The sequence below is a fragment of the Caballeronia mineralivorans PML1(12) genome (genome assembly GCF_001028175.1).
Taxonomy (GTDB): Bacteria; Pseudomonadota; Gammaproteobacteria; order Burkholderiales; family Burkholderiaceae; genus Caballeronia; species Caballeronia mineralivorans.
Window position 1 is genome coordinate 1 of sequence record NZ_AEJF01000068.1, and the last position, 57,671, is coordinate 57,671.

At 60.3% G+C, this 57,671-nt stretch carries 45 protein-coding genes and 5 pseudogenes (1 of these 50 running past the window's edge); 32 read left to right on the forward strand and 18 right to left on the reverse strand.

From position 1 onward, the window contains the following. Nucleotides 1-330 precede the first annotated feature (330 nt). Complete coding sequence (locus EOS_RS09035; RefSeq protein WP_047846284.1) at nucleotides 331-1,233, reverse strand: LysR family transcriptional regulator; 903 nt, start codon at nucleotides 1,231-1,233, stop codon at nucleotides 331-333. 263 nt (nucleotides 1,234-1,496) lie between these two features. On the opposite strand from EOS_RS09035, the gene EOS_RS09040 reads away from it, so the two are divergent. Continuing rightward, nucleotides 1,497-2,276: an SDR family NAD(P)-dependent oxidoreductase gene (locus tag EOS_RS09040; RefSeq protein WP_047846285.1), complete on the forward strand. Its 780-nt coding sequence runs from the start codon at nucleotides 1,497-1,499 to the stop codon at nucleotides 2,274-2,276. A 101-nt stretch (nucleotides 2,277-2,377) separates the two neighbouring features. Next, the gene (locus EOS_RS09045) at nucleotides 2,378-2,725 is read left to right on the forward strand and encodes a DUF4148 domain-containing protein (RefSeq protein WP_047846349.1); all 348 of its coding nucleotides are present in this window, start codon (nucleotides 2,378-2,380) and stop codon (nucleotides 2,723-2,725) included. On the opposite strand, the gene EOS_RS09050 is transcribed toward EOS_RS09045, so the two are convergent. Continuing rightward, on the reverse strand, nucleotides 2,722-3,072 hold the full coding sequence (locus EOS_RS09050) for an aldo/keto reductase (protein ID WP_082163276.1): 351 nt from the start codon (nucleotides 3,070-3,072) through the stop codon (nucleotides 2,722-2,724). The two genes, EOS_RS09045 and EOS_RS09050, sit on opposite strands and share 4 nt — an antisense overlap. Nucleotides 3,073-3,097: 25 nt before the next feature. Continuing rightward, nucleotides 3,098-4,094, reverse strand: a pseudogene (locus EOS_RS09055) (aldo/keto reductase). A gap of 102 nt (nucleotides 4,095-4,196) precedes the next feature. On the opposite strand from EOS_RS09055, the pseudogene EOS_RS46155 reads away from it, so the two are divergent. After that, nucleotides 4,197-4,358: pseudogene (locus EOS_RS46155) on the forward strand (IS110 family transposase); the annotation flags it as partial. A gap of 420 nt (nucleotides 4,359-4,778) precedes the next feature. Here EOS_RS46155 and EOS_RS09060 read toward each other — a convergent pair. Then, the gene (locus tag EOS_RS09060) at nucleotides 4,779-7,529 is read right to left on the reverse strand and encodes a UPF0182 family membrane protein (protein WP_047846286.1); all 2,751 of its coding nucleotides are present in this window, start codon (nucleotides 7,527-7,529) and stop codon (nucleotides 4,779-4,781) included. Nucleotides 7,530-8,021: 492 nt separating this feature from the next. On the opposite strand from EOS_RS09060, the gene EOS_RS09065 reads away from it, so the two are divergent. Beyond that, nucleotides 8,022-8,960, forward strand: coding sequence for a S1C family serine protease (locus tag EOS_RS09065; RefSeq protein WP_047846287.1), 939 nt, complete (start codon nucleotides 8,022-8,024; stop codon nucleotides 8,958-8,960). Between the two features lie 42 nt (nucleotides 8,961-9,002). Continuing rightward, nucleotides 9,003-9,647, forward strand: a complete 645-nt coding sequence (locus EOS_RS09070; protein WP_047846351.1) for a LuxR C-terminal-related transcriptional regulator — start codon at nucleotides 9,003-9,005, stop codon at nucleotides 9,645-9,647. On the opposite strand, the gene EOS_RS44270 is transcribed toward EOS_RS09070, so the two are convergent. After that, the gene (locus tag EOS_RS44270; protein WP_075645299.1) at nucleotides 9,637-10,050 is read right to left on the reverse strand and encodes a DUF2182 domain-containing protein; all 414 of its coding nucleotides are present in this window, start codon (nucleotides 10,048-10,050) and stop codon (nucleotides 9,637-9,639) included. The two genes, EOS_RS09070 and EOS_RS44270, sit on opposite strands and share 11 nt — an antisense overlap. A gap of 2 nt (nucleotides 10,051-10,052) precedes the next feature. On the opposite strand from EOS_RS44270, the pseudogene EOS_RS47975 reads away from it, so the two are divergent. Next, nucleotides 10,053-10,364 (forward strand): annotated as a pseudogene (locus EOS_RS47975) (IS110 family transposase); the annotation flags it as partial. Beyond that, entirely contained in the window at nucleotides 10,309-10,530 is a 222-nt protein-coding gene (locus tag EOS_RS47465; protein ID WP_047846288.1) for a hypothetical protein, read from the forward strand. The pseudogene EOS_RS47975 and the gene EOS_RS47465, both read left to right, overlap by 56 nt. Nucleotides 10,531-11,277: 747 nt before the next feature. Here EOS_RS47465 and EOS_RS09080 read toward each other — a convergent pair. Next, nucleotides 11,278-11,547, reverse strand: coding sequence for a hypothetical protein (locus EOS_RS09080; protein WP_053063812.1), 270 nt, complete (start codon nucleotides 11,545-11,547; stop codon nucleotides 11,278-11,280). Nucleotides 11,548-11,835: 288 nt separating this feature from the next. Between EOS_RS09080 and EOS_RS09085 the strand changes: the two genes are divergently transcribed. The 6 genes from EOS_RS09085 (at nucleotide 11,836) to EOS_RS09110 (ending at nucleotide 18,437) form a co-directional block, all read left to right on the forward strand. Beyond that, entirely contained in the window at nucleotides 11,836-13,479 is a 1,644-nt protein-coding gene (locus EOS_RS09085) for a fatty acid--CoA ligase (protein ID WP_047846289.1), read from the forward strand. Between the two features lie 22 nt (nucleotides 13,480-13,501). Beyond that, nucleotides 13,502-13,966 carry a MaoC family dehydratase gene (locus EOS_RS09090; protein ID WP_047846290.1) on the forward strand — a complete coding sequence of 155 codons (465 nt, stop codon included), beginning with the start codon at nucleotides 13,502-13,504 and terminating at the stop codon, nucleotides 13,964-13,966. 53 nt (nucleotides 13,967-14,019) lie between these two features. Further along, nucleotides 14,020-15,726 (forward strand): alpha/beta fold hydrolase, encoded by a 1,707-nt coding sequence (locus EOS_RS09095; protein ID WP_047846291.1) that lies wholly within the window; start codon nucleotides 14,020-14,022, stop codon nucleotides 15,724-15,726. Nucleotides 15,727-15,802: 76 nt separating this feature from the next. Then, complete coding sequence (locus EOS_RS09100) at nucleotides 15,803-16,225, forward strand: phasin family protein (RefSeq protein ID WP_047846353.1); 423 nt, start codon at nucleotides 15,803-15,805, stop codon at nucleotides 16,223-16,225. An 86-nt stretch (nucleotides 16,226-16,311) separates the two neighbouring features. Next, nucleotides 16,312-17,145, forward strand: a complete 834-nt coding sequence (gene phaZ / locus EOS_RS09105) for a poly(3-hydroxyalkanoate) depolymerase (protein ID WP_047846292.1) — start codon at nucleotides 16,312-16,314, stop codon at nucleotides 17,143-17,145. Then, nucleotides 17,142-18,437, forward strand: coding sequence for a DUF445 domain-containing protein (locus EOS_RS09110; RefSeq protein WP_047846293.1), 1,296 nt, complete (start codon nucleotides 17,142-17,144; stop codon nucleotides 18,435-18,437). Before phaZ ends, EOS_RS09110 begins: the two co-directional genes overlap by 4 nt. Before the next feature lie 18 nt (nucleotides 18,438-18,455). Here EOS_RS09110 and EOS_RS09115 read toward each other — a convergent pair whose 3' ends face one another. Beyond that, on the reverse strand, nucleotides 18,456-21,188 hold the full coding sequence (locus tag EOS_RS09115) for a LuxR C-terminal-related transcriptional regulator (protein ID WP_047846294.1): 2,733 nt from the start codon (nucleotides 21,186-21,188) through the stop codon (nucleotides 18,456-18,458). 391 nt (nucleotides 21,189-21,579) lie between these two features. On the opposite strand from EOS_RS09115, the gene EOS_RS09120 reads away from it, so the two are divergent. From EOS_RS09120 to EOS_RS09135, 4 genes are all read left to right on the forward strand, one after another. Continuing rightward, nucleotides 21,580-22,329 (forward strand): electron transfer flavoprotein subunit beta/FixA family protein, encoded by a 750-nt coding sequence (locus EOS_RS09120; RefSeq protein ID WP_047846295.1) that lies wholly within the window; start codon nucleotides 21,580-21,582, stop codon nucleotides 22,327-22,329. A gap of 16 nt (nucleotides 22,330-22,345) precedes the next feature. Then, on the forward strand, nucleotides 22,346-23,293 hold the full coding sequence (locus EOS_RS09125) for an electron transfer flavoprotein subunit alpha/FixB family protein (protein WP_047846296.1): 948 nt from the start codon (nucleotides 22,346-22,348) through the stop codon (nucleotides 23,291-23,293). 14 nt (nucleotides 23,294-23,307) lie between these two features. Beyond that, nucleotides 23,308-25,098: an acyl-CoA dehydrogenase C-terminal domain-containing protein gene (locus tag EOS_RS09130; protein ID WP_047846297.1), complete on the forward strand. Its 1,791-nt coding sequence runs from the start codon at nucleotides 23,308-23,310 to the stop codon at nucleotides 25,096-25,098. A 76-nt stretch (nucleotides 25,099-25,174) separates the two neighbouring features. Further along, entirely contained in the window at nucleotides 25,175-25,933 is a 759-nt protein-coding gene (locus EOS_RS09135; RefSeq protein WP_235442749.1) for an OmpW/AlkL family protein, read from the forward strand. A gap of 11 nt (nucleotides 25,934-25,944) precedes the next feature. Here the strand turns inward: EOS_RS09135 and EOS_RS09140 are convergent, their stop codons facing one another. Both EOS_RS09140 and EOS_RS09145 read right to left on the reverse strand, forming a co-directional pair. Beyond that, nucleotides 25,945-26,829: an SDR family NAD(P)-dependent oxidoreductase gene (locus tag EOS_RS09140; RefSeq protein ID WP_047846298.1), complete on the reverse strand. Its 885-nt coding sequence runs from the start codon at nucleotides 26,827-26,829 to the stop codon at nucleotides 25,945-25,947. 11 nt (nucleotides 26,830-26,840) lie between these two features. Further along, entirely contained in the window at nucleotides 26,841-27,674 is an 834-nt protein-coding gene (locus EOS_RS09145; RefSeq protein WP_047846299.1) for an SDR family NAD(P)-dependent oxidoreductase, read from the reverse strand. A gap of 127 nt (nucleotides 27,675-27,801) precedes the next feature. On the opposite strand from EOS_RS09145, the gene EOS_RS09150 reads away from it, so the two are divergent. Then, the gene (locus tag EOS_RS09150) at nucleotides 27,802-28,365 is read left to right on the forward strand and encodes a TetR/AcrR family transcriptional regulator (protein WP_047846300.1); all 564 of its coding nucleotides are present in this window, start codon (nucleotides 27,802-27,804) and stop codon (nucleotides 28,363-28,365) included. 151 nt (nucleotides 28,366-28,516) lie between these two features. Here EOS_RS09150 and EOS_RS49170 read toward each other — a convergent pair whose 3' ends face one another. The 5 genes from EOS_RS49170 to EOS_RS09175 all read right to left on the reverse strand — a co-directional run bounded on the left by EOS_RS49170 (nucleotide 28,517) and on the right by EOS_RS09175 (nucleotide 38,960). Continuing rightward, nucleotides 28,517-28,909 (reverse strand): DUF3331 domain-containing protein, encoded by a 393-nt coding sequence (locus tag EOS_RS49170; protein WP_053063813.1) that lies wholly within the window; start codon nucleotides 28,907-28,909, stop codon nucleotides 28,517-28,519. 203 nt (nucleotides 28,910-29,112) lie between these two features. Then, entirely contained in the window at nucleotides 29,113-30,387 is a 1,275-nt protein-coding gene (locus EOS_RS09160; RefSeq protein ID WP_047846301.1) for an MFS transporter, read from the reverse strand. A 51-nt stretch (nucleotides 30,388-30,438) separates the two neighbouring features. Further along, nucleotides 30,439-32,160 carry a ubiquinone-dependent pyruvate dehydrogenase gene (gene poxB, locus EOS_RS09165; RefSeq protein ID WP_047846302.1) on the reverse strand — a complete coding sequence of 574 codons (1,722 nt, stop codon included), beginning with the start codon at nucleotides 32,158-32,160 and terminating at the stop codon, nucleotides 30,439-30,441. 433 nt (nucleotides 32,161-32,593) lie between these two features. Then, nucleotides 32,594-36,025 carry a PAS domain-containing protein gene (locus tag EOS_RS09170; protein ID WP_047846303.1) on the reverse strand — a complete coding sequence of 1,144 codons (3,432 nt, stop codon included), beginning with the start codon at nucleotides 36,023-36,025 and terminating at the stop codon, nucleotides 32,594-32,596. Nucleotides 36,026-36,224: 199 nt separating this feature from the next. After that, entirely contained in the window at nucleotides 36,225-38,960 is a 2,736-nt protein-coding gene (locus tag EOS_RS09175; RefSeq protein WP_047846304.1) for a LuxR C-terminal-related transcriptional regulator, read from the reverse strand. Nucleotides 38,961-39,389: 429 nt separating this feature from the next. On the opposite strand from EOS_RS09175, the gene EOS_RS09180 reads away from it, so the two are divergent. The 8 genes from EOS_RS09180 to EOS_RS09215 all read left to right on the forward strand — a co-directional run bounded on the left by EOS_RS09180 (nucleotide 39,390) and on the right by EOS_RS09215 (nucleotide 48,245). Beyond that, complete coding sequence (locus EOS_RS09180; protein WP_235442750.1) at nucleotides 39,390-40,772, forward strand: sensor histidine kinase; 1,383 nt, start codon at nucleotides 39,390-39,392, stop codon at nucleotides 40,770-40,772. Between the two features lie 472 nt (nucleotides 40,773-41,244). Continuing rightward, nucleotides 41,245-41,883 (forward strand): response regulator transcription factor, encoded by a 639-nt coding sequence (locus tag EOS_RS09185; protein ID WP_047846306.1) that lies wholly within the window; start codon nucleotides 41,245-41,247, stop codon nucleotides 41,881-41,883. 45 nt (nucleotides 41,884-41,928) lie between these two features. After that, nucleotides 41,929-42,294 carry a response regulator gene (locus tag EOS_RS09190; protein ID WP_047846307.1) on the forward strand — a complete coding sequence of 122 codons (366 nt, stop codon included), beginning with the start codon at nucleotides 41,929-41,931 and terminating at the stop codon, nucleotides 42,292-42,294. 384 nt (nucleotides 42,295-42,678) lie between these two features. Continuing rightward, entirely contained in the window at nucleotides 42,679-42,921 is a 243-nt protein-coding gene (locus EOS_RS09195; RefSeq protein ID WP_047846308.1) for a YtcA family lipoprotein, read from the forward strand. Nucleotides 42,922-42,938: 17 nt separating this feature from the next. Beyond that, nucleotides 42,939-43,997, forward strand: a complete 1,059-nt coding sequence (mdtN, locus tag EOS_RS09200) for a multidrug transporter subunit MdtN (protein WP_047846309.1) — start codon at nucleotides 42,939-42,941, stop codon at nucleotides 43,995-43,997. 9 nt (nucleotides 43,998-44,006) lie between these two features. Further along, nucleotides 44,007-46,115 (forward strand): FUSC family protein, encoded by a 2,109-nt coding sequence (locus EOS_RS09205; RefSeq protein WP_047846310.1) that lies wholly within the window; start codon nucleotides 44,007-44,009, stop codon nucleotides 46,113-46,115. Between the two features lie 80 nt (nucleotides 46,116-46,195). Continuing rightward, a complete protein-coding gene (locus EOS_RS09210; RefSeq protein WP_326972911.1) occupies nucleotides 46,196-47,683 on the forward strand; it encodes an MdtP family multidrug efflux transporter outer membrane subunit in 1,488 nt (495 codons plus the stop codon). 316 nt (nucleotides 47,684-47,999) lie between these two features. After that, a complete protein-coding gene (locus EOS_RS09215; RefSeq protein WP_152693100.1) occupies nucleotides 48,000-48,245 on the forward strand; it encodes a hypothetical protein in 246 nt (81 codons plus the stop codon). Nucleotides 48,246-48,681: 436 nt separating this feature from the next. Here the strand turns inward: EOS_RS09215 and EOS_RS09220 are convergent, their stop codons facing one another. Then, complete coding sequence (locus EOS_RS09220; protein ID WP_047846313.1) at nucleotides 48,682-49,401, reverse strand: phosphatase PAP2 family protein; 720 nt, start codon at nucleotides 49,399-49,401, stop codon at nucleotides 48,682-48,684. 645 nt (nucleotides 49,402-50,046) lie between these two features. Continuing rightward, entirely contained in the window at nucleotides 50,047-51,126 is a 1,080-nt protein-coding gene (locus tag EOS_RS09225) for an MDR/zinc-dependent alcohol dehydrogenase-like family protein (RefSeq protein ID WP_047846314.1), read from the reverse strand. 117 nt (nucleotides 51,127-51,243) lie between these two features. Between EOS_RS09225 and EOS_RS09230 the strand changes: the two genes are divergently transcribed. The 5 genes and pseudogenes from EOS_RS09230 to EOS_RS49175 all read left to right on the forward strand — a co-directional run. Next, complete coding sequence (locus EOS_RS09230; protein WP_047846315.1) at nucleotides 51,244-52,017, forward strand: helix-turn-helix transcriptional regulator; 774 nt, start codon at nucleotides 51,244-51,246, stop codon at nucleotides 52,015-52,017. Nucleotides 52,018-52,196: 179 nt separating this feature from the next. Next, nucleotides 52,197-52,607 carry a DUF4279 domain-containing protein gene (locus EOS_RS09235; protein WP_235442751.1) on the forward strand — a complete coding sequence of 137 codons (411 nt, stop codon included), beginning with the start codon at nucleotides 52,197-52,199 and terminating at the stop codon, nucleotides 52,605-52,607. Between the two features lie 533 nt (nucleotides 52,608-53,140). Continuing rightward, nucleotides 53,141-53,392: a hypothetical protein gene (locus EOS_RS09240; RefSeq protein WP_047846317.1), complete on the forward strand. Its 252-nt coding sequence runs from the start codon at nucleotides 53,141-53,143 to the stop codon at nucleotides 53,390-53,392. A gap of 299 nt (nucleotides 53,393-53,691) precedes the next feature. Next, nucleotides 53,692-53,931 carry a hypothetical protein gene (locus EOS_RS09245; RefSeq protein WP_047846318.1) on the forward strand — a complete coding sequence of 80 codons (240 nt, stop codon included), beginning with the start codon at nucleotides 53,692-53,694 and terminating at the stop codon, nucleotides 53,929-53,931. Between the two features lie 34 nt (nucleotides 53,932-53,965). Further along, a pseudogene (locus tag EOS_RS49175) lies at nucleotides 53,966-54,304 on the forward strand (DUF637 domain-containing protein); the annotation flags it as partial. A 1,186-nt stretch (nucleotides 54,305-55,490) separates the two neighbouring features. On the opposite strand, the pseudogene EOS_RS49180 reads toward EOS_RS49175, so the two are convergent. Together EOS_RS49180 and EOS_RS09255 are read right to left on the reverse strand one after the other, a co-directional pair. Continuing rightward, nucleotides 55,491-55,601: pseudogene (locus EOS_RS49180) on the reverse strand (histone); the annotation flags it as partial. After that, complete coding sequence (locus EOS_RS09255; RefSeq protein ID WP_047846320.1) at nucleotides 55,602-56,108, reverse strand: hypothetical protein; 507 nt, start codon at nucleotides 56,106-56,108, stop codon at nucleotides 55,602-55,604. A 614-nt stretch (nucleotides 56,109-56,722) separates the two neighbouring features. Here EOS_RS09255 and EOS_RS09260 point away from each other — a divergent pair. After that, nucleotides 56,723-57,671, forward strand: partial view of a hypothetical protein gene (locus EOS_RS09260; RefSeq protein WP_047846321.1) — the 5' portion only. It continues 737 nt past the right edge of the window; only the first 949 of its 1,686 coding nucleotides appear in the window; it begins with the start codon at nucleotides 56,723-56,725; its stop codon lies off the right edge, out of view.

The following is a 57,671-nucleotide window of genomic DNA, read 5'->3' on the forward strand; positions in this document are numbered from 1 at the left end:
TTGGACGCATTTGGCAACGGTGCAGCGATGCGCTGCATACGAGCTCCTACGGAGCCGGCGCATAGCGGGCATTTACGAACGAGGGCCCACGGCTCGCGTTGACGTTCGAACGTTGGTTGTGCCCAGGCAACGGACCTGCGTGCGCGGGCATATCAGTCACATCATCGGCCTGAGCAGACGGTCGCGCCGCTGCCGACATGCTTCAACACCCGTTGGCGGTCGGATCGGTGACGCCAGGCAACGCTAGCTGCGTGCAGTACGACAATACCGGCCATGGCCGTAAGCGCAGTCGTCGCAGAACAAGGCCTCGCGCTTAACTCCGTGCCTGCATCAGTCGCGCCGTGTGGCGCAGGGAAGTTTCGTGACCAGTTCGTCGAACACTAGCCGTATCCGTTTCGGCACGGGTCCCCGCTGCGGCCGATACACATGCAGCTTCCATGGCTCGGGCTCGAGGCGGCTCAGTATTCGTACCAGCCGGCCGCTTTCGACATGCGGCCTCACAAGGTACTCCGTGCACTGGCTAAAGCCGATGCCCGTGCATGCGGCCTCGATTTCAACCTCCGTATCGTCTGTCACGAACGCGGGTGAATGCGGCAGGAAATGCCTCTCGCCTCGAAAAATCCACGGCCAAGGCCGGCCGTTCGTGCGGTCGATCAGGCTGGTGACCGGCATGGCTTCCAGATCCTTCAAGTTCCTCGGCTCGCCCATCCGCTCGATCAATACGGGCGATCCGACTACCCAGATCGGCAGTGGTCCGATCACGCGCGCGACGAAGCGGTTGTCACCAATCATGCCGGCCCGCACGCCAATATCGATCTGCTCGTCGACAACCACGGACGGCGTATCGGACAGCCGCAGGTCGAGGACGAGACCGGGGTGGCGCGTCATGAGATCCGTCAGTTGGGGCTGGACGTAGTGCCGTCCCAGTCCACTCGGCGCGGTGATCCTGACCGTGCCGATCGCCTCGTCCGAGCCGACCTCCATCGGGTCGAAGAGACCGTCGACCGCACCCAGCGCCGCCTGCGCCTTGAGCGCGAACGACTGGCCGAATGCGGTGATCTGGATGCGCCGGGTACTCCGGTGGAAGAGCGTTTCCCCCAGTGACTGCTCCAGTTCGCGCACCGCGCGAGTGACAACCTGGGGCGAAACGCCCAGGCGTCTCGCCGCTTCGCGAAATGTCGGCGAAGCCGACGCCGCTGCAAAGATCTTCAGGATTTCGAGTCGGTTGAGCATCGCTTAGAGGCGTCCATTATTCCAACTGGAAGAACGACGCTGGTTCTATCGTTCCAGCTTCCTATTTTCATAACGCCCGGATCCACGGTCAAGAGAAGCTTTATTAATTCCCAATTAGGGAATTTTCAATGCCTGATTGTTCCATTTAAATCTCCCTATTTTCTATCCATACTTCGCTGCAAGCGTGAGGCGACATTGATCGATACGCCGCACGCTCACTCAACCCATCGGCGGCAACGCCGCAGCAAAAGAAGGATGAAATCATGAACGCAGTCACGACAACGCAACGTCAGCTCGAAGGCAAGGTAGCGCTGGTCACCGGGGCAAGTTCGGGCATTGGGCGCGCAACGGCGCTGGAACTTGCTCGCCGCGGCGCGAAGGTGGTGGTCGCAGCCCGTCGCCAAAACGAACTCGAGCAGGTGGTTCGGGAAATAACCGCTGCACACGGCAATGCCGCGGCGATCACCGTGGATGTTTCGAAGGAGGACGACCTCAGGAAGCTGGTGGACTTTACGGTATCGACCTACGGACGCCTCGACATCGCCTTCAACAACGCGGGCACCGAAGGCGTGTTCGCGCCGCTCCTCGAACAGGATGCCGAGCGCTTCGACATGGTGTTCGAGCCCAACGTGCGCGGCGTGCTGAACGCGATGAAGTACGAAGCCGAGGTCATGCTCAAGCAGCGATCGGGAAGCATCATCAACAACGCGTCAATGGGCGGTGTGATCGGTTTCGAAAATGCGTCGGTGTACATCGCGAGCAAGCACGCGGTGGTCGGCATGACGAAGACCGCATCGATCGAATGGTTCCGCCGCGGCGTGCGGGTGAACGCGCTGTGCCCGGGCCTGATCGAGACTCCCTTTCATCACCGGGGCATCTGGCCTTCGGCGGAAGTACAGCAGTCGTTCGCAGCCGGCACGCCGGCGGGGCGCTGGGGTTCGGCCGACGAGATGGCCACCATCGTGGCGTTCCTGGCATCGGACGACTCGAGCTACGTGTCGGGCCACTCGCTGGTCGCCGACGGCGGCTACTCGATCGCCTGACGCGACCGTATCGCTTACGCAGGATCAGGTAAGCGGCGAGCCACCGGCTGGCGCGTCACGCTCACTCGCCTCCCTCTCTTTTCCGACAAAGGATGAACACCATGAAAACGCTTCGGTTCTCCCTGCTGTTGGCCTCCGTGCTCTCCTTGCCGGTCATGGCCCACGCGCAGGTGTCCAGCTCCGTCACTACCCGTGCACAAGTGCGCGCTGAACTCATCCAGCTCGAGAAAGCCGGCTACAAGCCGGGCCACCCGAGCCCGTATTACCCGGCGGATATCCAGGTTGCCGAGGCCCGGGTCAGGCAAATGAACGGCGCTGACAATCTTGTCCAGCCCATTGCCCGCAATGCGCGGTCGGATGTCGGCGGCGTGATGTCGGGAATGACGGAGTCGGGTGCGCGGTTGGTTGCATCCGGGAGTGCGAAGCAGTCACCGTACATGCATCACTAGGCAATGCAGGTAGCGACGGAGCGCTTTCCGTTGTGGGACAGCGAGCCGTTGGGCCGGCTGTCGGTTCCCTTGCGCTCGGGATTGTCGATGGCAAAGCCGAACTTGGTCGCGAGCACCGCTTCCGTGCGCCGGCCCTGCAGCGCACGGCCCAGAAGTTCCTCGTTGACGAACGGCCCATAGAATTCGGCCGTGTCGAGAAAATTGCAGCCCAGCTCGAGCGCGCGATGAATCGTGCTGATCGATTCGGCTTCGTCGGACGTGCCGTATGCATGGGACATGCCCATGCAGCCGAGCCCGATCGCCGAAACTTCTAGGCCTTGCCGGCCCAGCTTTCGTTTGGGAATCATCTTTTCTCCATTCGTTTTGCGCTCGTCATAGATTGAGCATCGACATTTCGTTGTCGCCGTAGCGCTTGCCTTCCACGGCGTGCCCCGTAATGGCGGCTTCGATCGCGTCGCGTTCGGCTTGTGTGAGCGTCACGCTGGCCGATGCGATGTTTTCTTCGAGCCGCACGTGTTTGCGCGTACCGGGAATGGCCGTGATCCACGGTTTCTGCGCGAGCACCCATGCAAGTGCGAGCTGGCCTGGGGTGATGCCCTTGCCGCTGGCAATGTCGGTCAGGCTGTCGATCAGCGACAGGTTCTTTTGCATCGCGTCGGGCTGGAAGCGAGGGTGCCGACGGCGCAGGTCGTCTGACGCCAGCGCGTCACCGCGCTTGAATGCGCCGGCCAGAAAGCCGCGGCCAAGCGGACTGTACGAGACGAAGCCGATACCCAGTTCCTCGAGCGCACCAAGCAGTTCCGCCTCTGGATCGCGGGTCCACAGCGAATATTCGGTCTGCACGGCCGTGACCGGATGCACCGCATGTGCCCGGCGTATCGTCGCGACGCTCGCCTCCGAAAGCCCGAGATGCTTCACCTTGCCCGCCTTGACAAGATCGGCGACTGCTCCCGCAACGATCTTCGATCGGCACGTTCGGATCGACACGATGCTGGTAGAAAAGATCGATGTAGTCAGTGCGCAGCCGTTTGAGCGCTTTATCCGCCACCCGTTTGATGTGCTCGGGGCGACTGTTGACGCCCACCGGCATCGGGCCGCCGGCGGGATCGAGTTCGAAGCCGAACTTGGTCGCGATCACGACTTGTTTGCGCACTGGCTGCAACGCTTCGCCGAGCAGTTCTTCGTTCACCTTAGGGCCGTAGACCTCGGCCGTATCGAAGAATGTGACGCCGAGGTCGACCGCGTTGCGGATCAGCGTGATCATCTCCTGCCTGTCACCCGCGGCGCCGTAGGCCCAGCTCATTCCCATGCAGCCGAGGCCGAGAGCGGATACCTCAAGCCCGCTTTCTCCGAGTGTGCATTTTTCCATCATGCGATCTCTTCTTTGGTTAGCAGGCGCAGCCGTTGTATCAAGGCTGCGCGATGAGTTCGGCGGCCCTCTCGCGCGCGGCGCGGCGGCCCTGTTGATCTGCTTGCACGCATTGTGTATTTCATGCTCACGCGCGGCGAAGCCTTCGTTGACCAGGGGCAGCAGCGTTACGAGGAACAGCAAAGGAAGCGCAGCATCGCCGCCCTCAGGCGTCGTGCTTCGGCCCTCGGATTTCAGCTCCAGCCAAACGCGCCGACTACGTGAGGACAAACTTTCTCTGCTCAGTTTCTTGAGAGAGGATCTACGGCCAACCGTGTTTCCCATCAACAATCGGTCGATCAGGCGGACAAGCGTCGGTCGAGTGGGGGCAGCCAACGCCATCCCGTCGTTTTAAGAGGACGGTCAAAGTCGCATGGCGGCGATAACGCGGGTTATCACGGCAATCGGTTTGGAGCTGGCGCAGGGTAGAGGGACAAAGACGCGTTTCGAGTGGTCGAACTCAGATGAGACCTTAGTGCTTCTCTGCAAGCCATCCCGACGGAAGAGGGCGGGGACTGCTTGTCGGCCAATCCGGTCCTTCGCGACCAAGTGCTGACCGTCAACTGGCAACGTCGGTTTTCGGAAAACGGAACGCGTACTCTCGACCCATTGCGTTAAGTGGGCGCTCTTTTATATACACTCAGATCACCTCTGATCCTCGGAACGGCCGGCGCCGAGCGTCTCGAGAAGCGGCCGGAGGGCATCGAGTTCCGAGCCGAAACCGCTCCAGTCTCCCGCCTTCAATCGTTCGATGGCGCGGTCATAATGAGCGAGTGCCTCGCGGGCGCGCACGTCCGCCGTGCCCCGGGGCAATGCCACCGGGGCGGCCTCCTTGAAGAGCGCGGCCAAGGCTTCGCCCAAGTTCTCCTCCATCACCACACGGTCACCATAGGCGGCGATCACCCGCTTCAACTCGGGCAACTGACCGGACGCCGCGCGCAAGTAGAGCGGGGAGACGTAGAGGATCGAATTCTCGATCGGCACGACCACAAGATGGCCGCGGATGACGCGCGAGCCCATCTGGTTCCACAGCGAGATCTGCTGCGAGATCTCGGTATTCTGCTGGATGCGCGCCTCGATCTGGAACGGCCCATAGACCAGCTTCTCCTTGGGGAAGGTGTAGACAATGAGCTTGCCGTACTCGGGCGGATCGCAACGCGCCGCCAACCAGGCGATCATGTTCTCGCGCTGACTGGGCACCATCGGCAGCATGAGGACGAACTCGGCGCGCGGCGCCCCGGGCAGCCGCATGATCGTGTAGTAAGGCGTCATCGGCGTGGGGGCATTTCCACCATCGATGCCGGCCAATTCCCGGGGGAACTGCCAAAGATCCTCGCGATTGTAGAAGACCTCCGGTGCATCCATATGGTAGGCGCGGTAGAGCTGCGCCTGGATCAGGAACAGATCTTCGGGGTAGCGGATATGCTGCCGCAGGTCTTTTGGCATCGCCTCCAAAGGCTTGAACAGACCCGGGAAGATGCGTTGGTACGTCTGCAGGATCGGATCGACCGGATCGCTGACATAGAAGTCGACCGTACCGTTATAGGCATCGATCACCACCTTGACCGCGTTGCGGATGTAATTGCCTCCGTCGCTGATACCCGGCAGGGCATAGGGGAACCAGCTGCTGGTGGTATAGGCGTCCTGCATCCAGAAAAGGCGCCCGTCGCTCGCGACGATGTAGGGGTCACGGTCGAGGCTGAGGAACGGGGCAATCGTGCGCACCCGGTCCTGAATGTTACGGTGGAACAGGATCCGGCTCTGGTCCGTGATGTAGCCGGTAAGCAGGATGTTGGGGTCGTCGAACTGCCAGGCAAAGAGGCCGCGTCGCACCATGCTGCCGACAGCGACACCGTCGCGCCCGCTGTAAGTCGTGTAGACGTTGTCCTTCCCCTTGGGATAGTCGAACTCGGGTACGCTGCCCTTCACGATGACATAGCCCTGATCGCCCCCACCGAAATAGAGACGCGGTTCGCGGATGGCCGGGCCACCGTTGGCGACGGGCGGAATATCCTGCAGATAGAGGGAAGGTAACCCCTCTGTGGATTTCTCGGTAACCGGCGACATCACGACGCCGTTGCCGTGGGTGAAGAGGAGATGCAGGTTCACCCAGGTCTGGGCATTCGCCGGAAGCATCGCCGGCTCCAGTTCGCGCGCCGACAGCATCACCTGCCGGTAGCCGGCGCCAAGCCGGTAGCGGTCGATGTCCACGGAGAGGAATTTGTAGTAGGTCCTGATCTCCTGCAACTGGGCGTAGGTATCCATCAGCGGCTGCACATCCCACAGGCGGATGTTGTCAATGGTCGCACGATTAGCCTGGAGCGAGGCGAGATTCAGCCCCTGCTCGGCCGGAAACGGTTTTGCCGCGATCTGTTCCAGGCCGTAGCTCTTGCGCGTCAGCGCGATATTGTGTTTGATATAAGGCATCTCCAGTTGTAGCTCGCTTGGCTTGACATAGAAGCGCTGGAACAGCGCCGGGTAGATCACGGCAAACGCAAACGAGCTGCCGAACACCAGTAGGGCCGAGGCGGCAGCAATTTGATAGTTCCGCCAGCGCATATTGGCCCACGAGACGACGGATGCGGCAGCGGCAACGCCGACGAGCAGTCGCAGGACCGGTAGCTCGACGTGGGCGTCGGTATACCCGGCGCCGACCACGACGCCGTTGTCGCCGTACAGCAGCAAGAAGCGGTCGAGCCCGTAGGACCACGCCTTCAGCACAAAGAACAAACCGAGCAGTGCCGAACCATGAGCGGCTGCGGCTGGCGAGAGCCCACGCGACGACTGATCAAGCGCGATGTCGCCGCGCACCCCGTAGACCACGCCTGCAACGACCGCGCTGCAGAAGAGCAACTGCAGCAGCCAATTCTTGAGCGCAACATAGGCGGGCAGCGAGAAGAGATAGAAGCCGATGTCCTTGTCAAAGATCGGATCGCGCTCGCCAAAGGGCACCTGATGAAGGAAGCGAAGCGCCATGTCCCAGTTCGAGATTTCACCAACGGCGATGAGCAGCCCTAAGACGACGGCGACGCCGGCGATGGCGGAGCGCCAGGGAATGCGCGGCGCGACCTGGTCGGCCAGTTCGCTGATGGCCGCCGATGCACTGGACGAAAAGGCGCCTGACGTTCGCGAGGGTCCGGGGTTCGTCGCGCAACGATGCGCGACGAACCCCGACACCCAAATAGCGCCTGTCGATACGGCGAACACGACGACAAAGAGCAGCGCCTGGGCGGACAGAACCGTCCAGAAAACGTCGATATAGCCGATCGAAGAAAACCACAACCAGTCGACCAGGACGCCAGTGATGCGCCCGACGACAATCAGGCCAACGATGACGACCGCAATCGTGATTGCAGTGCGTCTCCAACGCGCGCCGGACTTCACTTGCAACCGCATAGACCGTGCTCCTTTGCTGGCCCGTCAGTCATGGCCGGCGGTGCCCCGGCGTGTCTAGCGGCGATCTGCCAGGAGCGTGGTTGAACGGGTTATTAACACAATCCTCATAGCCCACGCGCAACCACGCAACGACTTGCGGCAGATGATGCCAGATGAACAATTGTAGTCCGGTGAACCAGGAAGCGGTGCGCTCGCCCAGACGCGGCTTCGAAACCCGCTTGTGTGATGTCTCACTCGGCGCCCGGTATATTTGACCTTCCCGCGAGTTTCCCAATATGCTCAAAATGTTGATCGCGGCCGTTATTCAGGAGCCGGTTCCGAACCGACAGTTCTTGCGACCGCATCCAACCGACTACCCGTTCGGGTGGTGTGCGCCCATTGTCGATCTGCCATTCTGAATCCGTTCGTCGCCACTTTGCTCGCGTAGGATCCGTGCGCAATGGGCGGCGTGAGGCGCGAGTGGGTCGTGTCTCAAATGGCGGGAGAAATCATATGGAAACCTCAACATCCAGCGGAAATTCGCTGCAGGATTTTTCCGACAGACTGGCGCGAATCGTTGAGCGGGTTGGGCAGAGCGTCGTCGCGGTGCATGGTCGGCACCGCATGCCGTCAAGTGGGGTAATCTGGCGTAATGGCATCGTCGTCACGGCTGCGCACACGCTCAGACGCGAGGACGGGATCGAAGTCACGCTGGCCGACGGCCGTACGGTCGCCGCGGTCCTCGCGGGCCGGGATACTGGCACCGATGTCGCCGTGCTGAAACTGGACGGCGCGGACCTGGCCCCAGTCGAGTCCGGCGACGCCCGCTCGCTCAAGGCAGGTCATCTTGTGCTCGCGGTCGCGCGGGGGGACGGGTTCGGCGCCAGTGCCGATTTCGGCGTGATCGGTAGCGCCGGTGGTCCCTGGCGCACTTGGAGGGGCGGTCAGCTCGATGCGTTCGTGCGACTGGACGGCGGCCTGCACCCGGGGTTTTCCGGGGCGGCCCTAGCGGATGTGCACGGGCAGGTCATGGGCATCTGCACATCGGCGCTTGCACGTGGCGTCGGCATGTTGATCCCCGGGATGACCGTGGAGCGTGTCACCGAGGAACTGCTGGCTAAAGGGCGCGTATCACGGGGCTACCTTGGCGTCGGCACGCAGCGGGTGAACCTGTCGGATGCGTGGATCAAGAAAATGAACCTGTCTTCCAACCATGGATTGCTGGTCAATTCGCTCGCGCCGGGTGGTCCAGCGGAGGAGGCTGGCGTGCTCATAGGCGATGTGCTGATAGAACTGGACGGCAAGCCTTGCCGCGATATGGACGACCTGCACGCCGCGCTTGGCTCCGGGAGTAGCGGACAGCGCTTGAGGATTGCGCTGATCCGGGGCGGTGAACGCAACGAATGTTCGGTTACCGTGGGCGAACGCCCGCAACCGGATTCGTGCCGGTAAGGCGAAGGAACTGGTCAAAAGTCGAGTGCACAGATGGCACAGATGAGCCCCGTCCGGGTCGCGGTTATTGCTGATTCGCCGCGGGTGCGCGCTAGCCTGCAAGCGCTTGTCGAGGCCAGTCCGGCACTCAGGTTCGCTGGCAGCGCAGCCGACGCTGAAATGCTAGCCGACTGTCTTGCCGGTTCAGTCCCGAATGTTGTCGTGATCGACGTGGAGCCGGAGGCGAGCGACACACTCAAGGCCGGATTCGACCTGGGGCACGTGCCATCGGCGCTCGTCCTGTTGACCGACGAGGCGGACAGCGACTGGATCCTTGATGCTTTGCCGGGCGGCGCGACGGCGATTCTGCCACGGGACGCGATGCCAGGCGAAATCGTCGCATCCATCGAAGCCGCGGCCGCGGGCCTTTACGTACTGTCGCCGGAGATCCTCGGGAGATTGCTGGGCGCACGGAAACCGCTGCGGCAGGCGGCGTCCGGGGTGCCGTTCGAAATGCTGACCTTACGCGAGATCGAAGTACTGGCGATGCTTGCTGAAGGACTTGGCAACAAGGAGATCGCGCGGCAACTCGACATTTCGGATAACACAGTGAAATTTCACGTGTCCTCCATTTTCGGCAAGTTAGGCGCGACGAACCGCACCGAAGCGGTGATGTTCGGTATGCGGCACGGCTTCATCATGGTGTAGCGTGTCGACGCAACTTCAGAAGGACGGAGGGATTCAATGAATGCGAACGAAGAGCAAAACCCCGACTACGATCATCGCCATGCCAGCCGCGCGCGCCACAACGGCGCCCGCGGCGCCCGATCTTTTCCAAGAAGACAAACAGCGCTAGGGTCGCCACCCAGACAAGATTCATCGCCCCTGCGACGAACAGCACGCACATCAGCGCCCAGCAGAACCCGAGACAGTATGCGCCATGACGCATTCCCATCTGCAGCGCGCCAGGCGTCCCGTCGCGCCAGTGAGTCATTAGAAACCCGAGTGGACTTCGGCGGTGCGTGAGACAAGCTCGCTTGAACGGCGTCAATCGGTACAATCCGGCCGCGCAAAGAATCGCAGCGCCCACCTGCGGGCTTGATGCGGCCATTGCCGGTGACCGAGCGCAGCGGGAAGAAGAGCTGGGTTCACTGGCGGCGACAGTGCCCGAAATTCCTGCGCCAGACCTTCGTGGAATGGGCCGGCCGGACCGTCAGCCGATCATTCTGGGCGGGTGCCTACTACCGGCAGCAGCGCGCGAAAGGTAACTCCCACCACGTGGCACTCCGAGCCCTGGCGTTCAAGTGGATCCGCATCCTGTACCGCTGCTGGCAAACGCGAACACCGTACGATGAGGCCGTGTATTTGAATGCGCTCAGGAAGCGCGGCGCGCGACTTCCTGGCAGCCTCACGTTGTCTGGGTAACCGCTTCGGGTTGCGGATAAATCGGCTGCTTTATCTCATAGAAGCAAGCCGCGTAGCGGCGCGTCAGGCCGAAGGCGAAGCGCCGGTGGGCAACGACGGTACCGCCGTCAGGCGGCTGTCCACGGGTTGGGTGCGGATGATCGACACGGACGGCGTTGTCACGTAGGTCTTTCTCCTTGCACTGCTGGAAGACAGCGGATTACGTTCAAGGACGGTCGTAACCTCCTCTCTCATAAGCTTGACCGGTTTCGAACTCGTTGCGTTGATGGAGTTCCTTGACGGTGTCAACAGCTTGCCCCCAAATCCCCCGTGATTGCTGCTTTGAGAGAGCGGGGGAGCATGTCGCCAGTTAGCGCCGAGTTACACCCGACCTCCTCGCAGGCGTTTCGCCGAAATAAACTCACCCATCCGAGGCCGCGTCGGCTCAGCGCTTTGTTGACTACTCGAGTGGTCATTTTTTTGCCGTTCCTTGTATTTGAGATGACATCCCGAGCTACGGTATGTGCAATGCCGCTTCATGACTGACAGCCTCTAGCACGTTGCCAGATAGCAGACATTCGCCCTTGCCGGCACTCCAACTCGAATGACCGCCCCCGAAGAACCGCCGGTGGGGGCGCTCGGCACCGTTGGCCGTTGCCGGGATCCTGTTCTGGGACGGCACGGTATCAAGGAAGATATATGGTTAACAAATGCCGAACCTGGAAGTTATTTGGTGAGCAATCCGAGTCTTCCGGCCTCGAAAACCGGTACCTAGATGGCCGAAACGGACGTTATTTGGTTAATTTTCCGGAAGCCAATCGAGTTCCTCCACACCTCCCAAAAACTCTCATAAATCGCTGATTCCACGGGGATTTGTGGGTAACAACGTGCTTGCCCCATCCCGGCTCCTCCCGCGCAATTTGTCCACGAAGTATCAGTAGGAATATGGGTATGTGGGTAGGAGCGAGTCATGTCGGGACGACAACTGCACCGGCTCAGCGCGCTGCGGTAGATTCGGGCTCCGTTTGAACGGAAAGGTCATGTTTGCGAGGAAATTGGCTTCTTCGTGCTCCGTGGTGGTCATGAAGAATGCCTCCGGGTGAACGCCCATTGCCTCGTGGAGGGTCTCGTGTATTCCCTTGAGGACAGCGCTGCCAAATTGCGCAGACTTGCCGCTGCGCATCGGTACATGTGTCATGGGCATGGAAGGATCCGGTTGGCCATTGCTGGATCCAATCATAGGTGCATCAACCGATGCCATTCAACAGTCGCCCCTGATTGTTGTGATGAGATTTGTAAATCATTAGATACGCAGCGCTTCCGCCTCCCCCGCTTAAGTTCACGGCACTCCCCCATTCAGGGGGTGCTGCCCGAGTCCTGACACTTGCATGATTGTCGCAACGGGATGTCACAGCAGGCCGAGAAAAATAAATAGATCAGCATTCGCCTGCAATCCAGCTTGCAATCCATTTTTGGACTAGAGGAGATATAGATGCAGGACGAAGCCAAGACGCCAGGATCCACCGCCTACGCCTATCCGTTGCTGATCAAGCAGTTGTTGCTCACGCCGTTCGTTCAGGCGCAGGACGAGGAGATCGTCTACCGGGATCAGTTCCGGATGACCTATGCGACGTTGCGCGAGCGTATCGCACGCCTCGCCAACGGTTTGAGCCAACTTGGCGTGCAGCACGGCAGCACCGTCGGAGTGATGGACTGGGACAGCCACCGCTATCTCGAATGCTATTTCGCCGTTCCGATGATGGGCGCTGTCTTGCAGACCGTGAACGTGCGTCTGTCCCCGGCAGAAATCGCCTACACGATCAATCACGCCGGCGCTGAAATCCTCCTGGTCCACACTGATTTTCTGCCTGTCGTCGAAGCGATCAAGGACAAACTGGAAACAGTGCGTACTTTCATCTGGATCGATGAGTCAGGCAGCGAAGCTTGTGCACACAGTATTCCGTTCTCGGCTGAATACGAGGCGATGCTGTCGGGCAATAGCACGAGCTACGCGTTTCCGGACTTTGACGAGAACACTCGTGCAACGACGTTTTACACCACCGGTACGACCGGTCTTCCCAAGGGCGTCTACTTTACGCATCGGCAACTGGTTCTGCACACCATCACCCTGATGGCGGCACTGGCGAGCCCTGTCTCGGGACAGCGTTTCCATCGTGGCGACGTGTACATGCCGCTCACCCCGATGTTTCATGTCCACGCATGGGGCATGCCGTATATCGCCACGGTTCTGGGTGTGAAGCAGGTCTATCCCGGGCGCTATTCACCGGACCGGCTCGCACGCCTCGTTCGCGACGAGGGCGTCACGTTTTCACATTGCGTCGGCACGATCCTGCACATGCTGCTCTCGTGCGAGGAGGGGATGGCGACGGACCTGAGCAAGTGGAAGATCATCATCGGCGGCGGCGCGTTGCCGCAAGGCCTCGCCCAAGCGGCGCTAGACCGGGGCATCGACGTGTTCGTCGGTTACGGGATGTCGGAAACGTGCCCTGTACTCAGTCTCGCGCAACTTCCGCCCGGAGCCGAAAAGCTCGACGCCGGCGAGCAGCTTCGCCTGCGCTGCAAGACCGGCCGGCCTGTTCCCCTGGTTGACCTGCGTGTCGTCGACGACGACATGAACGAGCTCGTCCACGATGGCAAAGCCACCGGCGAAATCGTCGCTCGGGCACCGTGGCTCACGCAGGGATATCTGAACAATCCCGAGGCTTCTGAACAGCTTTGGGCCGGCGGTTATCTCCATACGCAAGACATTGCCAATATCGATCCGACGGGCAACATACAAATTACCGATCGTCTAAAGGACGTGATCAAGTCCGGCGGCGAGTGGGTTTCATCGCTCGAAATAGAAAACCTGATCTCGCAATACGAGGGCGTTTCCGAAGTGGCCGTCATCGGCATCAAGGATGATAAATGGGGGGAGCGGCCGGTAGCCCTGGTCGTGCTCAAGGAGGGGACGGCAGTCACGGAGGACGATATCAAGCAGCACGTACTGTCGTTCAGCGCATCCGGGAAGATCTCGAAATACGCGGTGCCGCAGGTCGTGAAGTTCGTCGATGCACTTGCAAAAACGAGTGTTGGCAAGATCAACAAGAAGGGGCTGCGCGAGCAGTTCGCCTGACCAGCGCCAAGGAGCAAACACGATGAGCATCAATGGATACAGCGTCGCCACCATCGACGACTTCGTTGGCCGCGAACTAGGCGTGTCGAACTGGGTTGATGTCGATCAGGCACGTATCAATGCGTTCGCCGAGTGTACGGGCGACAAGCAATGGATTCACGTGGACGAGGAGCGCGCGAAGCGCGAAAGCCCGTTCGGCGGCACGATCGCACACGGCTATCTGACGCTTTCACTACTGGCGGCGCTCGCCATCGAGATCGGAACCATTCCAGAGGACGCATCGGCCGGGCTGAACTATGGGCTGGACAAGGTGCGCTTCATGACACCGGTGAAGGCGGGAGCGCGAGTGAGAAATCGCGTGACGCTGATGTCGGTGGAAAAGAAGGGCGGCGGCCGGATCGTCGTCAAGACGATGAACGAACTGCAGATCGAGGGCGAGGAGAAGCCGGCGCTCATCGCCGAGACCTTGGCGATGCTGGTCTCGTAAGCGCCAAGCAACCGGGTTGGCGAAGGGGATAGAGATGTTTGAGGAGCGGCAAGATGGCGGCAAATGACGAAAGCACGGCACGCAGCGAGGAGCAGAACGACCTCGCGGCGTCTGCCGCGGAAGGCATACTCGGACCGAATCCGTTCGTGGGACTGCGCCCGCGTGACATTCTGGCAACCGCGCAACAGATTGGCGCCCAGGCGTTGCGACAACCCACCTTGCTCATGGAGCAGGAGGCGGCGCTTGCGCGCGATCTGATGGCTGTGCTTGCCGGCAGCGCGGAGTGTACGCCGCCTCAGGGCGACAAGCGCTTCACCGACCCTGCGTGGCAGGACAATTCGCTTTACCGCATGGCGCTGCAAGGTTACGTGGCGTGGCGCAACGCGCTGACAGGGTTTGTCGACCGCTCGGCGCTCGACGCGAAGAGCAAGGAACGCGCGCAGTTCGTGCTGTCGCTGTACACCGACGCCATGTCGCCGACGAACACGCTGCTCGGCAATCCGGCCGCGCTCAAGAAGGTCATCGATTCGGGTGGTGCGAGCCTGCTTGGCGGCATCAGGAACCTCGTGACGGACATGCTGCAGAACCAGGGGATGCCCGCGCAAGTCGACAGGTCGGCGTTCAAGGTGGGCGAAAATCTCGCCACGTCGCCGGGCGCGGTGGTCTTTCGCAACGATGTGCTCGAGCTGATCCAGTACACGCCGGCAACCGAGCATGTGTACGTCCGCCCGCAATTGATCGTGCCGCCACAGATCAATAAGTACTACATTTTCGACCTCTCCGAAGGCAAGAGCATCGTCGACTATCTGGTGAAGAGCGAGTTCCAGGTGTTCGTGGTGAGTTGGCGCAATCCTACTGCTGCGCAGAGTCACTGGGACCTCGATACCTATGTTGCCGCGCTCCTCGAAGCGATCGGGGCGGTGCGGGATATCACCGGCAGCGACGACATCAACCTGCACGGCGCCTGCTCGGGTGCGATGACGATTTCGGCGCTCCTCGGCCACCTCGCAAGCCGGGGTGACAGGAGCGTCAATGCCGCCACGCTGATGGTCGCCGTGCTGGACAATACGGCTGACTCGCAGCTCGGTCTCTTTGCAACGCCGGAAGCCATCGCGGCCGCGAAGCAGAACAGCACATCGAAGGGCGTGCTCGCCGGCGAAGAAATGGGCCGCGTGTTCGCGTGGATGAGACCCAACGATCTCGTCTGGAACTACTGGGTCAATAACTATCTGCTCGGTAAAACGCCGCCCGCTTTCGACATCCTCTATTGGAACAACGACGCGACCCGGCTGCCCGCGCGGATGCATGGGCAACTTCTCGATATTTTCACGGGCAATCTGTTCAGCAAGCCTCGCGCGCTGACGGTCCTGGGTACGCCGATCGACCTGTCCAACGTGACGTGCGACAAATACGTCGTCGCGGGCATGACCGATCACATCACCCCGTGGAAGGGCGTGTACAACACGGCGCGCACGTTCGGCGGCGACACGCGCTTCGTGCTGAGTTCGAGCGGTCATATCCAGAGCTTGATCAACCCGCCGGGCAATCCGAAGGCGAAGTTCTTCCTCAATCGCGATTTGGCCGGCAATGCCGACGCGTGGCTCACCAATGCCCGGGCCGAAAAGGACACGTGGTGGGGCGACTGGCGCACGTGGCTCGCCGACCATTCCGACGAGCGGCGGCCCGCACCGGCGACGCTCGGCAACAAGCGGCACCCCTCGGGCGTGAAGGCACCGGGAACGTATGTCGTGGAAGCATAAGGCACACGCTCCGGCACACTCGTTGACCGCACAGTGGTCAACATTTTCTTAATGTAGTTTAATTGGAGTACTGATGATGGATTCAACCAATTCGAATAGAATTTTCGCTGAATATAAAAAGGTCATTGGACAGTTCAAGCTGCCGGGCATCGACGTCGCTGCGATCCTCGAGACGCGCCGCAAGGACATCGAGGCGATCGCCGAAGCCAATACGACCGCGATTGCAGGCGTGCAGTCGCTAGCTCAGAAGCAGTCGGAGATCCTCCGCACGACACTGACCGAATTGCAGTCGCTCGTCAGCCGCGTTGGCCAGTCGGGCGCCCAGCCCGCCGCCAACACGGGCGAAGTGGTCCAGCAGGCATTGCAAAAGGCGCTGGTGGACATGCAGGAACTCGCAGACACGGCATACCGTGCGCAGTCGGACAGCTTCGCGGTGGTCACCAAGCGCGTCGCCGAGCACGTCGAGGAATTGAAGACGCTCCTTCAGCCGAAGAAGTAATGCCGAAGAAGTAATTCGACACAGCCGATGCGACATGCCGACGCCTCGAATGATTGTCCTTCCAGAAGCTGATCCGGAAACAAGAAATGCACACGAACCCCGAGTCTGCTTGCAGTATGCAAATCCAGATGATCGATCTGGACGGTCAGATACTGCGTGTCGCAACGTGGCACGGCAGTGACGCTTCGCCGCCGCTGCTCATTTTCAACGGCATCGGCGCCAACCTCGAACTGGTGGAGCCGTTCGTCACGGCGCTCGAAGATGTGAGCGTCATCATCTTCGACGTTCCCGGCGTCGGCGGCTCGCCTGCTCCGGTCGTGCCTTATCGCTTTTCCACGTTGTCCGTGTTGACCGACAAGTTGCTGACGCGGCTGGGCCATGAGGGGGCCGTCGATGTGCTCGGCGTATCGTGGGGCGGCGCGCTGGCGCAGCAGTTTGCGCGTCTGTATCCGGGGCGCTGCCGCAGGCTGATCCTTGCGGCAACCTCACCTGGCGTCATCATGGTGCCGGCCAAACTGTCAGTGTTGTCAAAGCTGATCGGGCCGCGCCGCTACACCGATCCCGCTTACCTGCAACAGGTGGGCGCGGACATCTACGGGGGCGCTTACCGGCGCAATCCGTCGCTGCTGAAGGCGCACAGCCAGCACATCCAGCCGCCGCGCGGGCGCGGCTATATCTATCAACTGCTGGCCGCGACAGGCTGGAGCAGCTTGCCGTGGCTTGGTGCGTTGCGCCAGAAGACACTGGTCATGCACGGCAACGACGACCCGATCGTGCCGCTGACCAACGCGAAGATTCTCGCCGGCCGTATCCGCGATGCGACGCTCTATGTGATCGACGACGGTCACCTGTTTCTTATCTCGCGCGCGAATGAAGTCGCGCCTGTGGTGCGCAGGTTTCTCCGGCAGGAGGCGAGTTGAGTTTCTTTGCGGGCGACGGCGATCGCGATGGTATGCGGCCGACCATTGCGAATGCAGGCGAAGACCGCAAGGCAAGCGGCTTGAAGCGCATGCGGCGAACGGCGATGTGGCTGCTCGCCTTCATGATTGCGTTGCTGTTCGCGTGTGTCGCCTGGCAGGCTGACCATTCATGGCTTGCGTGGCCGCGCGCGTTTGCGGAGGCCGGCACGGTCGGCGCGATCGCGGACTGGTACGCAGTCGTCGCGCTGTTCCGTCATCCTTTGGGTTTGCGGATCCCGCACACGGCGATCATTCCGCAAAACCAGCAGCGCATTGCCGAGAGCCTCGGCAGCTTCGTCGAAGAAAATTTCCTGGCACCGGAGCTCATCATCGGCAGGCTGAGCGGCCACGATGCCGCACAGGCGCTTGCCCGGTGGCTGGCGCAGCCGGCGAACAGCCGCGGGGTCGCCGATATCGTGGCGGACGCCGTTGCAGGATTACTCGAGGGCATTGACGAAGCAGACCTCCAGTGGTTTTTCGACCGTCTGGTGATACCGCAGTTGCGTACGCTCGACGTATCCCGCGTGGCCGGCGACGTCCTCAAAGTACTGACCGAAGGCGAGCGGCATCAGCCGTGGCTGGTTCACGGACTCGAAGCTCTGGAGAAGTGGCTGACGGCGAACGTCGACATGATCAAGGCCAAATTCAGCGAGACGTCGAGGTACACGCCCGCGCCGCTTGACGACTATATCGTCAGGAAATTTATCGAAGGCATCATTGCGCTTCTCCATGAAGCGGCGGCGAGTCCGGACCACGCGCTTCGCCGCCAGTTCGATGAGACCTTGCAGGCGCTGACCGTGAGATTGCAGACATCGGCCGTACACCGCCGTTTCGGCAAGTCGCTGATGCACGACTGCATCCGCTATTTCAGGCATGCAGACTATTATCGCGTGCTGCTGGAGCGCTTACGCATACGTGTGACCGCCGATCTCGGTCACGAGCAATCGTCCGTGCGCGACGCATTGACAAGCATGCTGGCTTCACTCGGCAAGCGGATCAGCCGCGAGCCCGCGATTCGACACAAGCTGAGCGCGTGGTGGCTCGCGCTCGCGCGTGAACTTGTCGTGCGCTACGGGCGCCAGTTGTCCGCGCTGATCACCGAGGTCGTAAAAGGCTGGAATGCGGGTGAAGTGAGCCGGAAGATCGAAGCAGAAATCGGCCGTGACCTGCAGTATGTCCGGATCAACGGCACATTCGTGGGCGGCATGGTCGGCGTGCTGCTTCACGCCGCCATACTCGCCATCATGCGGTGAGACGCGGTGACATGCGCGCTAGCCGGCCGCGACCAGTCCCATTGCCTGTGCGCGCGCAACGGCGTGCGCGCGCTTCTCGACGGCCAGTTTCACGAAGATGTTCTTGACATGCGTCTTGACGGTTTCTGGCGTAATCCCCAGGGTGCGCGCGATCTCCTTGTTCGACTGCCCTTGGGCAATCAGTTCGACGATGCCGCGCTCCCGTGCGCTCAACGGCTCGCGCTCCATGTCACGCTTGGGGCCCGCGGCAGGCTCATACAGCACTCGCCAGCCGTCCAGCAGGCGATCGATGTAAGCGACGCTCTCCTTCGTCTGTGGGGTGGAACGTGTGTCGTCGCGAACCGCAAGCAGGAGCGGCCCGATTTCGGGCCCCTGGTCGAGAATCGAGCGGTAGATATCGTTACTGGCCTTCAGGACTTCGCGAAAGATTTCGACGGCGCGGGTCCGTTCGTTCGCACCCAACCAGACGAGCGCGAGCACGGTGCGCAAGCGCAGCGCGAGATAGTCGCCGTGCCGCTCTTCGACGCTTCGCAGAGCGGATGTCAACGACCCGAGGGCTGCCTCTGTCCGGTTCTGGGCCATCGCCACCCAGGCCACCGCGATGGCACGGAAGGTTTCGACCTCCGGCGAGACTGCGTTCTCAGCGGCGGAACGGGCATGCACCAGTTGATCCAGTTGCACGATACATGCCGACGCTTCCGCGATCCTCCTTTCCGCGAGATAGAGCCGCGCGCGCTCGACGAGGACGCCGGCAATCAGCCGGTCCCATCGGCGTGCATAACCCAGGACCTCCGCCCGATGGAGCAGCGCATAGGCCTGTTCGGCGTCGGCGCGCGCGATAGCGATCCGCACGAGCACCCGATAAGCGATCAAGGTGCTATCGAGCAGGACCGCCAGGTCGATCACCGGCATGAGATCGACCAGCAACGCTTCCGCTTCGTCGAGCCGCCCCTGCTCGTACCAGATCTGCGCAATCATGGGCGCGCACAACGCGGCCGAGATGGATTTCGGACCCGCATGGCGCTCGGCGAGCTGCATCGACTCGGTGAAATAGCGCTCGGCGAGCGCGAAGTGCATCTGTTGCATTTCCGCGTGGCCGAGCAGGCATAGCCGGTAGACCGAAGCGAACACATTGCGCTGGTCTTCCTCGATGGAATAGGGGATCCACGGTGTCGCGTACAGCGCTTGCAGGTTGCCTGCTTTCCAGTGCCCGAAGCGCACGACGTTGGAGACGACGTTGGTGGTCCAGCTGTCTGTCGACGGCCGGTCGAGGCACGGCTGTGCGATAGCAAGCGCGCGCGGCGCGTCGTCCTGTAGTGCGACCACCACCGAGCGGATCGCCTGGCATTCCCAGCGGATGTTTTCGGAGGCGTCGCTCGGGCCAGAACCAGCGTCGCGCTCGATCTCATCCAGCATCGCGAGCGCTTCGTCGAAACGCATCGCCAGCGCCATCCCCCACGCGATCGCGAGCGTGACCTTGATCTGCCCGCGCATCAGGTGCGCCGGGAACTGCCGTTGCCAGCCGAGCAGCGTGAGCAGGTCGCCTTTTGTGACGAGCGCCATCGCGCAGTGACCCATCAGGGAGACGGCGTCTTCCGTATCGCCCGCGGCGATTGCGTGCTTGACCGCGTCTGTCCATTGCTCCTCTTTGGCGTACCACTGGCACGCACGACGATGCAGGTCCACCACTTCATCGCGATGCCGGGTTTCGAGCCGCCGGCGCAGGTACTCGCCCATCAGATTGTGATAGCGGAACCAGCGTCCTTCGATATCGAGCGGTTCGAGCAGCAACTGGCGCGCAGAGATCGTGTCCAGCATGCCTTGCCCCGCGCCAATGCCGGTTACCGCTTCGCATAGCGACGCCGTCAGGCGGTCGAGTATCGACGTGCGCAACATGAACCCGACCATATCGGCTGGCAAACGCTTGAGTATGTCTTCAAGGTAGGCGGCGAACGGCCGGGAAGCACCGGACGGCGCGCCCACGTCCCAATCCGGTTTGCATTCGTCCCGCGATAGCACCGAGGCAGAAATTCGCAGCGCCGCTGCCCAGCCTTCGGTGTTCGCGAACAGCGACTTGACGCTGGCGGCGCGCAGGCCGCCTGGGCATTCCTGTTCGACAAAACTGTGTGTTTCGTCGAAGTTGAAACGGAGTGTCGACGCGTCGATTTCCAGCAGGTCGTTCCTGGCTCTCAGGTTGGCGAGCGGCAGCGGTGGATCGGTACGCGTGCAGACCACGACATGCACGCTCGACGGTGCGTTCGCGATGAAGTACGACATTGCATCGTGAATGACGGGCAAGCTGATCAGGTGATAGTCGTCGACAAATAGATAGACCTCGTCGTCGACTTCGACGAGTTCGTTGATCAGCGTCGACACGACTGAGTGCGCAGGCACGAGCGACGCCTCGGTGGTCAGGCTGAGCGCGGATGCGCCGACGCTGGCGCAGGCGTTGCGCAACGCCTGTGCCAGATGATGGAAGAAGCGCGCGGGTTCGTCGTCCTCCGTATCGAGCGACAGCCACGCGACATATGCGCCGCTTGCATTCAGCCCGTTGAGCCACGTGAGCGCAAGCGATGTCTTGCCAAAACCGGCAGGCGCTTTGATTACTGTCAGCCGTTTGTATTCCGCTTTCCCGGCGAGCACGACGAGCCGTGGCCGATCGATCAATCCGGCGGGCAGGCGCGGCGGAAACACCTTCGTTGCGAGGAAGAGAGGTGGCCTGTTCAGGGACGACGCTTCTATCACGTGCATCAGTGGCTCCAGACATTCGGGTTGACCCTGACTTCCATTTCCCGTCCATGCAATCGCGCTCCCCTGTAAGGGGGATTTTGCGCGGCGCCGCACTCAGACACCATTGATTCCAGCGAGGAGACACATAGTTCCACAGCTGGACAACGGTGCGGCACGACGACCTGTCACTGGGAGTCGCCCCTCGGCAGGCGCGGCCTGAACTGGTGTTTTGCTCACGAAATGATACGCCCAACCACACCTTGAGGGAGGAGACATGTCTACCCGCATCGAATCGCATTGCGTTGCACAAACCCGGGCCCGCTGCGCACATCCCTGACGAACAAAACAAAACCTCGATCGATCGGTTCACATGGCCGGCGTGGCGAAGTCCTTTATCGAAACGGAGTAGGCAATGAAAGTACTGGTTGCTGTCAAACGCGTCGTCGACGCGAACGTGAGAGTCCGCGTGAAAGCCGACGGCAGCGCTGTTGACATCGCGAATGTGAAGCTGTCGATGAACCCCTTCGACGAAATCAGCGTGGAAGAGGCAATGCGTTTGAAGGAAGCTGGCGCGGCGTCAGAGGTGGTGGTCGTGTCCTGCGGCGTGCAGGCCTGCCAGGAAACGCTGCGCACGGCGATGGCGACAGGCGCTGACCGCGCCATCCTCGTCCAGACCGACGCCGAGTTGCAGCCGCTTGCGGTTGCGAAGCTGCTCAAGGCGCTGGTCGACAAGGAGCAGCCGCAACTCGTGATGCTCGGCAAGCAGGCCATCGACGACGACGCGAACCAGGTCGGCCAGATGCTCGCAGCGCTGCTCGGCTGGCCGCAGGCGACCTTCGCATCGAAGGTGAGCGTGGAAGCAGGCAAGGCGACCGTGACACGCGAGATCGACGGCGGACTTGAGACGATCGAGGTCGATCTGCCGGCGGTGGTGACCACCGATCTCAGGCTCAATACACCTCGCTATGCGACGTTGCCCAACATCATGAAGGCGAAGAAGAAGCCGCTCGATGTGGTGACGCCCGATGCCCTCGGCGTCGACATCGCACCGCGGCTGTCGACGCTGAAGCTCGCTGAGCCGACAAAACGCGCGGCGGGTATTCGCGTCGCCGACGCCGCAGATCTCGTGGCGAAGCTGAAGAACGTCGCGCACGTCATCTGAAACGGAAGAGGGAACCATGTCCATACTCGTTATTGCAGAACATGACAATCACACGCTGAAGGCTGCGACGTTGAACACCGTCACCGCCGCCGCATGTCTTGGCGACGACATTCATGTGCTTGTCGCCGGATCGCAATGCGCGTCCGTCGCGGAACAGGCCGCCAGCGTCGCTGGCGTGAAGCGCGTGCGGGTCGTCGATGCGCCACACTACGCGCATCTGTTAGCCGAGAACCTGGCTGCGCTGATCACGACGGTCGCGGCCGACTACAGCCACGTGCTGGCGCCCGCCACCACAACCGCGAAGAACGCGATGCCACGCGTGGCGGCGCTGCTCGACGTCGCGCAGATCTCCGACGTCGTTGCCGTCGAGTCCGCCGATACATTCGTGCGCCCCATCTACGCGGGTAACGTGCTGGCGACGGTGCGAAGCGCGGACCGTATCAAAGTCATGACAGTACGCACGACAGCCTTTGCAGCGGCGCCGGCCGAAGGCGGCGCGGCGGCGATCGAATCGCTAGCGCCGGCTGTCGAGGTCCCGGGTTCACGTTTCGTGAGCCAGCAACTGACCCGCTCCGAGCGCCCTGAGCTGACATCGGCGCAGCGGGTGATCTCGGGCGGCCGAGGCATGGGCTCCGGTGAAAACTTCGCATTACTTGAGGATATCGCCAACAAACTGGGCGCAGCGGTCGGTGCGTCGCGCGCTGCCGTGGATGCCGGCTTCGCGCCAAACGACTATCAGGTGGGCCAGACCGGCAAGGTCATTGCACCGCAACTCTATATCGCGGTCGGTATCTCCGGCGCGATCCAGCATCTGGCCGGCATGAAGGACTCGAAAGTGATCGTCGCGATCAACAAGGACGAGGAGGCGCCGATCTTCCAGGTCGCCGATTATTGGATCGTCGGCGATCTCTTCAAGGTATTGCCGGAGTTGTCCGGTGAGCTGGACAAACTGCAACAAAACTGATTCCGGAGACCATGATGAGCACCTATATTGCCCCACTGCGCGACATGCGCTTCGTTATGACGGAACTGGCCGGTCTCGGCGAGTTGTCTTTGCTGCCTGGCTTCGAGGAGGTGACACCCGAACTCGCCGAGGCTGTGCTCGGCGAGGCGGCGAAGCTCGCGACCGAAGTGCTGGCACCGCTCAACAAGCCCGGCGACGAGCAGGGCGCGCGCCTGGCGAAGGACGGCGTGGTTGCAGCGGACGGTTTCGCGACAGCCTACCGGCAGTTCGTCGAAAGCGGCTGGAGCGGCCTCTCCGGTGCCCCGGATTTTGGCGGCCAGGGGCTGCCCGAGTTGTTGAGTGCGGCGACCGTCGAGATGTGGAATTCGTCCAACATGGCATTCGCACTGTGTCCTCTGTTGACGGCGGGCGCCACGGAGGCGCTGAGACAGCACGGGTCGGAAGAACTCAAGGGACGCTATTTGCCCAATCTCATCAGCGGTGAGTGGACGGGCACCATGAACCTGACCGAGCCGCAAGCGGGCTCGGATCTCGCTGCCGTGCGCACCAAGGCCGTACCCGAAGGCGACCACTATCGCCTCTACGGCCAGAAGATTTTTATCACGTGGGGCGATCACGATATGACGGGCAACGTCATTCATCTCGTCCTCGCACGCACGCCGGATGCGCCCGAGGGCGTGCGCGGCATATCGCTCTTTGTCGTGCCCAAGTTCCTGCTGAATGCCGATGGATCTCCGGGGCAACGCAACGACGTGCACTGTGTATCGCTCGAACACAAGCTCGGCATTCACGCGAGTCCGACCTGCGTGATGAGCTTCGGGGACCAGGGTGGGGCGATCGGTTATCTCGTGGGGCAGGAGAACAAAGGTCTCGCGCATATGTTCACGATGATGAACGAGGCGCGCCAGAAGGTGGGTATCCAGGGGCTTGCGGTGGCGGAACGCGCTTATCAGCAGGCCCGCGAATATGCGAAGGAACGCGTCCAGGGGCGGCTCGCAGCCAGCAAATCGGGTGACGCCGTGGCGATCATTCATCACCCGGATGTGCGGCGCATGTTGATGACGATGAAGTCCCAGATCGAAGCGATGCGTGCTTTCGCATACGTGATGGCCGCGGACATGGACCGCGCGCACCGTGACCCGGACGCCGGTGAGCGTGCACGTCGCCAGGCGCGTGTCGATCTTCTGATCCCCGTGTTGAAGGCATGGTGCACGGAGTTGGGCGTCGAGATTGCGTCGATGGGTGTACAGGTGCACGGCGGGATGGGCTACATCGAAGAGACGGGCGCGTGCCAGTTCCTGCGCGACGCACGAATCGCGCCGATCTACGAGGGCACGACGGGCATCCAGGCTGCCGACTTCGCAGGCCGCAAGCTCGCGTCAGATCAGGGCGCGGGGATGGCTGAACTGGTTGCGGAGATGCGTCAGACCGCGCTGGAGCTGAAGCGCAGCAAAGATACACAAGTGGAGTCCATTGGCACGGCGCTCGCGGCCGGTGTCCAGGCGCTCGACGATGCTACCGCCTGGATGTTGCACGCGTTGGCAACTGAGCTCGACGCAGCGCTTGCCGGTTCCGTCGACTATCTGATGCTCACCGGATACGTGTGCGGCGGGTGGCAGATGGGGCGCGCAGCGCTTTCTGCGTCAAAAAAATCCGCAGCGAACGAAGACCCGGACTTCCATCGCGCGAAGCTTGCCACTGCGCGCTTCTACGCCGACAAGGTCTTGCCCAAGGCGAATGCACTTCTGGAGGCGATCCGCAGCGGCGCGTCGAGCGGGTCGAGCCTCCCAATCGAGCAGTTCTGAGCAGTTCTGAGCGGCGATGCGATAAGACGTCGGTATGAAAATACTAATATGTAATCCGAAATAAATTAGAAGAGACATGATGAAAAAACTTGTATGCCTTGCGTTAATACCGGGTGCGATATGTTCCAGTGCGATGGCGCAGAGCGCGGGCAGTCTCATAACCAGCGTGGGTGGAGTTTGGCTCGACTTTGGCCCGTCTTCCGCAACATCGTTGCAGAGCAGTTCGGCTTTCGGCACATTCACGTCAACGGGCACGGGTGGTCAGATACATAACACGTTCACCCTGGAGCTCTCGACCACTTATTTCGTCACGGACCATATTGCTTTTGACCTGGCGGCGGGCATACCACCCAAGCTCCAGCTCTATGCGCAGGGCAACGCCAGACCATTCGGTGCGGGTGGGCCATCACTCAATCTGGGGAACCTGGCGCCGCTCGCCACCACCCGGTCGTGGTCACCCATTCTGTTCCTGAAGTATTACTTCTTCGACGCGCAGACGAAGCTGCGCCCGTTCGTCGGTATCGGCGGGAACTATACCTGGTTCTCGCATACCAATCTTAATTCGACATTCAGTGGTGCGTTACAGCAGATAGCAGGGCCGGGCGGACAGGTCAAGGCCTCGCTTAGTCCATCATGGAACCCCGCGGTCACCGCGGGCGCGTCTTACAATATCAGCAAGAACTGGTATGCGACTGGGTCGGTGACCTATCTGTCTCTCAAGACAAATGCGACGGTCAGTTCCGTGGCCGCCAACGGTCAGACGGTGTTGTCCAGCAAGACGCGCATCACAGCGGATCCGGTGATCGTCTTTCTTGGAATTGGATACCGGTTCTAGTCAGGCAATAGTCATTTGGGCTTCTTCAGGAAATCGAGCCCTTCCGGTAGTTGTGCATCCGGGAAATGCGTAGAAAGTGTGGTTTCGCGCCACCGCTCTTGTTCCTCGGCGCGCTCAGCATCTGCGAGACTGCAGACGTGCAGCGCATCGGCACCGAGCAACAGACGCAACGGAAGCGTGTCGCGACGTGACAGTTGAACGATCAATGCCGCGATCTTCGCGGGGTCGCTGATTTCGTGACCGCCATAGGCTTCCAGGAGCCTGAGCATATTGCCGACCGACTGTTCGTAGTCGGGCAACAGGTTATTGTTGCCGCTACGTGCTTCGCTGGCCCAGTCGGTGCGCATCCCTCCGGGTTCCAGCGTGCATACGCGAATGCCCATGTGAGCAACCTCCTTCGCGACCACGTCACTGAAACCGCCGACGGCCCACTTCGCTGCCTGATAGGCAGACAATCCTGGCGCCGACGTGCGGCCTCCCGCCGATGACACCTGGAAAATATGACCAGCGCGCTGTTTGCGCATCACTGGCAGCACTGCACGGGTCAGGTTGACCACACCGAAGAGGTTAGTTTCTACCTGATCGCGGAAATCCTGCGTTGTCATTTGCTCGAACGGAGCGGTGTGGCCATAACCCGCGTTATTAACCAGCACGTCGATGCGACCAAAGGCGTTGAGCGTGTGGTCGACCGCGCGTTGCGCGGCAACCTCGTTGGTGACATCGAGTGCGACGGGACGAATCCTGTCTGGATAGCGCTCGACCAAATCTCCCAGGCGTTCTGGATCGCGGGCGCCAGCGACAAGACGATCGCCCGCGGCTAGGACTGCCTCGCTGATGAGGCGCCCAAGGCCGCGTGCAGCGCCGGTTACCAACCAGATTTTTGAAGTATCAGACATGGTGAATCCCTTTAGTTGCGGCCGCCCTGCGCGGCCTTCGAAACGTTCTCCCAGCTTTCCCAAACTTTCAGGCGTTCCGCGTAGACCTGTTTGATCAACGGAAGCATTGCGCTGCCGAGGATGAGACGAAGCGGAGGCTCGGGCGCATCGACCACCTTCAGAATCGCTTCTCCAGTTGCGGAAGGATCGCCAAAGGCGTCGGCTGACAGCATCGACGCGAGGTGTTGACGTACCGACTCGTAAGCCGGCATCGGCAGTGCCTGCCGGATGGACGATTCATTCATGAAGTCCGTGGAGAACGGCCCCGGCTCGATGATCGTTACCTTGATCCCAAATCCGGCCACCTCGCCGGCAAGTGCTTCGGCCAAACCCTCCACGGCAAATTTTGTCGCTTCGTAGATACCACCCGTCGGGAAGGCAACGATTCCCCCCGCGCTCGACACCGGCAGGATATGTCCCGATCCCTGCGCTCGAAGAAGAGGGAGGGCGGCCTGAATTACAGACAGCGTGCCGAAGACGTTGGTCTCGAAGTTGGCGCGGGCGTCCTGAATGCTGACCTCCTCGATGGCGCCCATATAGCCATAACCGGCAACGCTCAAGATCACATCGAGGCGTCCGAAGTGCTGGTGCGCGCGTTTGACGGTACGGACAACTTCGTCATGGTCGGTGACGTCGAGCGGGAGCAGCAACAGGGCCTTGTCGTATTGTTTTTGCAGGACTTCGAGTGATTGCAGGTCACGTGCAGTAGCTGCAACCTTGTCTCCGCGTGCCAGCGCTGCTTCTGCCCATCGACGGCCAAAGCCACGCGACGCACCGGTGATGAACCACACTTTGGGACTGGCCACGTGTATCTCCTGAGTCAATAGATGGTCGATACGAATTGACAGTTTTGGTAAAACTGTCAGTTTCAGTCTAGTTCATTCGACAGTTTTCGTCAAAGTGTCGTGCCGTTGACGTGTCATAATCGACGTCATGAGCGAAGCAACTTCAACGCGCCGTGACCAGGTGGTCCAGGCGGCGATAGGCGTATTTCTACGATATGGCTATGCGCGCACGACGATGGCAGACATCGCGCAAGCGGCGGGTCTGTCTCGTCCGACGCTGTATCTGGCGTTTCCCGACAAGGACGCGATCTTTCATGCAGTCGTGGACGCGATGGTGGTTGACAAGTTGAGCGAGATTCGCCGGCGATTGCCTCGCTATCGCGGGTTCGAAAAAAAGCTGCGCTATGCCTGTGAGGCGTGGGGAGCAGAGGGATTCGAGTTGGTACAGGCACACCCGGACGCAAGAGACATGTTTGATCTGGGTTTCGCGTCCGTCTGCAATGGATTTTCCGCGTTTGGAGACTTGCTGACGGAAATCATCAGCGCACCACTCGCCGAATCGGGCTTAGGTATAGCAGCCGGGGACCTGGCCGAGACGATTGTGTTTGCTATCAAGGGGTTTAAGGAAATCGCCCGCGATGGCGCAGACATGCGGCGAATGATTGGCGTGCAGGTCGCGATCGTCGCTGCCGCGCTTGGTCGGAAAGGCTGATCCCATTCGTCGGGAGATCGATCCCCACTGGATCTTGCCGCCGGTGCCGCTTTTCGCGAAGCGAAACGCGAGGTTGTTGTTCCAGCACGCTTTCGTGCATCGTGATGCCTGGCAGACGCGGCGGTGTTGACGAAGAGCCGGATTTGAACCGTCAGACACGTTCCTCCACAGGGATAGCTTCCATGACTGTGGCCAGGATCATTGCTTCGATGTTTCGCGGTGCAGGTTGAACAAGCCTGGGTCGATACACGGCATCGCCTGTTGCGATAGTCTGGCCACTCAGGGCACAAATCCCGGCTTTCCTCGCGATGCAGCGCCGCCATGACTGTTCGCCGTAACAGCAGGAGGTCGAGTCGCTCCATGCAACCGTTGCCGAGGTCTGTCTATTGCGCTCCAGAACCCGGACGGCACATTTCGAAAAGTAGTCTTCGCCGCACATCGGGCGGACGCGACTGGACATAATGGGCCGCCGTATTTCGCCTTCGCTCGAGAGGAGCGCGATCGTTGACTGCCACGTTCTGTCTGCTTCAAAGGGAGCTTGCATGATGCGATTCCTCGATTCTCATTAGACAAACGGGAGTTCCGGCGATTGACCTGAAAAGCAACGGAAAGCCGCATGACATGGTCAAACGATCGTTGCGCGTAGTCCCGTCAGGTAGCGACGTTGATTTCCTGAAAAGATGCCGCGCGCAATCAACGTGACGTGCCGAAATAGGCATCCCCAAACGCTGGCCTGGATGGTCAGCCTCACATGTTCGAGCGTCCGCGCGGTCCGGTCTCGCGCATGAACATCGCAAACACCATGGCGAGCACGATGCCACCGAGCAGCCACGAGCCGGCTGCGCGGAACACCGGCAGGTTCATTGAGCCGCCGTTCGCGAGGTGGGCGAGCAGCTTGCCGTACGCGGGCGTGAGCAACGCGCTGAACGTGAACACCAGGAAATTGATCGCGCCGCTGGCGCTGCCCTTCACGTTGTCCGGATTGACTTCCTTGATCACCGTGTAGGGCAGCATTGCCGCACCTGAGCCGATGCCGAGCAGCAGGCCGAGCACGTAAGGCGGCGCCACACCGGTTGGCAGATAGAAAATGCCTGCGCCCGACGCAAGCATGAGCAGCGCGCCGGCGATCAACACCGGCTTGCGGCGGCCCAGACGGTCAGACAGGTAGCCTAACAGCGGGCAGCCGATCACCCAGCCGAGCGGCACCATGCTCGCGCGATTGACAGCCTCCGCATAGCTGACGTCGAGACCGTTGCGCAGGAACGGAATGCCCCAGATCATGTCGCCTACCGTCGTCGGCAAGAACAGCAGGCCGGCGCAGAAACCGCAAAGATACGACTGCGGATTGGACAGCACTTCCTTGTACGGCACGAACATCTTCATCCACGAGCCCTGGCTGGCTAGGCTGTCGTCATGGGCTGCCGGCGTCGCGAAGAACACCAGCACGGCGATCAGAAAGATGACGAGGCCGGACAGCCACCAGAACTGCTGCCACTTGATGATTCCGTGAATGAGCGGCGCAACGGCGAACTGACCCGCGGAGCCGCCCAGCATGCCGAAGCATTGAGTGAATCCTACGGCGGTCGCGAGAGAACGCGGGGGAAAGCCATGCGTGGCGAGATACACCGCGCCGATGAACCCGCACGCCGAACCCGCGCCTTGCAGCAGGCGGCCGATCTGCGCGGCCTCCACGGTGCCGAGGCCGAACAGTGCCGCCCCGACGGCAACGAGAACGATGCCGGCCGGAATGACGGCCTTGCCGCCGAGCCGATCGAGCAACGCACCGCAAACGATCGAGAACAGCGCATAGGTGTAGTAGTACAGGCCGACGAGTGCGCCCACGCCCAGCGCGTCGCGGGCGAACGCCGCACTCAACTCGGGCACCATCACACCCGGCGCGGAACGCAGCATGTACTGCATGAAGTAGAACGCCGCACAGAAAAGCCAGGCGATGACGAAACCCATGTGTATGGACTCGCGGCTCGCCGGAATATTTGCAGTGCTTACGAACTTGCTGGACATGGTTCGATTTCCATAGTTTGGATAACGGTACCTACACGCCTGCGGACTGCACTACCGGAACAGATTGACCTTTGCGAGGTCGATGAGCTGCTTGCCTCGACCGTCCATGACGGCGCGAAGCATGAACAGCCCAAAGTGGTAAGTCTGGTCGGCGGTGGTCGCAGGAGGCATCACGAGCTCCTGGCGTGCGCTCACTACGTCGACGAGAGCCGGGCCCGGATGGGCGAATGCTTCGCGTAGGGCTCCTTCCAGTTCCGCAGGGTGCTCGACGCGCACGCCTTTGATTCCGATCGCATTGGCCATCGCGGCGAAGTTCGGATTTTTCAGGTCACATCCTGTATCAATGAACCCACTGGCCTTCATCTCCATTTCCACGAAGCCCAGCGTTCCATTGTTGAGCACGACGACCTTGACCGGCAAGCCTGTTTGAATCAGCGTCAAAAACTCACCCATCATCATGGTGAAGCCGCCGTCGCCTGACATCGAAATCACCTGTCGCTTCGGGAAAGTGGCCTGCGCGCCAATCGAGTGCAACAGAGAGTTGGCCATCGAGCCGTGATTGAACGAACCGACCAGTCGTCGTTTGCCGTTCATCTTCAGATATCTGGCCGTCCACGCGACAGGGGTGCCGACGTCGCAGGAGAAGATCGCGTCCTCGTCCGCTAGTTCGCTGACGAGTCGGGTCACGTACTGCGGATGGATGGTGCTGCTGCCCGCTTCCGGCTCCGCCAGCTCATCCAGACTCTCGCGAGCCTTGCGATAGTCGTCGAGCGCGCGATTCAGGAAGCTACTGTCCGCTTTCTCCTGAATCTTTGGAAGAAGTTCATTGAGCGTATCTTTCACTGTTCCCAATACGCCGAGTTCTATCGGGCATCGATTGCCGAGCGCTTCCGCCCTTGTATCGACTTGCGCGATGGTCACCTTCTCCGGGTAGAACTGTCGATAAGGGAAGTCGGTACCCAACATCAGAAGCATGTCGCAACTCTTCATCGCGGAATAACCGGAGGCGAACCCGATGAGGCCCGTCATTCCCACATCGAACGGGTTATCGTATTCGATGTACTCCTTTGCTCGCAGCGAGTGAACGATTGGCGCTTTCAGCTTGCGGGCGAGTTCCACGACTTCAGCGTGGGAGTCCTTGCAACCCGCCCCGCAAAGCAACGTCACTCGCGACGACCGGTTCAAAAGGCGTGCGAGTTCCGCGACGTCGTCGTTCGATGGGTGAATCACTGGAGCGGCGGGCGCGCTCCAGTTCGGCACAGGTTTTGTGAGAGGCCCGAGTGCCACATTTCCAGGTACGACGACAACAGCGACGCCTTTACGCGCAACTGCCGTCCGGATGGCACGGCCCAGAATTTGCGGTAGCTGGTCGGGGCTGTGGACGAGTTCGACGTAGTGACTACATTCCTTGAACAGCACTTCGGGGTGGGTAGCCTGAAAATAGTCGAGGCCGATTTCCGTACTTGGGATATGCGCGGCGATAGCGAGAACAGGAACACCGCTCCGATGGCAGTCGAACAAGCCGTTGATAAGGTGCAGATTCCCCGGGCCGCAGCTCCCACAGCAGACTGCGAGTTGCCCCGTGAGATGAGCCTCGGCGCCAGCAGCAAAGGCTGCGCTTTCCTCATGCCGCATGTGAACCCATTCAATCGAACCATCCCGGCGCAGGGAGTCCGTGAATCCATTAAGCGAATCCCCCACCACACCGAACACGCGCTTCACTCCGGCATTTACTAGTGCACCCACCATGTAGTCGGCAGCTATCGTCGCCATTTCACATCTCCATAGGTTAAAAATTACTATAGGTCGGATGCAATCACCAAGCCGTAGTGACTGAATCGAACGGTTCGTAATGCCATGTTATTGATGGTAGTTAGCGAAGCGAAGGACGGCTATTACATGAATCTGGAATCAGCCCAGCGAGGCTAATGGTGCTCGACGCTTGTTGAGAAACGAGGCCAGGCACCTGGACGTGCCTCGGATTACATAAACATGCAATGTCTTGGCCGAGCACAACGTTATATGTTGTTTCTGTGGACGCTTGACCCAGGTTGTAGTGCCCGTGCGGCATGGTGAAACTCGCACTTAAGCCGCGCGGGGAAGCCGTTGGCATCCGCCTTGCGGATGCATCATGCGGGCGTCGAAGCGAGGTTCGGATGGTGACCGGGTAGCCGGCGGGCGACCGGAAAAAATCGCCCCGGATGCATTATTTGGCGCCCACCTGCTGTTGGAAAATCTGGACAGGCAAGACTGGCAGGACGACGCTGAAGGTTGCACCGTAACCCTCATTATTGGAAGCAGTAAGACGACCCTCATGAGCTTCGATTATGGAGCGGGACACCGCGAGCCCGATGCCCATTCCCTTGCTTTTGGTCGTAACGAATGCGTCGAATATGCTGTCGCCACCGGCGATGCCTGAACCGTTATCGATGACCTCGATCAGCACGGACCGGTCGTCAAGGGGACTTGCGGTAATGAGAATCTTAGGTATGCGTCCCGAGTTTTCCGTGGCTTCTATCCCGTTCGTGATGAGGTTAAGAAGGACTTGCTGAATCTGTATCTGATCGACGAAGACCGGAGGCAGGCCATCAGGCAAGTCGAAATCGAGGTCGGCGGTACGCCTGGTTTCGTCTTCCCGTAGTAGTCGTACGGCTCCGAGGACCATGTCCTTCACATTCCGTTTCCGTTTCTGGAATGATTGCCGCTTGAACAGCGCGCGGATGCTTTGCATCGTCTCGTCCGCCGAACGGGCATCTCGAACTACGCTTTCCACGGAAGCCCTGGCTTCCGTCAAGTTTGGCGGAGACGCTGCGAGCCACCGTTTGCAAGCCTGCGCATTGGCGATAACGGACGTGAGAGGTTGATTGAGTTCGTGTGCGATGGACGCAGAGAGTTCTGCAACCGTGGCAATTTGGGTTGCCCGAGCGAGTTCGGCCTGAGTGTGTCTGAGCCGGTCCTCTGCACGCTTCGGTTCGTCAATATCCAGACTGAGTCCGTACCATTGGACAATGTTGCCGCCGGAGTCTCTCATTGCTTCCGCAGTGTGCTGGTACCACCGGTAAGCCCCGTCCTTTCCGCGAAGCCGGGCGACGTGGTTGTACGGTTCGCCAGTCTCGAGCGCGTGTCTCCACGCATGAAGCAGGCTGTCCAGGTCGTCAGGATGGAAAGTCTTCTGATAGCCGGAGTCCGCAAGCTGCGAAATGCCCAGGCCAACAAATTCGGAGGTTTTCCGATTGATGTAGGTGAGCCTGCCTTGTCGGTCATTACACCAGAGCATGGCCGGGATGGTCTCGATAAGCTCGCGTAGCTGATACTCCCGCTGTTCGAGTACCGCTTCCGTTTGCTTGAGATCGTTGATGTCCGTACCTACGCCGTACCAGTGCAGGATCTGCCCGCTTTCGTCGCGAAACGGTTCGCCGCGAGCGAGATACCAGTGCAGTTTCCCGTCGGCGCCAGTAACCTGGTACGTGTCCTCATAGGACGCACCTTCCTGGACAGCTCGCCTCCAGCGCGAGCGGACGCGAATACGTTCAGCTTCCGGGATGCGGTTAAGCAACATTTCTTTGTCGAATTTTCCCCCGCTCTCTCCCATGAACGTTAGCATTTGCCGATTCCATCGGTCGACGTCTCCCTGCGGTGTGGCCCTCCAGATCATCGCGGGCAATGCGTCCACGAGCCTTCGCAAATTAAGCTCTTCCTTGCGAAGGGCCTCCTGTACTAACTGCCGCTCGTGGATATCCGTCGAAAGACCATACCAATTCACGATATCACCGTGGGCATCCCGCATGGGAGTGCCTTTGCATTGAAACCAGCGATACGTGTTGTCGGTTGAGCGGAGTCGAAGGACAGAGTCGTAAGGTCTCCCGCTATCGAGGGAATCCCGCCAGGCTTCAATTGTTGATGCAGAGTCATCCGGGTGCACGAGGTGAAGCCAGCCGTTCGCTATCAAATCATCGAGCCGTAGTCCAGTGTAGTCTTCAGTGCGCTTGTTCACATATTCCAGGCGGCCATGGGAGTCTGTACGCCAGAGCAGGCTAGGAACAGTCTCCGCCAGCCAGTTCAGTTGAACTTCACGTTCACGGATGACCTCTTTGGACTTGTAGAGATCGTCAATGTCCATGTTCACGGCATACCACTTGTAGACACTTCCGTCATCGTTAAAATAAGGAACGGAGCGCGAGTGACGCCATCGATAATCACTGTCGCTGTCTGCCCATCGGTAGGTCGTATCGTACGTGCTCTTTTCCCGAACAGAGCGAAGATAGCCTTCCTTTACTCTGTCGCGGTCATCGGGGTGAATAAATCGTAAAAAGCCGAGATTCTGCATGCCTTTAAGAGTTGTTCCGGTTTCCTCAAGAATCTGCTGATTGACGAAGTCGAAATCGTCCGCTGTGCGGGTAGCGAAGCGGCCCGGTAATCGGTCGAGGAGCTCTCTGGCTTCTCTCTCACTTGCCGCTAGTGCCTGTTGAGCCTTGATGGTCTCTTCGATTTCTATTCCAATGAGGTACCAGTTGATGACGTCTCCGTTTGAGCAGCGTGATGGCTCGGCCAGAAGATGCTGCCAGCGGTATACGCCATCGTGCTGCCGCATCCTCACGGCAAGATCGACCGGTTTACACGCGGCAATGCACGCTTTCCATTGCTGTCGGGCGGCCTGCACGTCATCGGGGTGAATGCAAGCCATCCATCCGTCACCGACTATTTCCTCCATCAGTCTTCCCAGCGCGGCAACGCCCACTTTATTCACGTAGACAAGCTCGCCGGTGGGTCCACCGACACATACGCATGCCGGCACACTATCCACAATTCGCCGATAGGTTTCCTCTTCGGTCCGAAGAAGGGATTCTGCAGTCTTCCGGTCGTGTATGTCCCAACTCACACCGACCCATCGCAGTAGCCGTCCACTGTCGCTTCTTATGGCTTTGACACGGCAGAGGAACCACCGGTACTCGCCATCGGACCGCCTGAGTCGAAACTCGAGTTCTTCCGGGTCGATTCCGCCCCGGAGTGCGTCCCAATATCGGTCGTTTGCCTGCAGGTCGTCAGGGTGGATTGCGGCTCGGAAAGAGTCGCACTTATGTGCTTCCTTTATGCCTGTGTATTCGAATAGGCTGGGACTGAGGTATTCGGCGGAGCCATCAGGCAGCGCAGTCCACAACTGGCCGGGAAAAAGACTGCTGATGCTTTGAAGTGTCTGGGTTCGTTGGCGGAGTTGCTCTTCCTCATTTTCGAGTTCACCATCTCCGGTTCGAGGCCAGATATTCCGGCTGAGCTGGTCAATCGGCAGGTCAAACGGGTCATCCTTCAATGTGGCCGTTGAGCCTGGCTGCCGGCGGCGCCGAGAGACCAGCCCGGCACAAAGCCATGCCGCGGCGATTGCGACGGCGCAACGGATGATAGCGCTGGAGGCTAGAGGAGGGTGATTGGAAGCCAACATCACTCCGGCGATCCCAAGCGAGGCGAAACCCGCGGCGAGACGCCCGAAGCTGCGGCCGAAAAAGTGCGTGAACAGGACAACCAAAACGAGGCTGAGGCAGCCCGTAATCGGTTCGAGTAACCCTGCCACCCCTGACGCACCAGCTATGGCGACGCTGAGGGCGACAACCCGAGACGAGCGTGGTATCAACACGGTAAGCATGTCAACCTCGGAGTTCGATGGCGCATTGGATAGTGGTACTCTGCATTTTCCTGCCAATGGCGGGATTTTGTAGCGCAACGGTCCCTTGCTTGCAAATTGAGCGGGGAGTGCGGAGATCTACGCGGCACTCGCGTATCTCGCAGGCGCGTGCGGCAATGTCGTCTTCACGCGCTGGCCGGTAACCTCGGCATGCGGCCTGCTATGGACCCACAAGACTGAGGTCCCGCGCACGTGCAACGGCTTGAGCTCGCTTATCGACGCCTAGTTTCATGAAGATGCTCTTCACATGGGATTTGACGGTTTCAGCTCCTATACCGAGCGTATTCGCGATTTCTTTGTTCGACTGTCCTCGGGCAATCAAGTCGACGATTTCGCGCTCCCTTGAGCTCAGCGATCCGCGCTCAGTGTCGCGCTGACGGTAGCCGCCGGGCTGATAGAGTATCCGCCAGCCATCGAGCAGATGATTGACGTAGGAGATCAGCTCGTTCGTTTGCGCCGTGTGCCGAGCCTCTTCGCAAACGGCGTGCAGCAGCGATCCGATGTCCGGACCCACGTCGAGAATGGATTGGTACACGCCTGCGGGCGCGGCGACCTTCAGGACTTCGCGAAAGACCTCGATCGCACGGGTGCGTTCGTTCGCTGCCAGCCAGACCAGCGCAAGTAGGGTTCGCAAACGTATCGCCAGGAAATCTCCATGTCGTCGTTCGGCGCTCTGCAGCGCGGCGCTCAGCACCACGGTGGCCTCTTCGGTCCGGTGCTGGGCCGCGGCAACAGAGGCCGTCCCGAGTGCCCGATAGTTCTCGATCTCGAGCGAGATGGAACGTGAAGGATGGGAATTGGAGCACGCCATCTGATCGAGTTGCGCAACGCACGCAGCAGCCTCGGCCATCCTGCCTTCCGCAAGATATAGCCGTATGCGTTCGACAAGGGCGGCCGCGGTCATCCGTTCCCATTGACGTGCGCAACCCAACGCCTGCGCCCGATCGAGCAACGCGTACGCCTGCCTCACGTCCGAACGCGCGGCTGCGATTCGGATGAGGAGGCGATAGGCAATCAACACGCTATCAAGCAAGACCGCAACGTCAATAACTGACATCAACCCGGCAACCAGCGTTTCAGCCTCGTCCAGTCGGCCTTGTTCGTACCAGATTTGTCCGATCATCGGTGCGCACAGCGCTACGGAGATCGAATCGGGACCGGCGTAGCGTTCGGCCAGTCGCATCGATTCCGTGAAATAGCGTTCGGCAAGCCCAAAGTGCAACTGTTGCATTTCCGCATGTCCCAGCAGGCACAGCCGGTAGACCGAAGAATACAGGTTGCTCTGGTTTTCTTCGATTGAATAGGACATCCACGGCGTTGCGTAAAGAGCTTCGAGGTTGCCGGCCTTCCAATGCCCGAAGCGCACGACATTGGATGCCACATTGGTTGTCCAGATATCGGCAGACGGCCGCTCGAGGCATGGCTCAGCGATAGCGAGCGCCCGCTCAGGATCGTCCTTCAGTGCCGCGACGACCGAGCGGATCGCTTGGCATTCCCACTGGATATTTTTGGGTTCGGCGCCAGTGTGGGACGGGATATCATGTTCGACCGCATCCAGCATCGCGAGCGCCTCGTCGAAATGCATGGCGAGCGCCATTCCCCAAGCGATCGCCAGCGTAACCTTCACCTGTGCACCGGCCAGACCCGCGGGAAACCGGCGCTGCAAACCGAGCAGCGTGAGCAGATCGCCTTTCTTGACCAGCGCCATCGCGCACCGCTCCATAAGACGAATCGCGTTATCTGTGATGCCCGCGGCGATCGCATGTTTGACTGCCTCAGTCCACAGCTCCTGCCCGGCATACCACTCGCGCGCGCGGCAATGCAGTTCCGCCACCTCGTCGGCGTGCTCTGCCTCGAGCTTCGCCCGCAGGTACTCGCCCATCAGATGGTGATAGCGGAACCACTGCCCGTCCCAGTCGAGCGCTTGCAACAGCAACTGGCCCTCGGCGATTTCGTCCAGCATGCGCTGGCTCGTGCGCAGGCCCGTTATCGCCTCGCAGAGCGGCGCGCTCAACCGATCGAGTATCGACGTGTGCAGCATGAACTCGACCATTTCGGCGGGCAGCCGCTCGAACATGTGTTCGATATAGGCGGCGAACGGCCGCGACGTACCTGACGGCGCATTACGCTCCTGAGCCGGTTGCCATTCCTTGCGCGACAGCACGGACATCGAGATGCGCAACGCCGCAGCCCAGCCCTCTGTGCTCGCAAATAGCGTCTCGATGTGGGAAGCGTTCAGCATGCCGGGCAATGCGTGTTCGACGAAGCGCCTTGTTTCGTCGAAGTCGAAACGTAACGCCGACGCATCGATTTCCAGCAGGTCGTCTCCTGCTCTCAGCCTCGCGAGCGGCAGCGATGGATCTGTGCGACTGCAGAGGACAACATGCACATGTGGCGGTGCCTTTTCGATAAAGAACGACATCGCGTCGTGTACTGCTGGAAGACTGACCAGGTGATAGTCGTCCAAAAACAGGACGACCTCGTCGTCGACTGCGACAAGCTCGTTGATCAACGTGGAAACGACGGCGTGTGGAGGGACGAACGCGGCGTCGGCAGTCAGGCTGATCGCCGCAGCGCCGACATTGCCGCAGGCATGCCGCAACGCATGCGCCAGATAATTGAGGAAGCGCGCGGGTTCGTCGTCCTCTTCGTCGAGCGACAGCCACGCCACCCTTGCACCGTTCGCGCGCAGCCGGTCGAGCCAGATGAGCGCCAGCGAAGTTTTGCCGAATCCGGCGGGCGCTTTGATCACGGTGAGACGTTTGCTCGCGGCGCGCTCAGCCAGACCGATGAGCCGCGGACGACCGATCAAATCCACCGGCAGGTGCGGCGGAACGACCTTCGTTGCAAGGAAAAGGTGCGGCCCGCTCGCGGACGTTTCTCCAACCACACGCATTTTTCAGTCCCAATTGTCATTGGGGGTGGCCGCGCTTGCCGCCATTCCCCATCTATTGAAGCGCATCCCCCTTACTGGGGGGATGGGGGCATCTCCCCAGAAAGGGGGATGGTAGGCCGCGCCGCGCCAGGAGATCATGCGTGCACCGGATTGAGATCGAAGCGCGACCCCGGACAAGGCGCAGCGGGCTTGTCGATCACTGCCGGGCGGCTCACTGGCGCTTCGCCGGGAACGACTCGTTTTTCGCCAGATAATACGCCGCATCGAATCCCATTGCAGCGTATCAGGCGGGAACCGGTCGGTGCGCAGCCGTAACAGTCGCTGCACCGGCTGCTTCTTGGTAATCGAAATCGTGCGCCTGTTACTGATAGACATATTTCCGTGTTAGCCAAAGTTCCAAGAATCAGCAATCACTTGCGGGAAAAAACCGTGTCTATCGCAGCCGATCTGACGCTTGTCGTCGAACGCACGCTTGCGATACTGACGCCGCTCGACGGATACAAGTTGCTCGCACCGGCAGCGAAACAGGACGTTCACGAATCCATCGCGCTGTCAGCCAAGGTATGGTTCGAGACGCTGTTGTCGGGCGAACCCCCATCGGCACAGGACATGGACGTCTTTCGGAAAATTACCCAAAGACGGGAGCATCAACGCGTGCCGCTGCAGAGCCTCCTTCAGGCGTTGCGCCTAGGGTTGGGAGAAATCTGGAGTACCTACATCGCGCTGGGAGAGTTGGACGAGCATATTGCCAAAGAACTTCTGGCCGACGTCTCGATGTATCTCCTGGACCACTTCGATCTCATTGCGCAGATCATTGTCCGGGCCTATCTGGCTGAGCAATATCGGGAGCCGCGGTGGGCGGGATTGGCCATCGCAATCGAGGAAGGTGCTCGCCGATCCGAAAGCGTGCGACACCATCTCGTCGCGCTCCTCGAGCAGTTATCGGACGAGCCGGACCTGCTGTCAAGGCTCGAAGTCGACCACACTCGAGAGCAACGCGGTACTGAAGCGGCCGGCGCGCAAGTGATGAAGTTCTTCGGCCTCGATGTCGACATCGATGACGGCGCAGAACTGTCGAAGGCCTTGCGCGATGCGCAGGAGAGGCTGGCGCAGGCGTCGAGGCTCGCGGCTGTCGCCGAACTGTCCGCCTCCATTGCCCACGAACTCAACCAGCCGCTCCAGGCCATCGTGGCGCATGGGCGCGCATGCGTGCGATGGCTCGCTGCAACGCCGCCCAAGATCGACGAAGCCAAATACTCGGCCGAGCAGGCTCTCCGCGACGCGAATGCCGCGGCAGACGTGGTAAGCCGCATTCGGGCGCTCTTCAGGCACACGGTTCCCCAAAAGGTCGATCTCGATGTCAATAAGCTGATTCTTCAGGTATGCACGCTGATGGCCGACGACATCCAGCGCAACGCGGTTTCGCTTGAGACAATATTGGGCGAAGACGTGTCGAAGATCAGCGCGGACGCGGTTCAGATTCAGCAGGTGATCGTGAACCTCGTGCGCAACGCAATCGAAGCGTTAGCGGCAACGGAGGAACGACCGAGGCTGCTAGTGATCCGCTCGCGTCGCGATGCGGACGATGTGGTGATCGACGTGGAGGATCACGGTACGGGACATGTGGACTTTGAGAAGATATTCGAGCCGTTTTTCACCACAAAGGAAACAGGGATGGGCATGGGACTGGCAATCTGCCGGTCCATCATCGAAGCACACGCTGGCCGGATTTGGGCCGTGCGTAATGTGTCCCGCGGCGTAACCTTCAGCTTCAGCCTTCCGATAGAGAGGTCGAACGCAACAGCACGTTGACGATGGCTGGCGGTATCGCCAATAGCCTCCAGCACAACATGGCCGGTGGCACGAAGCCTCACGGCAAAACGCTCCGGTGTCAGCCCAAAAATTCGCATGACCGTCTCCGGTTTCAGATCACTGTCGGGCACCGCTGCAACAGCAGACAACTACGAATTCGTGCTCGCCTCAACCAACTCCCCTCATCCCAGGACAGTTCACCCACACGTCGATGTCAGGGCTTTTGCAGACCTTTCCTTAAGAGACTCCATGGGTCATTTCGCAACAGCTTCCGAGCCTACAACTTCATATTTGGCGGTGCCATTACATATTCATGTAATGCACAATACGGCTGCACGTGCTTCCATATGGCGATTCTGATGGCTATAATTTTTTGTCGGCACGACCGCGTGAGAGGGACATTCAGCAGGACTATCGTGGACCGGCCTTGCCGACGTTAGGAGAGGCTTTCACCTGACAACAGAGGGGTTCCATGGAATCTGCAAGCGAACTGGTGTATGTGGTCGACGACGACGGACGGGTGCGAGACGCACTCTCTGCGCTGCTGCGCGCAAACGGAAGAGACGTCCACGCATTCAACTCTGGCAGAGAGTTTCTGGACACACCGCGTCAACATGTCATTGCATGTCTGATCCTGGATTTGAGAATGCCAGGCATGTGTGGGCTGGAAGTCCAGAAGCTTGTCAGCAGGGACTCACCGATTCCCGTCATTTTCATTACCGGAAGGGGAGATGTGCCGTCCACGGTCATGGCCATGAAGGGCGGGGCGGTTGACTTCCTCACAAAGCCCGTCGATGAAGATGCGTTGATGTGCGCGGTTGAGGCGGCACTCGCCCGCGCGCACGTTCTTCGCAAGGAGGCGGAAGATGCGGCGACGCTCCTGGCTCTTTATCAAACGCTGACGCCTCGTGAACAGGAGCTTTTGCCGTTACTCGCAAGCGGCCTGCTCAACAAGCAGGCGGCGGCAGTCCTTGGTATCACCGAATACACCGTGCAGGTACACCGCGGCCACATCATGAGAAAAATGCAAGCGGATTCATTTGCCACTCTGGTCAGGCAGGCAAGCAAACTGCAGCTCGAAACATCGTCGACGACCACGTTCGGCGTCTGACGCTAACGCTAATTCTTTGTTGGACTCGAGGACCTGGAGAAAAAAATGCCCACGCCTCCGGTTCGAACCGTTGCCGTGATTGATGATGACCGACGCGTTCTGACGTCTCTTGCGAACCTGTTGGCCTCTGGCGGGTACGGAACACGGGCCTACGAATCTGCATTAGATTTTTTTTCCGACGGCCACTCAGGTCTGGTATGCGTTATCACCGACCTGGGAATGCGGCCCATTGACGGCATTCAAGTGCTCGATAGAACGGTTCATTCGGACGCAGCCACGCCCGTCATAATTATCACAGGCAAACCGAGCGAGCATGCGGAAGACTACTATCTGCAGAGAGGCGCATTAGGTTTCTTCAGAAAGCCTGTCGACGGGGACGCGTTGCTGGACCTGCTGGATAGCATCGCTTGAAGGTCCGAAAACCTGGGAATCCGTCGAGGCATGCACGGTGCGGCGACGAGCTCAGCGCTCAATTTTATATCGTTGTTTCTTGCGGCGACATTGGATATTCATATAATGCGGAATGCCTCTTTCGGCGTTATTGTGATCGATTAGTATGTCTACAATCTCTCCACAAGCGGAGCGCGGGCTACTACTTGAAAAGGTGCATCCACACTGACCGGTACAAGAACGGCGCTCCTGAACCTGTTTCCCCCTCGCTGTCCAAAACCCCGAAATTTGAGGCAAAACGCATTGGCGTGGCTGCAAGGTGTGACATTGATTCCAACCGCAGGGACGACTTTGAAACGACATATTCCACTCGCCAGAGGCAGATGTCCAAAGCGTGCAATCGGGATGGCCGCGATTGCCGCGGGTCTCGTGTCAGGGTGCGAAAGTTCGCCATCCATTGGCGTGCTCGGCGCGTACTTTCCCGACTGGCTGTTTTGTATCGTCGCGGGCGTTGCGCTCACGGTCGTCATCTATCTGATCGTCAAGCGTTTGCAGGCTGGCCATCTGATGGGACCTTCGGCCGTGGTGTATCCCACGCTTGTCGCTTTTCTCGCGCTCGCTGTCTGGTTGATGCTGTTCCAACATTGAATTTCTCAGGCGGATGAATGGCGACGACAGCCAGCGGGACATCGAAGAGAAAATGGCCGGCCATTGTCCTGGTCGTGGTGACATTGTTGCTGCTTGTCTACGTCATCCGGGTGTGGGATCGCGCGCCGCGCACCGACGACGCCTATGTCTATGCGGATACGATCGACGTCGTGCCCGAGGTCAGCGGGCGCATCGTCGAACTGGCCGTGCGCGACAATCAGGCGGTGAAGCAGGGCGACCTGCTGTTCCGCATCGATCCGCGTTCGTATCAGGATGCGCTGACGCGGGGCAAGGCGTCCCTCGTCGCGCTCGACCGCCAGATCGAGCTGACCCAGCGCACGGTCAATGCGCAGCAGTACAACGCGCAATCGGTGCGTGCGGCTGTCGAGCGCGCGCGAGCCGCAGCCAGCCAGGCGTCCGATACGCTGCACCGCATGGAGCCGCTGTTGTCACACGGTTATGTGTCGGCGGAAGACGTCGACCGTGCGCGCACCGCGCAACGCGCCACGCAGGCCGAACTCAGTGCCGCGCAACTGCAGGCGCAGCAGGCGGCAGCGGCTGTGAGCGGCGTCGACGCGCTGGTCGCGCAACGTGCCGTAGTCATGGCGGAGATCGCGATTGCCGAACTGAACCTCGAGTATGCGACCGTGCGTGCACCGTTTGACGGACGCATTGTGTCGTTGAAGACATCGACGGGGCAGTTTGCGTCGGCGCTCAAACCCGTCTTCACATTGATCGACACGCGCCACTGGTATGTGGTCGCGAACTTTCGCGAGACGGAACTCAAGGGCGTCAGGGCCGGGTCGCCCGCCACGGTGTACCTGATGAGCGATACGGGTCAGCGTTTCCAGGGTGCCGTCGATTCGATCAGTTATGGCGTCGCGACCGATGAAGCCGGCCTTGCATTGCCCGGCGGGTTGCCGCGCATTCAACGCACGCTTAACTGGGTCCATGTGTCGCAGCGCTTCCCGGTCAAGATCCGGGTCGACAATCCGAACCCGGATCTGTTTCGCGTCGGTACGTCGGCGGTGGCCGTGCTGCAACCCGGGCGCGGCAACGACGGCGAGCGCCATTAAGGAGCGCCAATGGCCGCCGCCGACTACCTGCCTGTCACACTGCGCGATGCCGGCGCGTTCCTGAGGCGCGAGCTTGCGCCTTTCCCCGGTCGCGTCAACGTGATGCTGCGTTGCATGCTGACGAGCGCCATCGTGATCGTCGTGTCGATGGCGCTCGAAGTGCCGGAGCTCGCACTGTCGCTGCTGGTGGTGTTCTACGTCACGCAGTCGAACGTGGTGGTCACGCGGCTGGTCGGCGTGATGTTCATCGTCGGGTCCACGCTCGGGATCGGCCTGTCGATCCTGCTGCTGAAGTTCACATTCGACTATCCGTTGCTGCGCATCGTCGTCGCGAGCCTGCTGTTCTTCGGCAGCGTGTACCTCATGCGGGTGCTGAAAATCGGCGTAGTGTTCTTCATCGTCGCGATCGTCGTGATCTACGTGCAGAGCTTTGTGGACCAGACCGATCAAGCCGACCTGCTGATTCGCGCGGTGTTGTGGGTATGGATCGCCGTAAATTATCCGATTGCGCTGACGCTCGTGGTCAATACGTTGCTGTTGCCTGCCGAACCGCAATTGCAGCTCAAGGCGGAAATCCATCGGCAACTCGCGGCGCTGGACACGCACCTGAGGCAACCGATCGACGGTACGACGAGCGCCGCGCCGATTACGCTGGCGGCCGTCCAGCAAGGCGCGCTCACGCTGCAGAAGCTGCTGCGGTTCACGGCGATGCGTGACGCCCACTATCGCGAGCATCAGACGTTGCAGCTTGCATGCATCGCGACAGTGTCGCGTCTTTATCGCGGTGCGAGTGAACTGCCGCTCAGTTGGCCAGACGCGTCGGCGGCGCGGCTTGCGATGTTGCGCGAGCTGCGCGCGAACGTTCGGGCGCTTGACGAATCGGTGATGTCGGGCGAGCCCTATCGCTACGTGAGCACGGCGACACCTGAAGAGCGCAATGCAGCCGACGCGACTCCCGCCGCAGGCGAATTGCAGCGGGCGCTGCATTCGTACGCGGATCTCGTCGCAAGCGGTGTGGAACCCGGCAAGCCGCCCGCGAGCGAGCCGATGGTCGCGCCCGACGCATGGACCAATCCCGCGTACATGCGTTTTTCGCTGAAGACGCTGCTCGCCGTTTTCGTCTGCTACGTGTTCTACAACGCCGTCGACTGGCAGGGCGTCCACACGATCATGCTGACTTGCCTGATCGTCGCGCTGCCGAGCCTCGGCGCATCGACGCAGCGTGCGTTGCTGCGGCTGGCCGGGGCCGCCGTCGGCAGCGCGCTGGCGTTGTTCATGGTCGTGTTCATCGTTCCGCATCTCGACGGCATCGTCGGCTTGTTGCTGATGGCGTTGCCTGCCGTTGCGCTCGGGGCGTGGATATCGGCGGGTTCGGAGAGGATCGGCTATGCCGGCATCCAGGTGATGTTCACCTTCTCGCTTGCGTTGCTCGACCAGTTCAGCCCAACCACGAATCTGACTGAAATCCGCGACCGGATGGTGGGCATTCTGCTGGGCGTCGGCGTGGCGACCTTCGTGCAGATGTCGTTCTGGCGGGAGGGCGAGGGCGACGTGCTGCGGCAGAAACTCGCCACGATGCTGCGCGCCATTGCCGCACAATTGCGTACTCCACAGGCGGGCGTCGACCAACGGGACGAGTTGCCCTATGCGCAGCGGCAGTTGCAGGCGTGGGCCGTGCTGGCCGATTGCGAAGCGACGCTGTCGCGAGTCGCGCTCGAGCCCGACTGGCAGGAAGTGGAGCAGGCGCAACTGACACTGCGCGTGCAAACGGTTCTCGCGCAGGGACGCGAGATCATGCTGGCGGGCGATGCGCTGTTCAACACGCTGGCGGCGCAAGCGGGATCGTCGAGCCCACGAACGGTCGATGCAGTGCGCTCGACACAGGAACAGGCCTCAGCCGAACTTAACCGATACGCGGAAGATCTCGCCCGGAATCCGCCCGACGCCCGCGCGCCGCAACGCATCGGGATCGCTGCGCAAGCTGTCGAACCGACCCAACCGGCCGACGGGCCGCTCATCGCCGCAGCGGACGAACTGTCGCGGCAGGTCGCGGGGTTGCCGGACTGGCGCGTCGAGGCACGCGTCGCGGCGCCCTCATCACAGGCCATACGAACATGAACTGCCCCCACGCTCACTATCGTTCGCTGCCCCCCGAGGGGGGCGGATGCACCCCTTGGGGCGGCCCGGCGGGAGGCATCATGAATGCGCGATCGGGTCTACGCGAGTGGCGATGGCGTCGATGCTTTTTATGCGTCGCGTGGATGTCATTCATGCTGCCGGGTTGCGCGCTGATCCATCATAACGGCACGCCCTATACCGAGATCGCGACCGGGCAGATCAATCTCGCCGACGACATCCATCTCGCGCGCGATGGCTGGCCCGCCGCGCGCTGGTGGACGCGCTATCGCGATGCGCAGCTCGACGCGCTGATCGATCAGGCGCTCGCCAATGCGCCGACGATGGTGATTGCGCGCACGCGCGTCGCGCAGGCGAAGTCCGATGTCGAGCTTGCCAGAGCGGGATCGAACCTTCAGGTGGCTGCGCTGGCGTCGCTGGATCGCGAGCATATTTCCGCGAACGGCTTTCTCGGCCCGTTCGCGAAGAACGAACCGGCTGCGGGGCTGACGGGTCCTTGGTACACCGAGGGCATCGTCGGGCTCGGCGCGAGCCTGGACGTCGACATCTGGGGCAAGCAGCGTGCGCAAATCGCCGCGTCGCTCGGTGTGAGCAATGCGCGGCTCGCCGAGACGTCCGCTGTCGAACTCGAAATCTCGACAGATGTCGCGCAGCTTTACTACGGTATCCAAACGACTTGCCAGCTCATCGATCTGCTGAACGAATCGCATGAGGTAGCGGTGTTCGGGGTGCAAGCACACGAAGCGCGCGCGGCGCGCGGCCTCGAAGCCCGCACCCTGCTCGAAGAAGCACGGGCGCAGCAACTGGCCATCGAACTGCAGATCGTGTCGGCGCAAGGGCAGATAAAGCAGTTTCGCGAATCGATGCGGGCGCTGGCCGGTGCGGGCCCCAACGGTTTGCCGGCTATCGAGCCCGTGGCACTGCCGCGCTCGCAGGCGGCCCTGCCGGCGACGCTTTCATACGAACTGCTCGCACGGCGTCCCGATCTGCAGGCAATGCGATGGTATGTAGAGGCGTCGTTCGACCGGATCGACGCGGCGAAGGCGGCGTTCTATCCGAGCTTCGACATCAAGGCGTTCTTCGGCTTCGACGCATTGCACCTCGCCGACCTCTTCACGCATGCAAGCCAGCAGATCAACCTGATTCCGGGCCTGTACTTGCCGATCTTCGACGGCGGCAGGCTCAACGCGAACCTGAGCGGCGCACGCGAGGGAAGCAACCTGTTGATCGAGCAGTACAACCAGGCCGTCCTCAACGCGGTACGCGATGTCGCGCAGACGGGCAGCCGTCTGCAGGCCCTCGATGCTCAGACCGCGTTGCAGAAGCAACGGATCGAATCGGTTGCGTTCGCGAGGGACAGCGTCGAAGCATATTATCAACGCGGACTGACGAGCCGGCTCGCGGCGCTCGAAGCACGCCAGCCCGTGATCGCGGAACAGGTTGCCCTGCTCACGCTCGATGGTCAGATGCTTAGTCAGGAGATTGCGTTGACGAAGGCGCTCGGCGGCGGCTATCGTGCCGATCCGCCCGTCGAACTGAAGCCGCGTTGAACGAAGCGCCGATGGGGTTCGGCACTGCTGTGCCGGTGGAGTGTCATGCCAAAAGGCGGTCACTTCGCGGCGCTCGAACAACCGGAATTGCTGGCCCAGGAAATCCGGGCTTTTTTGGGATCACTTCCCGGGCTTCGATGCGAATCCGGGCTGGTCACAATAGGCCACGACAGGTCTCCCTGCTTCGGAGGGGATTGAGCAGTCTTTATGCCTGACCTAAAATCCACGCCACGAAACCGGCAGCTTTTGGACGCATCCTGTCACAGTTCCAAAAGCGCTCGGGAATTAAAGTAAATAAAAATACTGAGAGATGGTGATGTTCGCCAAAATATTTGCAGTCCACAAATCCAAGGGGATTCTTGCGACCCATTGGGAGTTCGAATTCTCTTTACATGACAAGACCGGCTGCCTCATGGAGCGCAGGATTTCGGTAGATGAAGCAATTGGTCTCGCGAATCGCCCGGATGCCGGGCCAGTCTTTGACATGTGCCGCATGATCAAATCAACGCCACCGGTGGAATTTAGCCGGCTAGTCGGCCGCATCTTCATGACCGCCTCCTGATCCGCAGCAAGCCGCGCCCTCCGCAGCAAATCCGCCCGCAACAGGCCAACTGGCGCCCCGCATCGCTCACCCCATTGTGTCGTCTGTAGTTTCTTCAACGGCATCGTTCTGCAATGATGCCCAGTTCAAACATTGAGTATCCGTTTCTCAAGGTACTGACCCGCCGGTTTGGGTCCGGTCCCAACGATCGCCGACAGGCAGAGCGCGGCCAGTTACCGACATTCGCTTGCTGGCAACGAATGTCCGCGGTTCTACCGCAATCCTGACGTTCTCCATCGGCAAAAGGACACCCGTTCGTCGGCCGTTGCGGCCCCACAAGCCACGAGCAGGCGATCCAGCTTTGAACGCCTTCCTCCACCGATCAGATCCAAGCCATGCGTGCGAGCGTGTCCAGTAGGGGGTGATGAGCGCCTCCTCTCCACACCTTCCCGACCAACTACATCCCATGTATCAGGACGTGCGCCAACACGCGCAGCTCCTGGAACTGTGTCGCCAACTCGAAGCTAAGCACGAACGCGGCGCCATAAAACACGCCGGGATAGCGCTGCGCGAATGCCAGCATCGGTGCGGCGACGCGCGTGCGTATCGCCCTGGCGCTCATCACGTATGTGATGCCGATGCCGAGCGCCGCACCGGCCAGCACGTCCGTCGGGTAGTGCACGCCGAGATAGATGCGCGGCAGGCCGATCAGCACCACGGCGTGCAATAGCGCGTAGATCCCCACGGGCCGCGAGGCGAGGAAAATGCCCATAGCGACCGCACACCAGAGCATGGCGTGATCGCTCGGAAACGAACTCCACGTTCGCAGCACCGGCTCGTCCACGTTGGCCTCAGGAAAGAATGCACGCAACGCCGGTTCATACATCGGCCGCAGGCGAAACGGCAGGTAGTGCGCAAGCAGGCGGCCGGCCACCAGCGCGATGAGGCCGCTCGCGAGGGCGATCACGACGAGTTCGCGCTGGTGTCGCCGGACGGCCTCGCCGTCAGGTCCTTCCGCACGTTCGTGCCTGAACCAGACCCACCACAGCAGTGCAACCAACATCACGCCCTTGGGCAAGTACGCGTTCACGACCGCTTCGACTACAGGGGTGAAGCCTTGAGAGTGAATGGCCACTTTATTTACGGACGCGATGGTCCACGTATCGATGACGTTCATTTGTCTCTGCTCCCCTATGTGCGGCAATCGACATAACTTCGTCGTTGGCCGCAGCCGTTGTCACGACGCCGCATCCAAGCATCGCTGGTGCCCGGCTACGCGGCGAAGCGCTCGACGGCCGGTAACAACCATCATCGTATTGACATGAACATGTGGTATGTGCGCTGGCGCGTGTAGTGTCCCAGCTAATTGTTGGATCCCTCGCTCAAGCCTCCTCCAGAAGCATTCACGCGAATCGCCCGTTCGCGGTTGCCAACAACCGCTGTTATGGCCCGGCCACAGCCACCAGCACCGTCATTTCCCGCCTCCGGGATAACGTTAATTGGCATTCAAATACCGGGTTGTCTCACTGGTGCAGCCGTCGTCCGCCGACGGCCAGCGCACCGGCTGCTGGCCGCAATGGTCGACGAACAGCAGGCGAATTGATATGGGTAGATGACTCATATCGACCCGATTGCAGTCCGTCGCCAATCGCGTCCGGGTGTCTCAAACGGGTCGCGTGTCGCCGATCGCAGAGAGGTAGATGTCGATCAGCTTCAGCCACTCGACAACGGGGCTACATCGTCGACAACCGATTCGAACTAGCGGTGGATACGCCTCATTCGTTATCGTGCAGCTTTAGTATGAGGTGCGAGCCCGCGCCGTCTAAGGTCGGATCACAGTTATCCTGAATGGGCCGCCGTTCGCGGCTGCGTGGGTTACCGCGTCATTGGCGTCATCGAGCAGGAACGTCGTCACGTCGAAGTGGCCGAGATCCAGCAGGCCGGCCCGGATCAGGCCCGTCATGCGCGTCACCGCTTCGCGCGGATACATCCATTTGCCGCGCACCGTGATGTCGTTGCGCATGATCCACGGATAGGGCAGGTCGAGCCCCTCGCCGCCGAGCATGCCGACGCCCCCCATCAGCACGACGCGCCCATAGGGGCGCACAGCCATGACCGCCGCGCGCACGGTTGTCGTCGTGGCGGAGGGCGGCAGCAGATCCATCACGCAATCGATCGGACCGGGGGACGCCTGCCGCATCCGTTCGCGGTCCTCGTCTTCGTTGCCTGAGAGCTTCACGGTCCGCACGCGCTCGCCGAAGCGGCGCTCCAGGTCCGCGAGCGCTCGTTCATTACGCCCCGGAGCGACGACGCAGCGCGCGCCCATCGCGAGCGCGACGGCCACGCCTGCGCTCCCGAAATTACCGGTCGCTCCGCTCACAAGCAGCTTCTCGCCGGCTTGCAGATTGGCCGCCAGCAGTCCGCCATAGGGTACGAGCATGACGTTAAGCGCGGACCAGCGAGTGGCATCGTCAGGATCGATCTCGCCGATACGAATCGCGTTTTCAGTGGGCACCCGCACCTGTTCGGCGAAGGGACCATCGTGAAAATACCGTTGCAGGCGCTTGGCGCCGTCGCCGCGCGCGCTCCAGCCCTGCAGCGCGATGTCGGGCATCAGGGCGTCGTCGCGCGAACGCACGGTCGGGTCGCAGAACACCCAATCGCCCGGCTTCAGATGCGTGGCGTCCGGACCGCTCGCACGCACGCGGCCGATCGCGCCGCAGCCGGGAACCATCGGAAGATCGATCGGGTATTGGCGCTCGCCGCTAAATACTTCGTTCGCGTAGGAAAGCACCGGCGCAGCGGCGACATCAACAACGACTTCGCCCGTGCCGATCGCCGGATCCGGCATCTGGTTGATCGCGAGCGGCTGGCCGAGCGCCTTCAGAATCGCAGCTTTCATGATCGTGCTCCGTTATGCGTAATTGGACTGGAGCATTCTGGCAGTCCTAGAATGGACAACAAGGCCTAGTACTATCCTAGGACTCACGCGTGCCACCATCGATGGAAAGGGACGATCATGGCGACATCGAGTCGAAGCGAATTTGGCGATTTCCTGCGCTCGCGACGGGAGAAATTAAGCCCGGACGCGGTCGGTCTCAACGGCGGCCGGCGCCGTCGTACACCGGGCCTGCGACGCGAAGAAGTGGCAGAGCTGGCGGGCATCGGCGTGGACTGGTATATCCGGCTCGAGCAAGGCCGAACGATTCGTCCGTCCGATGCCACCCTCGACGCCCTCGCACGCGCCCTGCGTCTCGGCAAGGTCGACGCGGCGCATTTGCGAGCGCTCGCACGCAATGGCGATCGCCGCGCGTTTGTCCGCGAGAGCGTACCGCCGGCCATTGAGCGTCTGGTCGCGAGCCTCGATCTGCCGGCTTACGTGACTGGCCGGCGCTGGGACATCCTGACGTGGAACGCCGCCGCCGCGGATATCCTCGGCTTTGACCGCCTCGCCGAAGCGGATCGCAACATCCTGGTATTCATGTTCATCGAACCGGGATCGCGGCGACTGTTCGGGGCCGCCTGGTCAGACGAAGCTCGCCGCATGATCGCGCTCTTTCGTGCTATTTACGATCTCCATGCCGACGATTCAGCGTTCGTCGAACTGGTCGAGCGCGTACGCACAGAGAGCCCGGAGTTCGCGAGGTGGTGGAACGCGCATGACATCCGCAGCGGCGCGGCCGGACAGAAGTTGCTCGCGCACCCGGAGCGGGGTGCGCAGCGTTACGAATACGCCACGTTTCAGGCGAACGATGACCCGGCGCTGAAGCTCGCGATCTACACGCCCGTCTGAGCGCTCATGCGGCGGGAAAGCGTCGTTTGGGGACATGCTACATGTGCTCAAACCGGCAAACGGCCTGGGGCCAGCGGACAACGTCATTTTCCATAGCAACGGGGACGTTGAGTTCAACGGTGAAATTATCGATAACCTGCACAACTATGCCCCGTAATTCCTTCACTTTGCAGGAAAGTATGCATACGCTTACTCATGCGACTTTCATTATTTCGTCCGATGGTACTGCTCCGGAGGTTTGGACTGACTATTTTGGGGTATCGCCGAGTCGAACAATCACCAAAGGACAGCCATACCTGCTGCCCTCGGGGCGGTTAAGTGAGCGCTTGGGAAAGCTTGACCTATGGGCGCTGGAAAGCAAGCCAGCAGCCCATGGCGATCAGTTGGAGCCGCATCTTCGTTATCTAATCGAGCGCTTGGCATTGCCACGCACTGGTCTTCGGGAGCTTGTTGAGCGCCTAGGTGCGCGGATGCGCTTCTTCTGCTACTGGAGTAACGAGAGCGGCGACCGAGTGCCCGATGTTCCCGAAGACATCAAAGCGATGATGAAAGCCCTCGGCGGAACGATTGAAATCGACGAATATCGGTGATGGCGTGCTGGTCTTACCGTTTCCGCAGCAGTTTAGGCGGCGTTGGGATGCGCCAGTTCAGCAGCACAGGGAACTGGCTGTGCAGGAGGTGCCTTTGGCGGGGCTGCCAGTGCGATTGTCAATCCGCTGATCGACAGCAACGGCAACATTCCGCCGGCCTTGCTGACTGCCATCACAATGTTGACTGCTGGGGGAATTGTGGGCGCGCTCGGACAAAACGCGGTTGGTGCAGCGACCTCTGCCGAAAACGAGACGCTGAACAACTACCTGAATCATCTTCAGACGGCGAATCTGACTGCGCCATTGAAGGCTTGTGCGCAAGGCGATACCGCCTGCGTTAATCAACGGTCTCTAATTACCAGAGCGTTTCAACACAGCAGCAGAACGCGCAGAACTGCAACAGTGTGACTGGATGTGCCGAAGTAAAAAATGATGCTCTAAGCGGTTACGGCATTAGCGTGAGCGATGCGCGGGCTGACTGCCAAGGCAGCTCCGCTTGTGTTCAGTTCCTCACTGGGCTGGCGAATCAGGATGTGAGCGCGAAATCGGTCGCAACCACGAACTGGAACGACGTCTCCAACAGCGTGTACGCGCAGAACCTGCAGCAGGCACTGATCAGTTCCGGGTATTTCTCTCCGGCGACCGCGGCGGTGTTGTCAGTCGCAACGCCGATGGATGCGGCCGGTGCAACGGAGTCGATAACCGGATCGAAAAATAGCGTTACGACGCCATATGGGCCTGCTCTTCAATCGAACGCTCCGGCGGCACTTAACGCGATTAGCTAAGTACAACAAGGGGCAACTCTGTACCGGATAGGGACGCTAGGTCAAAGTCAGGCTGCTGAGGCACAATTCTGGTCATTGCAGAATCCTTTGACCACGCCGAACTATCCGGGGCTAGATGGCATTCCGCCGGAGAATGTAACCAACGCTAATTTCGTGGAAACGGCCATCTTGAAGTCAGGGACCTCCTTCGTTACTCGTCCTGCGCCGCCAGTTGGTACAAACCCCGGAGGGGACATCGAAGTTGTGGTGCCGAGCGGTGGAGTCCAGATGAAGTCGTTTGGCACACAGTGAAAAATTCGATGGCGAGCGACCCGTATCAAGAGGCGAAGGCCATAGCCGATTCACTGGATAAAGTTGGCTTGCGTGAGCATGCAGATCAAGTTCGTGGTGCGCTTGTGGAGGGGGCAACTGGCACAGAGATTTACATGATCTTGCGTTGGCGCTTGGCAAACCTGGCTCAGGATCTTGCGATCCCAGCCGATTTGAAAGCCCGTGCAATCTTGTTGCACGACTATCTCGATCGGGCTTTGGGACCGTAATTGATCGAAGTAACCGCTCGCCAGCCTCGCCGGTGTCAATCCGTCAAGCGGCAGCACAATTAACCAGGCGAGCACTTCCACCGCGACGACGCTTGAGACCCGTGCTTTGGCGATGTTGGGCGAAGCGGGTATCTCGGCTGGTGTTGGCACAGCAATCGAGGGGGGAAGTTTTGGTAACGCGCTGAAAGATGCGCTGACGCAGGAGGCGGCTGCTGCGGGGGCATTCGCGATCGGCACCGCGGGCCAGGACCAGACTTCGTTTCTGGCGAAGGGTACTATTGGCTACAATTTGGCGCACGCGGCATTGGGGTGTGCGGCCGGGGGCAGCGAATGGCACGGGGTGCGCGGGTGGTGCCATTGGCGGGGCAACTAGTGCGCTTGTCAATCCGCTAATCGACAGCAACGGAAAAATCCCCCCGGCCGCTTTAGCCGCAATCTCGATGTTGACGGCTGGAGGTATCGCGGGAGCGTGGGACAAAATCCCTCAGGCGCAGCGACGGCTGCCGAAAACGAGACGCTAAACAACTGGGCCGCTCACGTTGGGCTCCCCATCGGCGTTACTATCCAGGTACACCCTTGGCATTTTCGGGCGGCGTAGGATTGGTTTTTGACGACCAAGGAAACCTTGGTTGGTATAGCGTCTCAAATCAAAAGAACGTACCTGGTGTCGGTGTTGGAGGTAACGGCGCCATGGGGCTAAGTGTGGGCCTATATCCAGGGGCGACAACAATAAATGACTATGGTGGTCCGTTTAATAATGGCTCCGTTGATCTCGGTGCAGGCCCGTAGGCAGTATTGATGTCTTTCAAGATCCGAGCAAGCCCGCTGAATCCCGCAAGCTACGGCGGTGGTTTAACGGTCGGCGTTGGTGTAGGCGGAGGTGGAGGTGGTTCTGTCATACGCACGGGTACAACGATTCATCCTGTCGTTAAGGGGGGGCGGGCAATGAGCGATAAACGCGTTGGCTTCTCCCCTATTTATTGGGTTGCTTAGCCATTGGCTTGGCATGTCTAGCTTATAACGTCGTAAGCTACGACCAGACGATTGCGATTGCACCGCGCACTCCTAACATTGCTACCGGAAATGTGGTTCCGTACAACAATCACGGGACCACTGTTTATTTGACTATTAAGCAAGATTTAATCGAGCGCTGGGGACCCTTTGGTTGGCTTGCCTGGCGGATATCAGGGAGCGGAGCAGGATAGGCTTGCGTCGGGATCTACCCGGACAGCAGCAGTGACTGCATTGCACCACCGGCTGCCTTTATCTCCGCAGTGCGGAGATAATTGAGCTGAACCCATCTCAAAGGGCCCCGGTTTATCGATGATCCGCTCAAGCGCGACTTTTATCCCGAGCTGAGCCGACTCGTGCGCTGGTCGTCCCGGCAGCTAGCCGAACCCGACGTCTGACTTAAGCTGACCGTTGCGGGCGCGACCGTGTCAAAGAAGGGGCAGGAGGCCAATCCCTCAGGTGCAGAGGGGACACGACTCACCCCTCGGATAATGCATCTGATGATCGGCGCAGAAAAGATATGCACCAACGGTGTAGCCTCCAGGCCCCTTCTTGGCTGGAGCTTTCGTGGCTGCTGACTTCCTGGCCGGCCCCCTTTTGGCTGCCGCCTTTTTGGCGGGTGCTTTTTTCATCACGGGTTTCTTCATGAGACGCTCCTTCTACGGATTCCGCCTGGTTAGAGCGGCAAGGTACTTGTTGTCGAGGGAAAGTCTCTTCAGGTGATCAGCCAACCATGATCCAAGTGTGACCGCTGTTGCGATCCACTGAAATGCGCACCCGAAGGATGCACTGAACAGGAGTGCGACGAGTGCAAGCATGAGAGAAAGCGTCCCAACCTCAAGCAAAGCGGTCGCGAATTGGTTCTGCCATCGACTTGACTTGTACGACTGCACGTTAAGTGCGCCAACCAACGACACGAAGCTCGCTAGTACGTACCACGTAGGGAGTTGCAGGCCGACGCGAACAGCGCTGTCGAGCACGGCAAGACCGGCGACAGCTGTGAAACTAAAGCCGGCCAGCGAGAATATGAACGTCCGCTGGATGTCTCGCTCCTGGGCCTCCTCGGGAAGCTGCACAGCCATCTGCTTGCGCCATCGCAAGCAAAGCACCAAACGGGTTACCAGGGGAATCGCCGGAAGAAGGTAGGCGGCCGGGTTAGCAGTCATTGTGACGCCTATCGTTTGAAGGAAGGGTTCGCCATCTCCGGCCTCTGACTCGATACATCATGAAATGTGACGATCATCTTCCGTCCAATCTCACGAATAGCCTATTGGGGTAGATAGCTAAATTCTCGTCCACCTGGGTCACTTTGCATGGTTGGTTGTCAAGAGCAGCGACTAGGGGATGATCTATTTTTTAGTGCACCCTCTGGCAATAATTGTCCTTGCGGCGCAAATCTTTCTATAAAAAAATGAGGGGATCGACGAGTTAGCTTGAACGTAAAGTTGCCGATCGATCTGACCATCTTTCATGAATACCGCACGGTACGCAGAGAAAAGAGGTCGGCCCCTTACGAGGGCATTTAACTCACCAGCTATTCGATATCCTGCACACGCACGTGCCGGCATCGTGCTTTCCGACTCACTCGATGCCGGTGCGGCGTTTTTATCGATCACGGTGGCAAACGCAATGATTGATGTGGTAATAGCGTCGGGTACGGCCATTCCGGATGTGATTGTGCATCGTTGAATCCGGTTCAAGTCTCTCGCTCGGGAAGATCCGGTCCAGACCGGATCCGGGGACCAGCTTGGGCGAGTCTTTGAGGTGGAGAGAAAAATAAGTGCTTGCGATCGTGAGGCGTCACGTCATTTTGCTGCTGGCCTTTGGCCTGCTTTCTATTTTCAGACCGGAGCTGGCGAACGCCGCAGGTTGCTGGACTGCACCGTATAGCTGTAACCCAGGCGGCGACATCAACCCGTCTACCGCTGCGACTTACGAGGCCAAATATAAGGCTTACGCCGAGTTGGCTTGGCGAGATTTCATCGCGTTGAACTTTCCGGCCGAAACGAACCCGCAGGGAAAACCGGAACCGAAGCCAAGCAAGGTGCACGGACTGGACTATCACGCCGGAGACTACACCGCGGTCTGGCAAACCTGGCCGGAGGCACGGGACATTTTCCTGCCGGGCGCTGCGGCGCCTGCTGCGTTCGGCACGGGTCACCAGACCCCTACAGACTGTCTCAGGAAAGATGCATCGGGGCGGATCGAGCTGACCGACAAGATCGTGCTCGACGAGTACGTGCAGGCCGAGCGGATGGGACCGGTGATCGATAAGCAAGGGCAGTACGTCAGGTATGGCCTGAACTTCAATCAATCGATGTTCCAGTACATCGCTGCCCACCAGCTCTATTTCACCCAGGGACAGGCTGCGATGGATGTGAATAACCCGGACCATGACAAGAAGACGGTCGAGTTCCCGGTTGGCCAATATTCCGAAAATGACAACCCGGCAATGACCGGATCCATTTTTGTCAAATCGTCCTGGAAGATACTGGACGCGTCGGACAACAAGTCGAGCTTTTACCGGACCCAGGCCTATGTCTACGATCAGGCCGGCGGAACGTTCGCCGATGAACCCACGGTCAAGGAGCAGTGCTCGCTGAAACCGATAGGACTGGTTGGCTTCCATATCGTCCATCTGACCAAGTCGGCACCGCAATGGGTATGGAGCACATTCGAACATGTCGACAACGGGCCCTGGCTCAACGATTTCACCTTCCTGCTGAAGC

Bases quoted from the DNA above. Each gene is read 5' to 3' on its own strand.
- EOS_RS09095 (WP_047846291.1), top strand. From the start codon at position 14,020: ATGGCGGCAAATGACGAAAGCACGGCACGCAGCGAGGAGCAGAACGAC.
- EOS_RS09130 (WP_047846297.1), top strand. From the start codon at position 23,308: ATGAGCACCTATATTGCCCCACTGCGCGACATGCGCTTCGTTATGACG.
- EOS_RS09085 (WP_047846289.1), top strand. From the start codon at position 11,836: ATGCAGGACGAAGCCAAGACGCCAGGATCCACCGCCTACGCCTATCCG.
- EOS_RS09255 (WP_047846320.1), bottom strand. From the start codon at position 56,108: ATGACTGCTAACCCGGCCGCCTACCTTCTTCCGGCGATTCCCCTGGTA.
- EOS_RS09170 (WP_047846303.1), bottom strand. From the start codon at position 36,025: ATGCTTACCGTGTTGATACCACGCTCGTCTCGGGTTGTCGCCCTCAGC.
- EOS_RS09050 (WP_082163276.1), bottom strand. From the start codon at position 3,072: ATGATTCCCAAACGAAAGCTGGGCCGGCAAGGCCTAGAAGTTTCGGCG.
- EOS_RS09230 (WP_047846315.1), top strand. From the start codon at position 51,244: ATGGCGACATCGAGTCGAAGCGAATTTGGCGATTTCCTGCGCTCGCGA.
- EOS_RS09045 (WP_047846349.1), top strand. From the start codon at position 2,378: ATGAAAACGCTTCGGTTCTCCCTGCTGTTGGCCTCCGTGCTCTCCTTG.
- EOS_RS09245 (WP_047846318.1), top strand. From the start codon at position 53,692: ATGGCGAGCGACCCGTATCAAGAGGCGAAGGCCATAGCCGATTCACTG.
- EOS_RS09225 (WP_047846314.1), bottom strand. From the start codon at position 51,126: ATGAAAGCTGCGATTCTGAAGGCGCTCGGCCAGCCGCTCGCGATCAAC.
- EOS_RS09090 (WP_047846290.1), top strand. From the start codon at position 13,502: ATGAGCATCAATGGATACAGCGTCGCCACCATCGACGACTTCGTTGGC.
- EOS_RS49170 (WP_053063813.1), bottom strand. From the start codon at position 28,909: ATGCAAGCTCCCTTTGAAGCAGACAGAACGTGGCAGTCAACGATCGCG.
- poxB (WP_047846302.1), bottom strand. From the start codon at position 32,160: ATGGCGACGATAGCTGCCGACTACATGGTGGGTGCACTAGTAAATGCC.
- EOS_RS09135 (WP_235442749.1), top strand. From the start codon at position 25,175: ATGATGAAAAAACTTGTATGCCTTGCGTTAATACCGGGTGCGATATGT.
- EOS_RS09060 (WP_047846286.1), bottom strand. From the start codon at position 7,529: ATGCGGTTGCAAGTGAAGTCCGGCGCGCGTTGGAGACGCACTGCAATC.
- EOS_RS09190 (WP_047846307.1), top strand. From the start codon at position 41,929: ATGCCCACGCCTCCGGTTCGAACCGTTGCCGTGATTGATGATGACCGA.
- EOS_RS09125 (WP_047846296.1), top strand. From the start codon at position 22,346: ATGTCCATACTCGTTATTGCAGAACATGACAATCACACGCTGAAGGCT.
- EOS_RS09070 (WP_047846351.1), top strand. From the start codon at position 9,003: ATGAGCCCCGTCCGGGTCGCGGTTATTGCTGATTCGCCGCGGGTGCGC.
- EOS_RS09185 (WP_047846306.1), top strand. From the start codon at position 41,245: ATGGAATCTGCAAGCGAACTGGTGTATGTGGTCGACGACGACGGACGG.
- EOS_RS47465 (WP_047846288.1), top strand. From the start codon at position 10,309: ATGCGCTCAGGAAGCGCGGCGCGCGACTTCCTGGCAGCCTCACGTTGT.
- EOS_RS09215 (WP_152693100.1), top strand. From the start codon at position 48,000: ATGTTCGCCAAAATATTTGCAGTCCACAAATCCAAGGGGATTCTTGCG.
- EOS_RS09195 (WP_047846308.1), top strand. From the start codon at position 42,679: ATGGCCGCGATTGCCGCGGGTCTCGTGTCAGGGTGCGAAAGTTCGCCA.
- EOS_RS09100 (WP_047846353.1), top strand. From the start codon at position 15,803: ATGGATTCAACCAATTCGAATAGAATTTTCGCTGAATATAAAAAGGTC.
- EOS_RS09235 (WP_235442751.1), top strand. From the start codon at position 52,197: ATGCATACGCTTACTCATGCGACTTTCATTATTTCGTCCGATGGTACT.
- EOS_RS09080 (WP_053063812.1), bottom strand. From the start codon at position 11,547: ATGCCCATGACACATGTACCGATGCGCAGCGGCAAGTCTGCGCAATTT.
- EOS_RS09220 (WP_047846313.1), bottom strand. From the start codon at position 49,401: ATGAACGTCATCGATACGTGGACCATCGCGTCCGTAAATAAAGTGGCC.
- EOS_RS09140 (WP_047846298.1), bottom strand. From the start codon at position 26,829: ATGTCTGATACTTCAAAAATCTGGTTGGTAACCGGCGCTGCACGCGGC.
- phaZ (WP_047846292.1), top strand. From the start codon at position 16,312: ATGCACACGAACCCCGAGTCTGCTTGCAGTATGCAAATCCAGATGATC.
- mdtN (WP_047846309.1), top strand. From the start codon at position 42,939: ATGGCGACGACAGCCAGCGGGACATCGAAGAGAAAATGGCCGGCCATT.
- EOS_RS09160 (WP_047846301.1), bottom strand. From the start codon at position 30,387: ATGTCCAGCAAGTTCGTAAGCACTGCAAATATTCCGGCGAGCCGCGAG.
- EOS_RS09120 (WP_047846295.1), top strand. From the start codon at position 21,580: ATGAAAGTACTGGTTGCTGTCAAACGCGTCGTCGACGCGAACGTGAGA.
- EOS_RS09040 (WP_047846285.1), top strand. From the start codon at position 1,497: ATGAACGCAGTCACGACAACGCAACGTCAGCTCGAAGGCAAGGTAGCG.
- EOS_RS09150 (WP_047846300.1), top strand. From the start codon at position 27,802: ATGAGCGAAGCAACTTCAACGCGCCGTGACCAGGTGGTCCAGGCGGCG.
- EOS_RS09065 (WP_047846287.1), top strand. From the start codon at position 8,022: ATGGAAACCTCAACATCCAGCGGAAATTCGCTGCAGGATTTTTCCGAC.
- EOS_RS09115 (WP_047846294.1), bottom strand. From the start codon at position 21,188: ATGCACGTGATAGAAGCGTCGTCCCTGAACAGGCCACCTCTCTTCCTC.
- EOS_RS09175 (WP_047846304.1), bottom strand. From the start codon at position 38,960: ATGCGTGTGGTTGGAGAAACGTCCGCGAGCGGGCCGCACCTTTTCCTT.
- EOS_RS09205 (WP_047846310.1), top strand. From the start codon at position 44,007: ATGGCCGCCGCCGACTACCTGCCTGTCACACTGCGCGATGCCGGCGCG.
- EOS_RS09035 (WP_047846284.1), bottom strand. From the start codon at position 1,233: ATGCTCAACCGACTCGAAATCCTGAAGATCTTTGCAGCGGCGTCGGCT.
- EOS_RS44270 (WP_075645299.1), bottom strand. From the start codon at position 10,050: ATGGCCGCATCAAGCCCGCAGGTGGGCGCTGCGATTCTTTGCGCGGCC.
- EOS_RS09210 (WP_326972911.1), top strand. From the start codon at position 46,196: ATGAATGCGCGATCGGGTCTACGCGAGTGGCGATGGCGTCGATGCTTT.